The sequence below is a fragment of the Peribacillus sp. AS_2 genome, from assembly GCF_026891895.1.
In the GTDB taxonomy this organism is placed as follows: Bacteria; Bacillota; Bacilli; order Bacillales; family DSM-1321; genus Peribacillus; species Peribacillus frigoritolerans.
Genome location: NZ_JAPTGA010000002.1, coordinates 403,701 through 461,371, shown reverse-complemented (window position 1 = coordinate 461,371; position 57,671 = coordinate 403,701). Strand labels below are relative to the sequence as shown.

At 40.8% G+C, this 57,671-nt stretch carries 53 protein-coding genes, 1 other RNA gene and 1 riboswitch (2 of these 55 cut by a window edge); of the genes, 46 read left to right on the top strand and 8 right to left on the bottom strand.

The window, feature by feature from the left end; translation table 11 throughout:
- The 18 genes from OTG27_RS05005 to OTG27_RS04920 all read left to right on the top strand — a co-directional run.
- Positions 1-151 carry the 3' end of a methylglyoxal synthase gene (locus OTG27_RS05005; RefSeq protein WP_048681639.1) on the top strand. Its footprint begins 275 nt before the window's first position, so 151 of the gene's 426 nt are visible here — the last part of the coding sequence; its start codon lies beyond the left edge, outside the window; it ends in the stop codon at positions 149-151.
- A complete protein-coding gene (bshB1, locus tag OTG27_RS05000) occupies positions 135-845 on the top strand; it encodes a bacillithiol biosynthesis deacetylase BshB1 (RefSeq protein ID WP_268936393.1) in 711 nt (236 codons plus the stop codon). Before OTG27_RS05005 ends, bshB1 begins: the two co-directional genes overlap by 17 nt.
- 7 nt (positions 846-852) lie before the next feature.
- Entirely contained in the window at positions 853-1,992 is a 1,140-nt protein-coding gene (bshA, locus tag OTG27_RS04995; protein WP_268936392.1) for an N-acetyl-alpha-D-glucosaminyl L-malate synthase BshA, read from the top strand.
- A gap of 13 nt (positions 1,993-2,005) precedes the next feature.
- The gene (locus tag OTG27_RS04990; protein WP_268936391.1) at positions 2,006-3,190 is read left to right on the top strand and encodes a CCA tRNA nucleotidyltransferase; all 1,185 of its coding nucleotides are present in this window, start codon (positions 2,006-2,008) and stop codon (positions 3,188-3,190) included.
- Entirely contained in the window at positions 3,175-4,155 is a 981-nt protein-coding gene (locus OTG27_RS04985; RefSeq protein WP_034307941.1) for a biotin--[acetyl-CoA-carboxylase] ligase, read from the top strand. Before OTG27_RS04990 ends, OTG27_RS04985 begins: the two co-directional genes overlap by 16 nt.
- A 342-nt stretch (positions 4,156-4,497) precedes the next feature.
- A complete protein-coding gene (gene panB, locus OTG27_RS04980; RefSeq protein WP_268936390.1) occupies positions 4,498-5,334 on the top strand; it encodes a 3-methyl-2-oxobutanoate hydroxymethyltransferase in 837 nt (278 codons plus the stop codon).
- Complete coding sequence (gene panC, locus OTG27_RS04975; protein WP_268936389.1) at positions 5,331-6,179, top strand: pantoate--beta-alanine ligase; 849 nt, start codon at positions 5,331-5,333, stop codon at positions 6,177-6,179. Before panB ends, panC begins: the two co-directional genes overlap by 4 nt.
- A 24-nt stretch (positions 6,180-6,203) precedes the next feature.
- On the top strand, positions 6,204-6,587 hold the full coding sequence (panD, locus tag OTG27_RS04970; RefSeq protein ID WP_057276303.1) for an aspartate 1-decarboxylase: 384 nt from the start codon (positions 6,204-6,206) through the stop codon (positions 6,585-6,587).
- A gap of 160 nt (positions 6,588-6,747) precedes the next feature.
- Entirely contained in the window at positions 6,748-9,528 is a 2,781-nt protein-coding gene (gene dinG, locus OTG27_RS04965; protein WP_268936388.1) for an ATP-dependent DNA helicase DinG, read from the top strand.
- 150 nt (positions 9,529-9,678) lie between these two features.
- Complete coding sequence (locus OTG27_RS04960) at positions 9,679-9,849, top strand: YpmA family protein (protein WP_065310840.1); 171 nt, start codon at positions 9,679-9,681, stop codon at positions 9,847-9,849.
- 18 nt (positions 9,850-9,867) lie between these two features.
- Positions 9,868-10,344 carry a cell wall elongation regulator TseB-like domain-containing protein gene (locus OTG27_RS04955; protein WP_034307930.1) on the top strand — a complete coding sequence of 159 codons (477 nt, stop codon included), beginning with the start codon at positions 9,868-9,870 and terminating at the stop codon, positions 10,342-10,344.
- Between the two features lie 19 nt (positions 10,345-10,363).
- Positions 10,364-11,548 (top strand): pyridoxal phosphate-dependent aminotransferase, encoded by a 1,185-nt coding sequence (locus tag OTG27_RS04950; protein ID WP_063575758.1) that lies wholly within the window; start codon positions 10,364-10,366, stop codon positions 11,546-11,548.
- A gap of 228 nt (positions 11,549-11,776) precedes the next feature.
- The gene (locus tag OTG27_RS04945; protein ID WP_268936387.1) at positions 11,777-12,454 is read left to right on the top strand and encodes a GntR family transcriptional regulator; all 678 of its coding nucleotides are present in this window, start codon (positions 11,777-11,779) and stop codon (positions 12,452-12,454) included.
- A gap of 109 nt (positions 12,455-12,563) precedes the next feature.
- Entirely contained in the window at positions 12,564-13,481 is a 918-nt protein-coding gene (hpaI, locus tag OTG27_RS04940) for a 2,4-dihydroxyhept-2-ene-1,7-dioic acid aldolase (protein ID WP_268936386.1), read from the top strand.
- A 77-nt stretch (positions 13,482-13,558) separates the two neighbouring features.
- A complete protein-coding gene (hpaE, locus tag OTG27_RS04935) occupies positions 13,559-15,073 on the top strand; it encodes a 5-carboxymethyl-2-hydroxymuconate semialdehyde dehydrogenase (protein WP_268936385.1) in 1,515 nt (504 codons plus the stop codon).
- A gap of 32 nt (positions 15,074-15,105) precedes the next feature.
- Positions 15,106-16,089, top strand: coding sequence for a 3,4-dihydroxyphenylacetate 2,3-dioxygenase (gene hpaD / locus OTG27_RS04930; RefSeq protein WP_134782127.1), 984 nt, complete (start codon positions 15,106-15,108; stop codon positions 16,087-16,089).
- 543 nt (positions 16,090-16,632) lie between these two features.
- The gene (locus tag OTG27_RS04925; RefSeq protein WP_063575763.1) at positions 16,633-16,971 is read left to right on the top strand and encodes a DUF485 domain-containing protein; all 339 of its coding nucleotides are present in this window, start codon (positions 16,633-16,635) and stop codon (positions 16,969-16,971) included.
- Between the two features lie 3 nt (positions 16,972-16,974).
- Positions 16,975-18,540 (top strand): solute symporter family protein, encoded by a 1,566-nt coding sequence (locus tag OTG27_RS04920; protein WP_098865346.1) that lies wholly within the window; start codon positions 16,975-16,977, stop codon positions 18,538-18,540.
- A gap of 162 nt (positions 18,541-18,702) precedes the next feature.
- Here OTG27_RS04920 and OTG27_RS04915 read toward each other — a convergent pair whose 3' ends face one another.
- Complete coding sequence (locus OTG27_RS04915; RefSeq protein WP_268936384.1) at positions 18,703-19,590, bottom strand: LysR family transcriptional regulator; 888 nt, start codon at positions 19,588-19,590, stop codon at positions 18,703-18,705.
- A gap of 164 nt (positions 19,591-19,754) precedes the next feature.
- Here OTG27_RS04915 and hpaB point away from each other — a divergent pair, with 164 nt between their 5' ends.
- Positions 19,755-21,227, top strand: coding sequence for a 4-hydroxyphenylacetate 3-monooxygenase, oxygenase component (hpaB, locus tag OTG27_RS04910; protein WP_098865347.1), 1,473 nt, complete (start codon positions 19,755-19,757; stop codon positions 21,225-21,227).
- A gap of 78 nt (positions 21,228-21,305) precedes the next feature.
- On the opposite strand, the gene OTG27_RS04905 is transcribed toward hpaB, so the two are convergent.
- Genes OTG27_RS04905 through OTG27_RS04895 form a run of 3 tightly spaced genes read right to left on the bottom strand, consistent with a single transcriptional unit; the run spans position 21,306 to position 23,283 of the window.
- Positions 21,306-21,692 (bottom strand): 5-carboxymethyl-2-hydroxymuconate Delta-isomerase, encoded by a 387-nt coding sequence (locus tag OTG27_RS04905; protein WP_268936383.1) that lies wholly within the window; start codon positions 21,690-21,692, stop codon positions 21,306-21,308.
- Between the two features lie 17 nt (positions 21,693-21,709).
- The gene (locus OTG27_RS04900) at positions 21,710-22,498 is read right to left on the bottom strand and encodes a fumarylacetoacetate hydrolase family protein (RefSeq protein WP_268936382.1); all 789 of its coding nucleotides are present in this window, start codon (positions 22,496-22,498) and stop codon (positions 21,710-21,712) included.
- The gene (locus OTG27_RS04895; RefSeq protein ID WP_268936381.1) at positions 22,495-23,283 is read right to left on the bottom strand and encodes a fumarylacetoacetate hydrolase family protein; all 789 of its coding nucleotides are present in this window, start codon (positions 23,281-23,283) and stop codon (positions 22,495-22,497) included. Before OTG27_RS04895 ends, OTG27_RS04900 begins: the two co-directional genes overlap by 4 nt.
- Before the next feature lie 507 nt (positions 23,284-23,790).
- On the opposite strand from OTG27_RS04895, the gene asnS reads away from it, so the two are divergent.
- From asnS to OTG27_RS04875, 4 genes are all read left to right on the top strand, one after another.
- A complete protein-coding gene (gene asnS / locus OTG27_RS04890) occupies positions 23,791-25,083 on the top strand; it encodes an asparagine--tRNA ligase (RefSeq protein ID WP_034307905.1) in 1,293 nt (430 codons plus the stop codon).
- 114 nt (positions 25,084-25,197) lie between these two features.
- Positions 25,198-25,893, top strand: coding sequence for a DnaD domain-containing protein (locus OTG27_RS04885; RefSeq protein WP_053535560.1), 696 nt, complete (start codon positions 25,198-25,200; stop codon positions 25,891-25,893).
- Between the two features lie 22 nt (positions 25,894-25,915).
- Positions 25,916-26,572: an endonuclease III gene (nth, locus tag OTG27_RS04880; RefSeq protein ID WP_057277814.1), complete on the top strand. Its 657-nt coding sequence runs from the start codon at positions 25,916-25,918 to the stop codon at positions 26,570-26,572.
- Entirely contained in the window at positions 26,569-27,108 is a 540-nt protein-coding gene (locus OTG27_RS04875) for a YpoC family protein (protein ID WP_052137280.1), read from the top strand. The genes nth and OTG27_RS04875 overlap by 4 nt, the downstream gene beginning before the upstream one ends.
- Positions 27,109-27,151: 43 nt before the next feature.
- Here OTG27_RS04875 and OTG27_RS04870 read toward each other — a convergent pair whose 3' ends face one another.
- Positions 27,152-29,914: a PBP1A family penicillin-binding protein gene (locus tag OTG27_RS04870; protein WP_268936380.1), complete on the bottom strand. Its 2,763-nt coding sequence runs from the start codon at positions 29,912-29,914 to the stop codon at positions 27,152-27,154.
- 26 nt (positions 29,915-29,940) lie between these two features.
- Positions 29,941-30,552, bottom strand: coding sequence for a Holliday junction resolvase RecU (gene recU / locus OTG27_RS04865; protein ID WP_268936379.1), 612 nt, complete (start codon positions 30,550-30,552; stop codon positions 29,941-29,943).
- Positions 30,553-30,693: 141 nt separating this feature from the next.
- Between recU and OTG27_RS04860 the strand changes: the two genes are divergently transcribed.
- The 4 genes from OTG27_RS04860 to OTG27_RS04845 all read left to right on the top strand — a co-directional run bounded on the left by OTG27_RS04860 (position 30,694) and on the right by OTG27_RS04845 (position 33,365).
- Positions 30,694-31,635 (top strand): DUF2515 family protein, encoded by a 942-nt coding sequence (locus OTG27_RS04860; protein ID WP_268936378.1) that lies wholly within the window; start codon positions 30,694-30,696, stop codon positions 31,633-31,635.
- Between the two features lie 355 nt (positions 31,636-31,990).
- On the top strand, positions 31,991-32,266 hold the full coding sequence (locus OTG27_RS04855; protein ID WP_048688368.1) for a hypothetical protein: 276 nt from the start codon (positions 31,991-31,993) through the stop codon (positions 32,264-32,266).
- Positions 32,267-32,335: 69 nt separating this feature from the next.
- On the top strand, positions 32,336-32,704 hold the full coding sequence (locus tag OTG27_RS04850) for a YppE family protein (RefSeq protein WP_054400300.1): 369 nt from the start codon (positions 32,336-32,338) through the stop codon (positions 32,702-32,704).
- 76 nt (positions 32,705-32,780) lie between these two features.
- Positions 32,781-33,365: a YppG family protein gene (locus OTG27_RS04845; protein ID WP_223255925.1), complete on the top strand. Its 585-nt coding sequence runs from the start codon at positions 32,781-32,783 to the stop codon at positions 33,363-33,365.
- A gap of 69 nt (positions 33,366-33,434) precedes the next feature.
- Here OTG27_RS04845 and OTG27_RS04840 read toward each other — a convergent pair whose 3' ends face one another.
- The gene (locus OTG27_RS04840; protein ID WP_057277819.1) at positions 33,435-33,887 is read right to left on the bottom strand and encodes an Hsp20/alpha crystallin family protein; all 453 of its coding nucleotides are present in this window, start codon (positions 33,885-33,887) and stop codon (positions 33,435-33,437) included.
- Positions 33,888-34,028: 141 nt separating this feature from the next.
- Between OTG27_RS04840 and OTG27_RS04835 the strand changes: the two genes are divergently transcribed.
- From OTG27_RS04835 to OTG27_RS04785, 11 genes are all read left to right on the top strand, one after another.
- On the top strand, positions 34,029-34,790 hold the full coding sequence (locus OTG27_RS04835; RefSeq protein ID WP_268936377.1) for an alpha/beta fold hydrolase: 762 nt from the start codon (positions 34,029-34,031) through the stop codon (positions 34,788-34,790).
- A 123-nt stretch (positions 34,791-34,913) separates the two neighbouring features.
- Entirely contained in the window at positions 34,914-37,190 is a 2,277-nt protein-coding gene (locus OTG27_RS04830) for a DEAD/DEAH box helicase (RefSeq protein ID WP_268936376.1), read from the top strand.
- Between the two features lie 36 nt (positions 37,191-37,226).
- The gene (locus OTG27_RS04825) at positions 37,227-38,483 is read left to right on the top strand and encodes a ribonuclease H-like domain-containing protein (RefSeq protein ID WP_268936375.1); all 1,257 of its coding nucleotides are present in this window, start codon (positions 37,227-37,229) and stop codon (positions 38,481-38,483) included.
- A 452-nt stretch (positions 38,484-38,935) separates the two neighbouring features.
- Positions 38,936-39,430: a CotD family spore coat protein gene (locus OTG27_RS04820; protein WP_268936374.1), complete on the top strand. Its 495-nt coding sequence runs from the start codon at positions 38,936-38,938 to the stop codon at positions 39,428-39,430.
- Positions 39,431-39,496: 66 nt separating this feature from the next.
- Positions 39,497-40,048: an SLOG family protein gene (locus tag OTG27_RS04815; RefSeq protein ID WP_268936373.1), complete on the top strand. Its 552-nt coding sequence runs from the start codon at positions 39,497-39,499 to the stop codon at positions 40,046-40,048.
- A 198-nt stretch (positions 40,049-40,246) separates the two neighbouring features.
- Entirely contained in the window at positions 40,247-40,558 is a 312-nt protein-coding gene (gene gpsB, locus OTG27_RS04810) for a cell division regulator GpsB (protein ID WP_034307876.1), read from the top strand.
- An 80-nt stretch (positions 40,559-40,638) separates the two neighbouring features.
- An RNA gene (gene rnpB, locus OTG27_RS04805) (RNase P RNA component class B) lies at positions 40,639-41,028 on the top strand.
- A gap of 613 nt (positions 41,029-41,641) precedes the next feature.
- Positions 41,642-42,790, top strand: coding sequence for a THUMP domain-containing class I SAM-dependent RNA methyltransferase (locus tag OTG27_RS04800; RefSeq protein ID WP_063575774.1), 1,149 nt, complete (start codon positions 41,642-41,644; stop codon positions 42,788-42,790).
- 193 nt (positions 42,791-42,983) lie between these two features.
- Positions 42,984-43,184, top strand: coding sequence for a cold-shock protein (locus OTG27_RS04795; RefSeq protein WP_034307871.1), 201 nt, complete (start codon positions 42,984-42,986; stop codon positions 43,182-43,184).
- Between the two features lie 229 nt (positions 43,185-43,413).
- Complete coding sequence (locus tag OTG27_RS04790; protein ID WP_268936372.1) at positions 43,414-45,327, top strand: ATP-dependent DNA helicase; 1,914 nt, start codon at positions 43,414-43,416, stop codon at positions 45,325-45,327.
- Positions 45,328-45,459: 132 nt separating this feature from the next.
- Complete coding sequence (locus OTG27_RS04785; RefSeq protein ID WP_268936371.1) at positions 45,460-46,971, top strand: carboxypeptidase M32; 1,512 nt, start codon at positions 45,460-45,462, stop codon at positions 46,969-46,971.
- 251 nt (positions 46,972-47,222) lie between these two features.
- Here OTG27_RS04785 and OTG27_RS04780 read toward each other — a convergent pair whose 3' ends face one another.
- Positions 47,223-47,450: a hypothetical protein gene (locus OTG27_RS04780; RefSeq protein WP_098864328.1), complete on the bottom strand. Its 228-nt coding sequence runs from the start codon at positions 47,448-47,450 to the stop codon at positions 47,223-47,225.
- A 433-nt stretch (positions 47,451-47,883) separates the two neighbouring features.
- Positions 47,884-47,985, top strand: a riboswitch (purine riboswitch).
- 161 nt (positions 47,986-48,146) lie between these two features.
- Here OTG27_RS04780 and OTG27_RS04775 point away from each other — a divergent pair.
- The 8 genes from OTG27_RS04775 to OTG27_RS04740 form a co-directional block, all read left to right on the top strand.
- Positions 48,147-48,746: a xanthine phosphoribosyltransferase gene (locus OTG27_RS04775; RefSeq protein WP_057277826.1), complete on the top strand. Its 600-nt coding sequence runs from the start codon at positions 48,147-48,149 to the stop codon at positions 48,744-48,746.
- Complete coding sequence (locus OTG27_RS04770; RefSeq protein WP_098186724.1) at positions 48,739-50,052, top strand: nucleobase:cation symporter-2 family protein; 1,314 nt, start codon at positions 48,739-48,741, stop codon at positions 50,050-50,052. The genes OTG27_RS04775 and OTG27_RS04770 overlap by 8 nt, the downstream gene beginning before the upstream one ends.
- A 635-nt stretch (positions 50,053-50,687) precedes the next feature.
- Entirely contained in the window at positions 50,688-51,776 is a 1,089-nt protein-coding gene (locus OTG27_RS04765) for a type III polyketide synthase (RefSeq protein WP_145504731.1), read from the top strand.
- Entirely contained in the window at positions 51,776-52,306 is a 531-nt protein-coding gene (locus OTG27_RS04760) for an isoprenylcysteine carboxyl methyltransferase family protein (RefSeq protein WP_268936370.1), read from the top strand. The genes OTG27_RS04765 and OTG27_RS04760 overlap by 1 nt, the downstream gene beginning before the upstream one ends.
- A gap of 146 nt (positions 52,307-52,452) precedes the next feature.
- Positions 52,453-52,611 (top strand): hypothetical protein, encoded by a 159-nt coding sequence (locus OTG27_RS04755; protein WP_186442078.1) that lies wholly within the window; start codon positions 52,453-52,455, stop codon positions 52,609-52,611.
- Between the two features lie 188 nt (positions 52,612-52,799).
- Positions 52,800-56,513 carry a dynamin family protein gene (locus tag OTG27_RS04750; RefSeq protein WP_268936369.1) on the top strand — a complete coding sequence of 1,238 codons (3,714 nt, stop codon included), beginning with the start codon at positions 52,800-52,802 and terminating at the stop codon, positions 56,511-56,513.
- A gap of 15 nt (positions 56,514-56,528) precedes the next feature.
- Entirely contained in the window at positions 56,529-57,290 is a 762-nt protein-coding gene (locus OTG27_RS04745) for a nucleotidyltransferase domain-containing protein (protein ID WP_268936368.1), read from the top strand.
- 11 nt (positions 57,291-57,301) lie between these two features.
- Positions 57,302-57,671, top strand: the 5' end (the start) of a protein-coding gene (locus OTG27_RS04740; RefSeq protein WP_034307856.1) for a sulfurtransferase. The gene runs 458 nt beyond the window's last position; the window shows 370 of its 828 coding nt (coding positions 1-370); it begins with the start codon at positions 57,302-57,304; its stop codon lies off the right edge, out of view.

Below are 57,671 nucleotides of genomic sequence, written 5' to 3'. Positions count from 1 at the left end.
TGCGCTTATCCGCCTATCAGATGTATATGAAATTCCCTTGGCAACAAATATGGGCACTGCAGAAGTGCTCATACAAGGTTTGAAACATGGGTATATGGACTGGTTAAAACTACGGCAAAAACAAGGTGAGATAAATGATAAACAAAAGTAATATAGATATCCTGGCTTTCGGGGCACATGCTGATGATGTTGAAATCGGTATGGGTGGCACAATCGCTAAATATGTGCAACAAGGCAGGAAAATTGTCATTTGTGATTTGACAAAAGCTGAAATGTCGTCCAATGGAACCGTTCCACTGCGGCAAGAGGAAGCCGATAAGGCTGCTGAAATCCTTGGGGTGAAGAGGATTTCCCTTGATCTACCCGATAGGGGACTATACATGCAGGCGGAATACATAAACCAAATCATCACGGTCATTCGCCAATATAAACCTGCACTTGTATTTGCACCATTTTTGGAAGATCGCCATCCCGATCATGGTAACTGTGCCAAATTAGTCGAGGAAGCAGTTTTTTCGGCAGGAGTAAGAAAGTATATGGAAGAAGAAGGTCTGGGTTCCCATCGTATCCAAAATATGCACTATTATATGATCAATGGGTTTCACAAACCGGACTTCGTCGTGGATATCACGTCTACAATATCGAAAAAGCTGGATAGCCTTAGGGCATATGGGAGCCAATTCGAAAAAAGTCAGGTATCTGTAGAAACACCGTTAGTTAATGGCTATATCGAGACTGTAGAGGCACGGGAGCGGATGTTTGGCAAAGAAGTGGGTGTCGCCTTTGCGGAGGGATTCATGACAAAAAAACCGTTACTGATCGATGCCGACTTGTTAGGAGAATAATAATCTTATGAAATTAAAAATTGGAATTACCTGTTACCCGACAGTTGGGGGTTCTGGTGTCGTAGCAACTGAATTAGGTAAGATGCTTGCAGAAAAAGGACATGAAATACATTTCATTTCTTCAAGCATCCCTTTTCGCTTAAATAAGATGTACTGTAATATTTTTTATCACCAGGTTGAAGTGAACTCATATTCAGTCTTTCAATATCCGCCATATGACTTGGCGCTTGCGAGCAAGATGGCGGATGTCGTAAAACGGGAAAAATTAGATATCCTCCACGTTCACTATGCAATTCCACATGCTGTTTGTGCGATCCTTGCAAAGCAGATGTCAGGTAATGAAGTAAAGATCGTAACGACACTGCATGGTACGGATATCACCGTTTTGGGCCAGGATCCCTCATTGACCAATTTGATTAAATTCGGCATAGAGCAATCAGATGTCGTTACAGGAGTATCTAATTCCCTTGTTCAGCAAACGCACGAATTAATCGCGCCGGATAAGGAAATCAAAACCGTTTATAATTTCATTGATGAAAGAGAGTACCATAAATCCGATTCAGATTACCTTAAGGATGAATACGGAATCAGGGAAGATGAAAAAGTGATCATACATGTTTCGAATTTCCGTTCGGTCAAGCGAGTGAAAGATGTCATCCAGGCGTTTTATTTAACTCAAAAGAAACTGCCTGCAAAGCTACTGCTCGTAGGAGATGGGCCGGAAGTGACAACCGTATTGAAATTGGCTAAAGATCTTGGAATCGATGATGCGGTCTTGTTCCTTGGTAAGCAGGATAACCTTGCGGAATTATATTCAATCAGTGATTTGATATTCCTGTTATCGGAAAAAGAGAGTTTCGGACTTGTGCTGCTCGAGGCGATGGCATGCGGAGTTCCTTGTATCGGGACGAATATCGGGGGAATACCTGAAGTCATCGTTGATGGTGAGACTGGTTATATTTGTGAATTGGGAGATGTCAAAATGGTTGCTGAAAAAGCGGTTGGACTTTTAAGCGACCCGAGTTTACATAAACGCTTTTCTGAAGCTGCACTGGAAAGGGCCAATACTGATTTCCATAGTGATACGATTATGTCAGAGTATGAAGCCATCTACATTCAAGCACTTGAAGGTAAATCCATGGAATAGGGAGGAGACGCTGATGGATCGGTTATTCTTGAAATCAGTACCCATTCTGGAATTGATTGAAGAAGCAGGATATGAGGCTTATTTCGTTGGCGGCTCTGTAAGGGATTATATCCTTGGCAGGACAATAAACGATGTGGACATCGCTACTTCCGCAACACCCCAGGAAATCAAAAGGATTTTTCCTAATACGGCTGATATCGGAATCGACCACGGTACAGTGCTTGTCATTACGGATATGGGTACATACGAAATTACGACGTTTAGAACGGAAAGCGGGTATTCGGACTTTCGCAGGCCCGATGCCGTAAAGTTTGTCCGTTCTTTGACCGAAGATTTGCAAAGAAGAGACTTTACCATGAATGCAATAGCAATGGATAAGACCGGAAAGATCATCGATCCATTTAATGGTAAGCGCGATTTGGCACAAAAAAGGATTATCACAGTTGGTAACCCGCATGAAAGGTTTCATGAAGATGCATTGAGAATGATGCGTGCTTTAAGGTTCGTCAGTCAACTTGATTTTGAACTGGATCAAGAAACCTTTGATTCCCTTAAAGAGAACGCCCAGAACATCAGTGAAATCGCTGTCGAAAGAATCCTGGTTGAATTTGAGAAACTAGCGGCCGGCTCCAATAAGATAAAGGCTTTCTCACTCTTGCTGGAAAGCGGATTATATCAATACCTGCCTCTGTTCTCAAGTAAAAAAGATCATCTGATGGACTTACTGAACCTGCCGCTTCATCAACTGAATGCGGCAGAAACATGGTCTATCATCATGATTCACACAAAGGATCAAGAAATCGAAGAGGCTTTGAGGGCATGGAAGCTGCCATTGAAAACGATAAGAAACGTTCAACGTACGATAAAGCTGGTGAAGAGTAAGGAACCATCAGCCATCGATATATTTCAGGCAGGTCATGGCATAACGGTACAAGCTGCTAAAGTCAGAGCTGCACTGAATGCCGGGAATGTATCGGATGCTGAAGAGAATGCACACCAACGCTACAATGAACTTATTATAAAACAAATGTCGGATCTTGCCGTCACAGGGACGGATTTATTGATTTGGCATCAAGAGAAGCCAGGTCCATGGGTCAAGGAATACTTGGAAAAAATATTGAAAGCTGTCTTGAATGAAGAATTAAGAAATGATAAAGAAGAAATTAAGAGGTGGCTGGTGAAATGCAATCTGAGTTAAGAACAAAGCTGATGGAAGCCCTCTCAAAAGCGGATGGTGCGTTTATATCCGGTCAGGAAATTGCTGAATACATTGGCTGTTCGCGCACAGCGGTCTGGAAGCATATAGAAGATCTGCGCAGTGAAGGATATAATGTCGAAGCTGTTAGGAAAAAAGGCTACCGGATCATATCGGCGCCGGAAAAAGTGTCCGAGAGCGAAATACAACTTGGCTTGGAAACAAAAACGATCGGCAAGATGATCCATTATCAGGAAACTGTTGAATCCACTCAAAAAATTGCGCATCAACTAGCAAATGAAGGCGTTCAGGAGGGAACCCTCGTCGTTGCCGAGGAGCAGTTATCCGGCAAAGGAAGGCTAATGAGATCTTGGCATTCCCCAAAATTCAGCGGGATATGGATGAGTCTGATCCTAAGACCGAAAATTCCGATTCATGAGGCGCCACAACTTACATTATTGGCCGCGGTCGCTGTAGCTCAGGCTATAGAGGATACCACTGATTTGAAGCCGCAGATAAAGTGGCCGAATGATATTTTGGTGAATCGCAAGAAAGTGGTGGGCATCCTGACGGAGATGCAGGCGGAGTCAGATAGAATCCATTCCGTCATTATCGGAATTGGAATGAATATCAATCAGCAATTGGAGGATTTTCCTGAAGAACTGCAGGAAAAAGCGTCCTCTCTACTCATAGAAAGTGGAGGGACGATTTCAAGGTCCAAGGTCATTCAACGAGCATTATTTCGTCTTGAAAATCTGTACGAACTCTATTTAGATCAAGGGTTCATGCCTATAAAGGATTTATGGGAGAGTTATGCGATCAGTCTTGGACAGGTAATCAAAGCCAGTACCGTTAATGACATGATTGTCGGAAAAGCATTGGGCATAACGGATTCAGGCGTTTTACTTCTCGAAGACGGAAAAGGTACCGTACATTCCATATATTCTGCTGATATTGAAATTCAGTAGATTTTTGTCAAATTCGTGAAAATTAAATAGAAAATTTCAAATTTGCTTGATATAATGCAAGTGGGCAGTATCTCATGTGAACTGCACCCCCATAAATACCAAATTATTTGAAAATCTGCCTTGATCCAGAGAACTGGACTGGGACGGAGGGATGAAACTTCTGATGAAACAAAGGGATTGACTAAAAAGCTAAGTGCTGTTTATTGATCGAATTGTGGCTTTTCATGCCATTTTTCGTAGCGAAACAGATACTTTTTTAGTCAGTCCTTTTTTTGCGCATGAATGTATAGACACCAGTTTTCGCTGATGTTTTCATCTCCTCCATTAAAAGGAGGAAACGTAATGAAATTGTCCGGAGATTTTTTGAAGATGAAACAAAATCAAGAGAAGATTGTCATGCTCACAGCTTATGATTACCCGTCAGCAAAGTTAGCCGAACAATCAGGTGTAGACATGATTTTAGTCGGTGATTCTTTAGGAATGGTCGTATTGGGGTATGACTCAACGATTCCAGTTACGGTTAATGACATGATCCATCATACAAAGGCAGTAAAACGCGGGGCACCGAATACATTTGTCGTGACGGATATGCCCTTTATGAGCTATCACCTATCTATGGATGAAACACTGAAGAATGCAGCCCGGATCATGCAGGAAGGTCATGCGGACGCCGTTAAGCTCGAGGGAGCGGCTGATGTTGTTGAAAAAATATCAGCATTGACAAAGGCAGGGATCCCGGTTGTAGCCCATCTTGGCTTGACTCCTCAATCCGTCGGTGTTCTGGGCGGATATAAAGTGCAAGGAAAAGATGCAGAAAGTGCAGCACAACTCTTGGAAGATGCGAGAAAGTGTGAAGCGGCAGGGGCGATGCTAGTAGTTTTTGAATGTGTTCCATATCAAGTGGGGGAACTCGTCACACGGAACCTCGAAATTCCAACCATTGGAATTGGAGCAGGTGCAGAAACGGATGGTCAAGTCCTCGTTTACCATGATGTCATCAAGTATGGGGTAGACCGGCTAGCGAAATTCGTAAAAGTTTATGGAGATGCAAATGAACTGATTGGACAATCGATTAAAAGCTTTGTGAATGAAGTGAAATCTAAAGATTTTCCGTCGGAAGAACATACATTCACGATGAAGGAAGAGCAGCTTTCTGAACTTTACGGAGGAAAAAGATGAAAACTTTTACATCAGCAGCTGATTTGCAATTGGCACTTAGAGAGGAAAAAAACAATCACAAAAGCGTTGGCTATGTAGCGACAATGGGGTTTTTGCATGAGGGGCATGCAACCCTTTTGGAAAAGGCCCGCAAAGAGAATGATATTGTGGTATTGAGTATTTTTGTTAATCCGATGCAGTTTGGACCGAATGAGGATTTTGAAACATATCCGCGGGATTTGGAACGGGATGAAAATGTCGCAGCCAATGGCGGAGTGGATTATCTCTTCTATCCAACAGTCCATGAAATGTACGGTGAAGGACCATCTGTGAAAGTTGTTGTCCAAAGCAGGACGGATGTTTTATGCGGGAGACAAAGGCCTGGACACTTTGATGGTGTAGCGACAGTCTTAACGAAATTCTTCAATATCATCCTTCCCGATAGAGCTTACTTTGGTAAGAAGGATGCCCAGCAAGTCGCCGTGATAGATGGACTGATCAAAGACTTCAATTTCCCTATCCAGCTTGTTGCTGTAGATACCGTACGCGAGGAAGATGGGTTAGCGAAGAGTTCGCGGAATGTGAACCTATCAGATCAAGAACGCATGGAGGCTAAAGAGCTGTACCAAAGTTTATTGAAGGCCAAAGAGGCGGTTGAATCAGGTGAAAGAAATGCAGCTACCGTCACGGCTCTAATTAGTGAACATATTACTGCCCAAACAAGTGGCGTGATTGACTATATTGAAGTCTATCAATACCCGGAACTTAAACCGCTTGAATCACTGGCAGGAAACATCATCATTGCAATGGCTGTAAAGTTCAAGCATGCAAGACTAATTGATAATATCACCTTATATATAGAATAAATCATAAGATCAGGGGGAATTGAGATGTTTCGAACGATGATGAATGGAAAAATCCACCGTGCACGGGTAACTGAAGCTAATTTGAATTATGTAGGCAGCATTACGATTGATGAAGATATAATAGATGCGGTGGGGATTTTGCCTAATGAGAAAGTCGCCATCGTGAATAATAATAATGGTGCAAGGCTTGAAACGTATGTGATTGCGGGTGAACGGGGTAGCGGTGTCGTGTGTTTGAATGGAGCGGCAGCTAGACTGGTGCAGCCGGATGATATCGTGATAATCATTTCTTATGTGATGGTTTCTGAGGATAAACTGGGAGATCACAAACCAAAAGTTGCGATCATGGATGAATACAATAAAATCATTGATTTAATTTCAAACGAACCTGCCGCTACAATCATGTAAGCGGAGGGCCGGCACATGTGCATGAAACATGCATATAGGTGCCGGCCCTTTTCGTCTTTTGATGAACGGCTTGTTTCCTTTATTACGATTATTATGGTATAAAAAAGATAAGAGAATTCCATCAGGAAGTGGAGAAAGCGAAGTTTGAGGTGTACAATTCATGATGCAACGATATGTAGTGGTCGATTTGGAAACAACAGGGAATTCTCCGAAAAAAGGAGATAGGATTATTCAATTTGCTGGAGTGGTCATCGAAAATGACCAAATCGTGGATGAATACTCGACATTCATCCACCCTGGACAGGAAATTTCCTTGTTTATTGAAGAATTGACCGGAATAAGCAACGAGACGGTAAAAAATGCACCTGACTTTGAAGATGTTGCAGAAAATATTGCCCGGCTTATTGAAGGGGCTTGTTTTGTTGCCCATAATGTTTTATTTGATTTATCTTTTTTACAGGAAGAACTAGTGCGATGCGGGTTTGAGCCGTTTTATGGTTCCACCCTTGATACAGTGGAGTTAGCGAAAATATTAAAACCAACATCCGATGGATATAAGCTGCACCAGCTGGCTAAAGAAGAAAACCTAGATCATTCCAGGCCCCATCAAGCGGATAGTGATGCATATGCCACCGCTTTATTATTGTTGGAATTGAAAAAAAAGCTGATGAATCTTCCAGTCATGACACTTAAACAGCTGTATCGATTATCTTATTCCTTACAAAGTGAGGTTTCCGAATTAATAGATGCTTGCATTGCAAGCAAACTTGCTAAAGCAGAAGTCCATTCACCTGATCTAATCACTTATAGAGGCCTTGCCTTTAAAAAGGCTGAACATGAAGGTGATCATAAAGACACGGGGTCTAAATTCCCGCTCGACAATGAGGAAAAAGTAGCCATGCTCCAAAGTGCATTCCCTGCATTCGAAGCAAGAAGCGGACAACTTGATATGATGAACCTGATTCACAATTCTTTCGAAACCAGCCAGGATGCAATCATTGAAGCTGGAACCGGTATTGGTAAATCGATAGGTTATCTGCTTCCGGCCGTTTATTTTGCAAAAAAACATCAAAAACCTGTCGTCGTTTCGACGTATACGCTTCAGTTGCAGGACCAACTACTTCAAAACGAGGTTCCTAAGCTTAAGAAAATCCTTCCTTTTACCTTTCAAGCTGTTTTACTGAAGGGGAGAAGCAATTATTTGAGCTTGGCAAAGTTCGAAAGGGCTTTGCGTGAAAAGGAAGATAATTATGAAACGGCCTTAACGAAAATGCAGATATTGGTTTGGCTTACTGAGACCGTAACAGGTGATAAAGATGAATTGAACCTTACAAGCGGCGGTCAGCTATTTTGGAATAGGCTTCAAAGTGATGGTCTTACATACGCCGGTTTAAAACAGCCCTGGCTTGAATTGGATTTTTTTGAACGGGCAAAAAAAACAGCTGCAAAGGCGGATATCATCATTACTAACCATTCATTTTTAATGACGGATCTTCTTACGGAAGACGCCTTGATTCCCAAAAAAGGGTATTTGGTTCTCGATGAAGCACACCATTTGGAACAGGCTGCATCCAAACAGCTTGGGAGCAGGCTTAATTACATTTCTGTGAAAACGATTTTGAACAGACTAGGGACATCGGATCAAAAGCAATTATTATATAAATTGGACAGGATGCTTTTGAATAACGGACTGACGGACGGGAGATCTTCACATAAATTGGATCAAAAGCTTAGTGATTTTTCGTATGAATTCGAACAGCTTTTTTATTACCTTTCCAATCAGGCGGAAAAACTTTCACGTTCTGTAAGTCCAAAACGGCTTTCATTCAAAATAGATGACGGAAGATGGGGAAAAGCGATTCTTGTCGCTGAGCGGTTGGTGGATTTATTAGGATACATCATCACGGAGTTAGAGAAAAGATTGGCCCTTTTATTGAATAATGAGTCCCCATTAGGGAAAAATTCATTATTTCACTTAAATGATATCGAGGTGCTGCTTGGACATTTACAGGATACCAGGGACTCCTTGCATGAGTTTTTCATCAAGCCTCATGAAGAAAATATTTATTGGCTTGATTATACGAATGCAGCACCTCAGCATGGGGTGACTTTGACGGTTCAGCCGATTGCAGGCAGTAAACGGCTATGGGATTCCTATTTCGGGCGCCAAAAAAGTGTGATCATGACATCGGCAACCCTTGTGGTGAAGGATTCTTTTAAGTATTTTAAGGAACAACTCGGATTAGAGAATGAGCCTATGCAGACAGCAAGTTTTCCATCACCCTTTCCTTATAAGAAACTCGTAAAGGTACTGGTTCCAAATGATCTACCAGATATCAATTGTTTATCGGTGGAGGAATTCTCCGAAACCGCGGCAAACCATATTATTGCTGCCGCTCAGGCAGCGAAAGGGAGAATGATGGTATTATTCACCTCGCATGAAATGCTGCGCGCAACCTATCATTCGGTCAAAGATTGTGGTGTTCTGGATGAGTTCACCCTGTTTGCACAAGGGATTTCTGGCGGAAGCCGGATGAGGCTGCTCAGGAATTTCCAAAACTTCGAGAAAGCGGTCCTGTTTGGGACAACAAGCCTATGGGAGGGCGTCGATATCCCTGGCGAGGATTTATCTTGTTTAATCATTGTCAGGCTGCCTTTTTCGCCACCGGATGAACCAGTGACAGCGGCAAAATGCCAACTTCTCGAGAAGCAGGGGCGCAATCCATTCTCTGAGTATTCATTACCCGAAGCCCTATTAAGGTTCCGACAAGGTTTCGGCAGGCTTATACGCACTCCAGAAGATAAAGGGATTTTGGTTATACTTGATCGCCGCATCATCACGGCTAAATATGGAACTGAATTTCAAAAGGCGATTCCGAAAGTGGACTGGCACCAAGGCACTATTTCAGAAATGGCTGAAATGATAGAAGAGTGGATTTAAAGGATCTTGATAATTCATTAATCCAGGAATTTTTATAATTTTTAAAGAAAAATAACCACTGAACTGGTATAATGTGATAGGTGGTAAAGCCTTCAAATCCTATTCATACCAGTGGTTGTTGACAATTTATTAAAATGGAGGGGCATTTTCATGGAAAGTAAAATCGAAGTAATTTCAACAGTCAGGTTGCAACATTCTCCTGATCTGTATAAAATTGTGGATTCCTTGAACCGAACATTGAAAAAAGATGATTTGATGTTCGGTCTGGCATTGGATTCCCAAGATCAAGAAAAAGCGATATTTACAATTTATCGTACATAGAAAGAAGGAAAAGCAGCTTTGAAAAAATGGTTGATTATTGCTTCTATCCTAGTCCTTTGTTTTATCGGATTTGTCAGCGGGGCATATATTAAAGCGTTGCAGCCTAAAAAAGAGGCTGGTAATGAGGCTTTTAAAAAGGCAAAGGAAGAGGGCGGCCTTGTTACCATGGAAGAATTCTACCTCTATAATGGGCAGGATTCATACTCTGTCATCATTGGTAAGGGGGAAAAAGGGACTAAAAAAATAGTCTGGCTTCCTGAGGACAAGAAGAAAGAAATAGTAGTGGAAAACTATAAAGATGGTAAATCAAAAAAAGAAATCATGAACATTGTCAAAGAAAAGCTTAATCCCCAAAAAATCATTTCGGTTAAGCTAGGCATGGAAAAGAACGTCCCGCTTTGGGAAGTAACGTATCTTGATGAATCCGAGCGCTTTAATTATGACTATTATGATTTTAAAACTGGGGAATGGCTTAAGTATTATCGAAGCATTTAGAATGGAGGATTAATTTAAAATGAAATTAGCGAACCGTGTTCAGTCATTAACGCCATCAACAACATTGGCCATAACGGCAAAAGCAAAGGAACTTAAGGCCCAAGGTTTAGATATAATTGGTTTGGGTGCAGGTGAACCAGACTATAATACGCCCAAACATATCATCGATGCAGCACTTCTTTCCATGAATGAAGGTCAAACTAAATACACGCCATCCGCTGGTCTGCCGAAGTTAAAAGAAGCAATTGCGGCTAAATTGAAGCGTGATCAGGGCTTGGATTACAAACCGTCTGAAATCGCAGTTGGCTCAGGTGCAAAGCACTCGCTGTACACATTGTTTCAAGCTATCCTGGATGAAGAAGATGAAGTCATTGTTCCGATACCATATTGGGTGAGCTATCCAGAGCAAATCAAGCTTGCTGACGGTAAGCCGGTTTATATAGTCGGTACGGAAGAAAATCAATATAAAATCACGAAAGAACAATTAGAACAAGCAATTACCGATAAAACGAAAGCGGTTATCATCAACTCTCCAAGCAATCCAACGGGCATGCTTTATTCCAGGGAAGAATTGGCGGCTATCGGGGAAGTTTGCCTGGCTCATGATATCTTGATCGTTTCCGACGAAATTTACGAAAAATTGGTTTATGGAAATGCTAAACATACATCCATTGCAGAGATTTCACCTGAATTGAAAAAGCAAACGATCATCATCAATGGTGTTTCTAAATCGCACTCGATGACTGGCTGGAGAATAGGTTATGCAGCCGGTGATGAGTCCATCATTAAAGCAATGGCGAACCTTGCTAGCCATAGCACATCCAACCCAACGACAACCGCTCAATATGGTGCGATTGCGGCTTATGAAGGTACACAGGAGCCTGTTGAGGAAATGCGTCAAGCATTTGAAAGCCGTTTGAATAAAATCTATGATAAATTGGTTGAAATTCCAGGCGTAAGCTGCATTAAACCACAAGGGGCATTTTATTTATTCCCGAACGTTAAACGTGCAGTTGAATTAACAGGGTATAGCAATGTCGAAGATTTTACGACTGCGTTGCTTGAAGAAGCTCAAGTGGCTGTTATTCCAGGTTCAGGGTTCGGTGCACCTGATAACATCAGACTCTCTTATGCAACTTCACTGGAGCTGCTGGAAGCGGCCGTTGAAAGAATACATTCATTCGTTAATTCAAAAATGGCCTAATTTATTAAAAACCTGCAGACTGAGTCTGCAGGTTTTTTAGTTGGATTAATATTTCGATACGTGAAGAAGGCGGGACATTGCGTGGGCTGCCGGATTTTCTAGATACATTCAGTCTATTATTCATAGGCACAGGCCATTCATATATGCAAAACAAGCATGTGGAAAATCATATATGATTTTTAACGAAAATCGATTGCAATCATATATGATTTCATATATGATGAAAATATGGAAGAGAAAAGCAAAAACCCCAGCAAAAAACAACTAGCTTATGAGCACCTTCGTAAATTAATTTTGGATGGAACATATGGTTCTGGACAGCGGATCATTATCGATCAAACGGCAAAAGAACTTAGTTTAAGTCCGATTCCTGTCAGGGAAGCGATCAGGCAACTGGAATCTGACGGCCTTATTCAATATAAGCCTTATAGTGGAGCGGTGGTTACAAGCATAAATGAGAGCGAATACATTGAAACTCTTTCTGTTTTATCTCTGCTTGAAGGATATGCAGCTGCACTCAGTTCTTTAACCATGAATGATCATGATTTTGAAAATCTAATTAATTTAAACAATGAAATGGAAAAAGCCCTCCATAACTTTGAATTAGAGCTGTTTGGTAAATTAAACGAATGTTTCCATGCGGAAATTTATGAAAAGTGCGGAAATTCCTTTTTAATAGAGGAAATTAAACAGGCACAACAAAGAATGAATAGAGTCAGAAAGTCCATGTTCACCATGGTGCCGCAACGCGCAGTCCAATCGATTCGCGAACATGAAAGCATCATACAGCTCCTAAAGGAAAAAGCATCTTTTGAAGAAATTGAATCATTGGTGAGAAAGCATAAACTGAATGCGATAAGCACTTTCAAGCAGAGGGCGGAAACTAATCAAGATCAGGCACTTTGATGACCCAGGCTTTGTTTTATTATAGTCGATTGATTATTGATAAAAGCAAAGCCGATTTTTTCACTTAAATTATTCGGAATATTCAATTAATGAAAAGGTGGTAGAAAAAATGTACGAGGAAATCAAAAGTCGTTTAAGAGGATCCATCGCACCCGTTATCACTCCCTTTGATGACAAGATGGAAGTTGATGTAAAGGCCATTGAAAATCTAGTAAACTGGCATATTGAAAGCGGTTCCCATGGAATTTCGGTATGCGGGACTACAGGCGAGCCGAGTTCACTTACTATTGAGGAACGGGAATTAGTGATGGAAACGGCAATTAAAGCAGCAAAAGCCCGTGTTCCAGTTGCACCAGGTACCGGATCTGTCAATCAGAAAGAAACGTTGCATTTGACAAAAAGGGCACAGGAAATGGGCGCGGATGCTGCTTTAGTCATCGTACCTTATTACAATAAACCGAATCAACAGGCACTTTATAATCATTTTAAAACCGTAGCCAATGCTGTTGATATCCCGCTGATCGTTTATAACATTCCCGGAAGAACGGCGACGAATTTAGAAGTGAAGACATTGGCACGTCTTGCTGAAGATTGTGAAAATATTATTGGTGTAAAAGAATCTAATAAAGATTTCGAACATGTGAACCGTGTCTTATTGAATTGCGGAAGGGATTTTCTCTTATATTCTGGCATTGAATTATTATGCTATCCAATGTTGGCTATTGGAGGGGCAGGACATATAAGTGCTACTGCAAATATCACTCCTAAAGAAGTGGCGGACATTTATAACCTTTGGGTGGAGGGTGATGTAGATAAGGCGCTTGACCTCCATTACAAATTAATGCCATTGAATGATGTTTTGTTTAAAGAAACCAATCCAGGACCATTAAAAGCTGCGATGGGGATGATGGGGAAAATCAATCCGGCATTAAGGCCGCCTATGGGACCGCCTTCGGAAACATTGGAAAAAGAACTGCGTGAAACCCTTCAATCATACGGGTTGATTGACCAAAAAATCCAGTCATAAAGCTAGATTGGGAAGATTGCACAAATCCAAACGATTTTTGTCATCTTCCCGAATTAATTTTTAAAGGAGGATTTATCATGCAAACTTTTCCCGTGCAGGATGTGAAGCATTACGTCAATGGTCAATTTGTGGATGGTATCTCAGGAAAAACATTTGAAAATCTAAGCCCTTTTAATAATCAAGCAATCAATAATGTGGCAGAAGGCTTTAAAGAGGATATTGATCAAGCAGTCGCCGCCGCAAGAGCTGCATTCGATAATGGCCCATGGAGAACGATGAAAGTGGAAGAAAGATTGAAGTACATCAATAGGATTGCTGATCTAATTGAAGAAAATGCCGAAGAAATCTCCTTTTTGGAATCACTGGATACAGGGTTGCCGATTAGCCAGACAAAAAAACAAGCGGCAAGGGGAGCGGAGAATTTTCGTTTTTATTCTGAAATGGTGAAAAGCAGGCTGATAGGAGAGTCATATCAAGTGGATGACACTTTCATCAATTATACGATTCATAAACCGATAGGAGTGGCAGGATTAATCACTCCTTGGAATGCACCTTTCATGTTAGAAACCTGGAAGATCGCCCCGGCCCTGGCTACAGGTAATACATGTGTCCTTAAACCAGCGGAGTGGTCTCCATTGACTGCCAATAAATTAGCTCAAATCATTGATCAATCCGGTCTGCCAAAAGGCGTATTCAATATTGTTCACGGTTTTGGGGAGACAGCGGGGGCGTCCTTGGTTGCCCATCCTGAAGTCCAATTGATATCCTTTACCGGAGAAACGACAACCGGCGCTGAAATCATTAAAAATGGTGCAGATACAATGAAACGTTTTTCCATGGAACTCGGCGGTAAATCACCAGCAGTCATTTTTGAAGATGCCGATTTAGAAAAGGCCCTGGATTCAGTGGTATGGGGAATCTATTCGTTCAATGGGGAGCGCTGCACAGCCAATTCCAGATTATTTGTCCATGAATCGATAATAGACCAGTTCGTGGCAGAATTGAAGGAACGTGTTCATAATATCAAGATTGGAAATCCAATGGATCCAGACACGGAAATCGGACCGCTGATCCATCGTAACCATTTTAATAATGTCTCCCAATATCTGGATATAGCAAAGGATGAAGGGGCGGAAATTGTAAGCGGTGCCATACCAAGTGCTTTCAAGGAAGGGAATTATATTGCCCCGACGCTTCTTTTGAACTGTACAAATGATATGACGGTGGCACAAGAAGAGATTTTTGGCCCTGTCATGGCAGTCATTCCTTTCAAGACTGAAGAGGAAGTACTGAGAATGGCTAATGATGTAAAGTATGGGCTAGCTGCTTATGTATGGACCAATGATATGAAACGTGGACATAGGTTTGCTCAAGCTGTCGATAGTGGGATGGTCTGGGTGAATTCCCAAAACGTTAGGGATTTGCGGATTCCTTTTGGAGGGTCGAAATATAGTGGGGTAGGACGTGAAGGCGGCCATTATAGCTTTGAATTCTATACGGAAACACAAGTTATCCACGTGGCAATTGGAGAACATCACATTCCGAAATTTGGCGACGTAAAACAAAATGCCGTTTCTTCTGCTGAAAAATAATCCGGGTTTCATTAAAGAAGGGGAGAAATACTATGAATTTTTCTATTATTCGTGTTGCGAGAACGATACTTAATGTAACAGATTTAGATAAATCAAGAGCCTTTTATGTGGATGCTTTAGGTTTTATTGAAACGGAAAGAACGAATGACCACATATATTTACGTGGTTTAGAGGAAGCGCATCATCATTCGCTTATCTTGCAAAAGGCAGAAAAGCCAAGCGTTGAGGCAATAGGATACAAGGTTGAAAAAGAGGAAGACCTTGAAGGGTTGGAATCTTTCTTCCTGTCCAAGGGAATGAAAATGAAGTGGATGCAGGAAGGAACACAGCATGCACTAGGCAAGTCACTGCGAGTTCAGGATATTTCAGGATTGCCAGTGGAGTTTTTTTACAAAATGGATAAAGCCGAGAGATTGCTGCAACGATATGATATGCATAGGGGTTCGAGGGTCCAAAGAATCGATCATGTGAATTGTTGTGTGCCAAATGTGCAAAAAGCCTCTGACTTTTATATGAAAGAATTAGGTTTTGCCTGCTCGGAAGATACTGTGGATGAGTCGGGCAAATTATGGGCAACGTGGCTACATAGAAAGCAAACGGTCCATGACCAGGCATTCATGAACGGTATCGGTCCAAGACTTCATCATGTAGGCTTCTTTCTGCCGGACCCGCTTGCACTTATCCATGCCTGTGATGTACTGGCATCTCTTGGATATGCACAGTCAATCGAACGCGGCCCGGGAAGGCATGGCCTATCCAATGCATTCTTCCTATATTTAAGAGATCCGGATGGTCACAGGATTGAATTATACAATGGGGATTACTTAACATCTGACCCGGATACCGAACCGATTCATTGGGATTTGAATGATCCAAGACGCCAGACATTCTGGGGAGCCCAAGCTCCGGATTCATGGTTTGATGAGGCATCTTCTGTGCTTGATATAATATCAGGAGAAGAAGTTCCTCTTAAAGAACCGATCCTGGCAAAAAGTAAGCCTGAATTCATCATATAAAAAGAAGCGGGATTTAGGATGGAACATGGGATATTCAGGCAAAACATACGTGGACTCTCATAGTCTTTTCAATAGGGCGCCTGTGCAATTGGTGAAAAGTTGATGGAAGACTGCTTGATAAGGAATAGCCCATCAAATAATGGACGGATCCTTTCAAGGGAGTTGGCAATTACATTTCCATGATTCTCTTCCCTTGAAAGGAAAGGAGATTCATATCAAATGGAAAAGTAATGTATCAAGAAGTCGAAACAGATGAAGGATAGGCGAGCCAAGACTATTGTGAAAGTGCAAACCTTTTAAAAGATATGGTCTGGGACAGGGCAGCAGTGGGAGCTTACTGCTGCCCTATTTGTAAGTTTCATCGGTTTCACAAAAGGAGTATGGAAAGCTTAGGGAATGGGCTTTAGACCCTCTTTGTGCAGATGTGGTTGTAGGTATTCTGGGATGGAGGGGGATCTGTACCATTGAAGAATGCGGCTGACATTGGAGGAACACTACCAGGACCGTCCTTGTAAAAATAAATATCAGAAGAGGTGTGTAGAGATGGTTCGGCTGGAAAAAAACCTTGATGAATCGGAACAAACCAATCTAGTGGATTATGAAAAGATTGTTGCCTCGAAAGAGTTTCAGAATATGCTTTCCGACAAAAAGAAGTTCGTCATCCCTTTTACGATTTTCTTTATGGGATATTCCTTGCTTTTGCCCTTCTTAGTTTTTTACACAGATATCCTGGATCACCCTTTCATCGGGGACATAACCTGGGCGTGGGCGTACGGTGTCTCCATTACGGTTATGTCTGTATGGGTTTGCAGCATATATGTAAGGAAATCTGAAAGAATCGATGAACAAATAAAAGAAATCATCGAGAAAGAAGGGCTTTGAAACATGAATTGGACAGTTATCATTCTCTTTGCGCTAATGTCGTTAGGTACGCTTTTCATCACGTATTTCGCTTCCAAAAAAACTAAAACGGCAGGCTCCTTTTATACGGCTGGGGGCGGGTTGACCGCTAGGCAAAATGGACTTGCATTGGCCGGGGATTTTATGTCGGCTTCCACGTTTTTAGGGTTGATAGGGGCATTTTCCTTAACGGGATATGATGGATTTTTCCTGATGTATGGAGCACTTGTTTCATTTCTTGTCGTGTTATTCCTGGTGGCTGAGCCATTAAGGAACTTAGGGAAATACACATTGGCTGATATGGTGACTACAAGGTTTAAATATAAACAGGTCCGGGGAGTGACCGCTTTTAATACCCTGGTGATTTCAGTCATGTACATGCTGGGGCAACTTGTTGCTGCAGGCGCTTTATTTAAATTGCTTTTGGACATCCCGTATAATACCTCTGTCATCATCGTAGGTATTGTAATGCTGGTATTTGTTCTATTCGGGGGAATGACGGCGACGAGCTGGGTGCAGATCATTAAAGCCATCCTGCTGATAGGCGGAGTGTTTATATTATTCATGATCGTCATGTGGAAGTTGAATTTTAGTTTCATCGGAATTTTCACGGATATGAAAACAGCGACACCGATGGGAGCTGATTACCTGAAGGCAGGAATTAAGTATGCCAGTGGGTGGGATGCAGCATCCTTGTCACTGGGCCTGATTCTGGGAACAGCAGGTCTGCCTCACATTTTAATACGTTTTTTGACTGTCCCGAATGCACGAGTGGCAAGAAAGTCGGTTGTTTGGGTGATGTGGATTATGGGTGCATTTCATATCATGGTCATTTTTCTCGGATTCGGCGCTGCTAAGTTGGTCGGAACATCGAATATCATGGCCGCTAATCCAGCAGGTAACATGGCTGCACCTTTATTGGCCCAACTTGTTGGCGGGGACATCTTATTCGCATTTATTGCGGCCGTTTCCTTCGCAACGATACTCGCAGTAGTTGCAGGAATCGTTTTAACAGGTGCTACGGCATTTTCACATGATTTTTATAATGAAATATTAAAAGATGGAAAAGCGACGGAAAAACAGCAAATGACGATGGCTAGATGGGCTTCTATTGGTGTGACTGCACTTGCGATTGTTTTATCATTAGGTCTGCAGGAATTCAATGTAGCGTTTCTGGCATCCATCGCCTTTACATTGGCCGCCAGTTCGAATTTGCCAGTAATCCTTCTTACGATCTATTGGAAAAAATTCAATAAAACTGGAGCGATAGTCGGTATGATGACAGGTCTTTTTGGAACACTTTTGCTCGTGGCCCTCAGTCCAAATGTCTGGAACCCGGTCCCCGGAGCATCCATAATGACAGGTGAACCGATTTTCCCTTTGAATTCACCAGGAATCGTTTCCATTCCGCTTGGATTCATCGCCTGCTATTTAGGTGCCTTGATCGGTAATCGCAGGACCGGTCCGAAAACGGTTGCAAAAGACAATTATAATGAAATCCTGGTAAAGTCCAATACCGGTCATGATGTTAAGGGGGTTTTGCGACATTAAATGATGTAAAGGCATGCCTATTAATAAAGCGCGGTCCAACGCAATTGTGAATGGATTTGAAAAAGCGGCCATCAAATGATAGGTTGCTTTTTCTCTTTTCAAGGATAAAGAAATTCGAACAAATACAAGGATTACTAGTAAGAGGTACAGGTGCACTAATATTCAGGGATAACTGGGCATTCCTTCAGAAAATGTTTCTAAGAATTTGACGGCTCCTTTGGAAAGATAGCGTTCTTCGAGCCAAATAAGGGCGGCTTCCGATTGTACTACACAATCTATCAATTCGACTATTTTTATCCCCTGGGTTGAAAACGATTTGGACGTGGTACGTGGCATGATGGTAGCGCCTACTCCTTCCTTCACTAAGGATAAGATCATGGCAGCATCAGGACATTCACATACAATCGTAGGGTCAAATCCATGTCTTAGGCATTCATCCACTATCAGTTCGTAAGTACCTTGACCGCTAACCCTATGCAGCAATAAGAGGGGATATTCCTTAATTTGTTTGAATTCAATCGAGTCTGGGATTTCCCAATCTTTTGGGGTGACAAGCACAAAATCTTCCGGCGGAAGGTTAATCGATGAGAATTGCTTACCGTTAATAGGAAGCCTTACAATGGCCAACTCGATTTCCCTGTTTATTAGGCCTTCTGTCAAACGGAACGTATCACCTTCCATTAACTTGAAACGAATGTCAGGATATTTAACCCTAAAGGTTCTCATCCTTTGCGGAATGTAAGAAAAGCAAGTTTTTACTGACCCTATGGAAAGAGTGCCCTTTACCCCTTTATTGACTTCCTTCACTTCCAGTAGAGATTCTTCGAACTGGATTAATAGAGCTTCAGCTTTTTTATAAAGGACCTTGCCAGTTTCAGTGAGTTCAAGTTTCTTTCCATTCCGATCGAAAAGTTTTTCACCGATTTCCATTTCCATTAATTTAAGTTGCTGGCTAAGGGGCGGTTGAGCCATATGTAATTTTTTTGCGGCTTTGGTTACTTGTTCTTCCTGAACGATTGTCACAAAATACTTTAACTGCCGGATGTCCATTATACACACCTCATACATATGATTTACATATACATATTGAATTTTTTAAGTATTATATATATATCATAACACATGGTATATTTTGTTATAGGAATTAATTCAATTTTTGGAATTTATTAAATTGTAAGCGCTTCATTAAATTAATACTAAAGGGGGATGTAAGCATGCCGGCTAAAACAGGTAAAGAATATATCGAGAGGGTAGACAAAGCAAAGGCGAATGTATGGATCAATGGAGAGCAAGTAAAAAATAAGATCAGTCAACACCCAGCTTTTAAAGGGGTCATGAAATCACAGGCCGAATTATATGATTTGCAGCATGATTCCGCGAAAACTGACATCATGACTTATATTTCACCAACTTCAAACGAAAGAGTAGGGACCTCATTCATGCAGCCGCGGACTAAGGAAGACCTTGAAAAAAGGAGGAAAATGATTCAAGAATGGGCAAGGCATAATAATGGAATGATGGGACGTTCCCCTGACTATATCAACAGTGGGATGATGGCGTACGGTACAGCAGCTGATATGTTCGGCACTCAGGATTCGGCATTTGCTAAAAATATGAAAGATTATTATGAGCTCTGCAGGGAAAAGGATTTGTCGTTGACACATACCCTGATTCAACCCCAGGTTAATAGGGGAGTTAGTGCCGCAAAGCTTCCGGACCCTTACATCGCTGCACGGATTGCTGGCAAGAATTCAGAAGGGCTTATTATAAAGGGAGCTAGATTATTAGCTACACAAGGAGGAATAACGGATGAAATCATGGTATTCCCTTCAACATTGCTTAAACAATCGGAAGAAGAAAACCCTTATGCATTCGCATTCTCCATACCAAATAATACACCAGGGTTGAAATTCATTTGTCGTGAATCATTCGACTATGGCAAATCACATTTTGACCATCCTCTTGGTTCAAGATTTGAGGAAATGGATACGATTATCGTTTTTGATGATGTAGTCGTTCCTTGGAATCGGGTATTTGCATATGGGGATGTCGGCATTTGCAACCAGGCTTATAATGAAAGCAATGCGGTTGTTCATATGACCCATCAGGTGGTAGCGAAGAATATCGCCAAAACCGAGTTCATTCTGGGGATTCTGCAACTAATGGTGGAAACCATCAATATCGGGCAATACCAGCATGTTCAGGAAAAAATCTCGGAAGTCATCATAGCGCTTGAAACGGTAAAGGCTTTCATAACAGCTTCGGAGGCAAACGCGAAAGTGGATAAGTGGGGAATGATGACACCCGATTTCACACCGTTAAACATTGCCCGTAATTATTATCCGAAGATTTACCCTAGATTCAGTGAAATAATGCAGCTTCTTGGGGCTAGTGGCTTAATGGCGATACCAAATGAAGCCGATTTCAATTCGGAGCTTCGACCGGATTTGGATAAATATCTTCAAGCTGCGAATGGTGGAGCCTATGACAGGGTTAAATTGTATCGTCTCGCATGGGATGTATGCATGAGTTCATTTGGATCCAGGCAAACGCTGTACGAAAGATTCTTTTTTGGGGATCCGGTCCGTATGGCTAGCGCTTTATATAACGGCTATGATAAACAGGAATATGTGGACCGTGTCAAGGAGTTCTTGAACCGTACTGAAAACCTTGCAGAAATCAACTGAGCCCGGTAGCATTTGCGAAACATATTAATTTAAAGGCCTTCCCGATGATGTGGAAGGCCTTTAAATATGAAGTATTGTTCATTTATTATATCGATTATGGATATTATTCTTTTTATATGTGCCAAAATCACTGAATTCCGTAAGTTCCATGGAAAGGGCAAGATATCTTTTTGAAAAGAGGGATGCCAAATGGGACTCCATCGTTTTGAAAAGGTGGTCACATACTTTTGTTTTATCACTGTCCTGGCGTCCAGCGCCAATTTTTAGTATGGCATGAACAAAGGCATCATCCTCTGTACCATCGGCAACACGATAATGCTTCAATTCGATGGCCCGGGATCGAATCCCGCCAATGGGAAAGATGGAGGGATAGGATATCAGTACATCATTCACCTTTCTTAATAAGCCGTCAATCTGGATTTCATCTTTGATATTATCCGTATATTCAATAATTATATGAGGCATATGATCAGTCCCTTCCATTATTTGTGGATATTCAGATGAGGCCGATCCCCGATTTCAGTGAATGCATCGTCCCCGACTATTGTGCTAACGAGTTTTCCGATACCTTCAATTTCAGTGATGATTTCATCGCCTACAGCAGTATCCGCCAAGCCTTCAGGTGTGCCTGTCAATATGATATCGTTTGGACTCAATGTCATGAAGCTGCTGAAATATTCAATTAAATCAGCAATGCCGAAAATCATGTCTTTCGTGTTGCCTTGCTGAGTCAATTTTCCGTTGACGTAAGTTTTGATGGCAAGATTCGAAGGATCTGGAATATCTTCGGCATCGACGAGCCAGGGACCAATGGGGGTGCAGGTATCGCGATTTTTGACCTTTAAATTTGGCCGGTAGTAGTTCTCCAGATAATCCCGTATTGCATAATCATTTGCAATCGTATATCCACTTACATAATTAAAGGCTTCTTCCTTTTTTATGTTCTTCGCCTTTTTACCGATGACCACTGCCAGTTCACATTCATAATGCATATAAGCTGCATCAGCAGGCCGCCTTGTCTGTCCCCGGTGGCCAATGAATGTATTAGGACCTTTTAAGAATGCAAGGGGTTCTTCCGGGGCTTTAAAAGCTAGCTCCTTCGCATGGTCTGCATAATTCAAGCCAAGCGCGAAGACAGTTCGTGGTTCCACAGGGGGAAGCCAGACAACGTCCTGCTCATTGACAAGCCGGCCATCCGCCAATTGGAGCTGGCCATGATATTCACTTGCTGGATGTATGGCACCTGCATAGGCTACACGTGCTCTCTTCATAAAATCCCCTCCAGTGATAATTTTTCCTCGGAAATGATCGTATTTTCCAAATGACCGATTTCGTCTATTTCTATCCTGACTTGATCATTGGCTTTGGCCAGTGGTGCATTCTCAGGAACTCCAACTAGAAGGACGTCACCCGTACTCAAGGTCATGAAGTCCGTTACATCCTCAATAAGCCGGGGGATGGAGCGAATTAGATTTGAAGTTGAATTTTCTTGCCTTAGCTCTCCATTAATATATACACGAAGTCCTAAAGAATCGGGGTTGGAGATGGATTCCTTGGATACGACCCATGGACCGATCGGGCAAAATCCATCACGGGCTTTATGGCGGATAGCAGGACGGAAAACGCTTTCATGAGGAATGCTAATATCATTGGCGATCGTAAAACCTTCTATATAATCCGAGGCATGTTCTTTCTTGACTCTTGTCGCCGTTTTACTGATCACTATTCCAAGTGCGGCTCCGATTTCCAATTCAGGTATGCCGGTTGGAAGGGGAACTGGATTTGAATAAGAAGAAAACGTGTTTCTAGGTTTAATATAAAGGATCGGCCCTTTAGGAGGTTCATTATAAGGCGGATGGTCGATCTTTCCCTTCATTGCTTCCAATGATCCTTTATAGTTTAATAATGTTCCATATACCGTTCCGGAAATAGGGTTATCCAACTTGATTCGTGATACCTCATACTTAACACCGTTCATTAATATATAGCGGTTCGACAGTATTTCCACTTCTTCTGAGTAATCTGACTTTTGGAGTTTAACTCTTGCTTTTGCCATGGCACTCACCCCTTGATTTTTTAATTAATCATATATGATATCGTATATGATTTTTTGTTTAAGTTCAACATATTTAGATTATTCAGTATAATTAGACAAAAAAAGTAAGAAAAAAGCTGGGTTTCAACAGAAAAATGCCTGGAACATTTAGTTAGTATGAAGCTAGGAGTTCAAATTGAAAGATTATGAATGGGGGATATTCCGATTATGAATGGTAAAGAGTATTTGATTACCATTGGTTGATTGGATTCAATCCTTTGTTCAATATTAGAAATGTCGGCCTAAACCTATACCGAGATGATTTTACTGTAATAAGAGCAAGGGCATTAGTGAAAAGTAATTTACCATGCAACAATTTGGCGAATACGTGACAAAAACATAATAAGAATGATATAAAAGGCATGGAACCTCCGCTTCAATTGATTTATTTGCTTGTAAGCAGGGCTATGGGTATAATAAGTAGAGTAAATTCATTAGTAAGTTAAGTTATTTTTGGAGGTAAATTCCGTGAAAATTACAATAAAAGATGCTAGCAAATTCGTCGATCAAGAAGTAACCATTGGAGGCTGGCTTGCCAGCAAACGTTCCAGTGGGAAAATTGCTTTCCTTCAAATACGTGATGGCTCTGGTTTTATTCAAGGGGTGGTCGTGAAAGCTGAAGTGGGAGAAGAGATTTTCGCTCGTGCGAAATCGGTTTCGCAAGAATCATCCTTGTATGTAACTGGTGTCATTCAAAAGGATGAACGCTCGCCGTTCGGTTTTGAATTACAGGTGAAAGATATTGAAATTATTCATGAATCATTGGATTATCCCATTACACCTAAAGCGCATGGTCCTGAATTTTTAATGGATAACCGCCATTTGTGGCTGCGTTCAAAACGGCAGCATGCAGTCATGAAAATCCGGAACGAAATAATCCGTGCTACATATGAATTCTTTAATGAAGAAGGCTTCGTTAAAGTGGATCCCCCAATTTTAACGGGAAGCGCACCAGAGGGAACAAGTGAATTGTTCGCGACTAAATACTTTGATGAGGATGCATACCTTTCACAAAGTGGTCAACTCTATATGGAAGCGGCTGCCATGGCACTTGGGAAGGTATTTTCCTTTGGCCCAACCTTCAGGGCAGAAAAATCCAAAACAAGACGACACTTAATCGAGTTCTGGATGATTGAACCTGAAATGGCTTTCATCGAATTTAAAGAAAACCTGGAGGTACAGGAGAAATTCGTTTCTTCCATCATCCAATCCGTATTGAAAAACTGTGAGCTTGAGTTGAATACACTGGGCCGTGATACATCGAAGCTTGAACAAATCCAAGCTCCTTTCCCGCGCATTACATATGATGAAGCCATTAAGTTCCTTCATGAACAAGGATTTGATGATATTCAATGGGGGGATGATTTTGGAGCTCCGCATGAAACTGCGATAGCTGAAAGTTATGATAAGCCCGTTTTCATAACTCATTACCCAACCAAAATCAAGCCTTTCTATATGCAGCCAGATCCTGACAGGGAAGAAGTCGTTCTTTGTGCCGATTTGATCGCTCCGGAAGGATATGGAGAAATAATTGGCGGTTCAGAACGGATTCATGATCAGGGATTGCTTGAACAGAGAATCAATGAGCATGGCTTGAGCGAAGATGCTTACAAATGGTATATGGAATTAAGAAAATATGGCTCTGTGCCGCATTCAGGCTTCGGTTTGGGATTGGAACGCACCGTAGCATGGATAAGTGGAGTCGAGCATGTCCGTGAAACCATCCCGTTCCCACGTCTATTAAATCGATTATATCCTTGATTACGTTATGAAGCGGTTATCTTGCCAATTGGCAGATAACCGTTTTTTGTTAAAATTATAAACTTATTCGATGAGCCGTATTCATGTTATACTAAACCAGAGGTGTCCAAAAACATGAATAAAGAACATTTATATGCGTGGTTTAAGGAAGGAACGATAACGATTCCATCCTTTTTGTTGACTAACTATAGTGCAATGGGACTGAATGAACAAGAAATGGTCCTATTATTACAATTGCAAAGCTTCATCGATAAAGGTAATCATTTCCCTGCACCCTCCCAACTTTCTGACCGAATGACATTGCAGGAAACGGAATGCCTATTCATGATTCAGCGTTTGGTCCAAAGGGGATTTGTTGAAATGGTGGTTGAGGGGAGCCAAGAAATCGGACAGGAAAAATATTCGTTGTCTCCACTGTATGAAAAAATGATGGACTGTTTCTTGAAAACTTTGAAACAGGCAGAGTCTGCAGAAATCCAAAAAGCGGGGGAGAGCCTTTATACGATTTTTGAACAGGAGTTCGGCCGCCCTTTATCTCCCTTTGAATGTGAGACATTGGCAATGTGGATGGAGGATGACCATCAACCTGAAATCATTAAGTCAGCTCTGAGGGAGTCTGTCATTTCCGGAAAATTGAATTTCCGATACATTGATCGAATTTTATTCGAGTGGAAAAAGAATGGAATTAAAACCTTGGAACAGGCAAGGGAGCAAGGACAAAAATTTAGAGTTCATCAAAAGAGGGACCGAAAGACGGAAACTGCACAACCATTGAAAGATGTGCCTTTCTATAACTGGCTCGAGCAGTAATGTAAATTGAAGGAGAACCGATATGTTGAATAAAGCTCAAATTCGATATTGTCTGGATACGATGGGTGAAATGTTTCCGGATGCCCATTGTGAGCTGAATCACTCCAATCCATTTGAATTGGTGGTTGCTGTTGCCCTGTCAGCTCAGTGTACGGATGTATTAGTCAATAAAGTGACGAAGGATTTATTTCAGAAATATAAAACGCCTGAGGATTACATAAGCGTTCCGATTGAAGAGTTGGAAAATGACATTCGCTCAATCGGTTTGTTTCGTAACAAGGCTAAGAATATACAAAAGCTGTCGCGCATGCTGATCGAAGAATACGGTAAGGAAGTTCCGAGAGATCGTGATGAGCTTGTTAAATTGCCTGGCGTTGGCAGAAAGACGGCGAATGTAGTCGTTTCCGTTGCTTTTGATGTGCCGGCGATCGCTGTGGATACCCATGTAGAGCGTGTTTCCAAGCGCCTGGGATTATGCCGTTGGAAGGATAGTGTCCTCGACGTTGAAAAAACGCTGATGGCTAAGATACCAAAGGATGAGTGGTCCGTTACGCATCACCGCCTGATATTCTTTGGACGCTATCATTGCAAGGCCCAGTCACCAAGATGTGAAACCTGCCCGCTTCTCGATTTATGCCGTGAAGGAAAAAAAAGAATGAAAAGGAAAGAAGCCAATTGACGCAGTCCATATCATTAAAAGTCCCTGAAGAATTGGCCCATCATTTGTTTTTTCCTGAAAAGGAAACCATCTTGGAAAAAGAACGATATGCAGTTTGGAGTGAAACGATTCCATTCGAGGCTTTCCCGTATGAGTTACTTTATTATAATAATGTAGAAGCCTATGCCCCCTGGACGAAGGGGGCAATGCATGTAAAGGAACTGCTGGAGAGTTGGAAGGGAATTGATTCGGAATGCAGATTGCTATATTCTGAGCGAAAAGCGGGACAGACCTTGGGACTCATGAAGCAGGGGATCGGTTTATTTTTAACCGCAGTCTTCTGGATGCATGGGCAGCCAGTGGCATTGAATGATATCCGGTGCCAAATACAATCCTTTAACAATATTCCGGTGAACATGGATGAAAGGCTTTCTTTCATCCTTGCCAGACCCGCTTTTTTTCATTCTTATAGACAGCTCAGTGAGTTGTTCCGAGAATTTGAAAAACAATATGTAAAGTTCATGATCAAAAATAAGAACAGCCAAAAAAACGTCTAAGCCAAAAGCTTAGACGTTTTTTTAGGTCAAACTTCATATATATTTATTCGGTATCTTGGTTTGGATCTGGGTCCGGATTAGGATCGGGATCAGGGGTCTCGACTGGTTTTTCTTCTTCTACCGTTCCAGGGTCAGTGGTATCATCCCCGCCCTCGACATCCTCTCCATTATTGCCATTTCCGTCATCCGTGTTGTTGCCATTACCATTACCATTACCATTATTACCATTGTTGCCATTGCCATTATTGTCGTTATTGCCATTATTACCGTTATCGCCATTATTGTCGTTATTATCTTTATTGCCGTTTTCGCCATTGTTATTTTTGTCTTCGTCTTGTTTATCCTCTTCGCCTTCAGCAGGAGTTTCTTGTTCCGGATTTTCACCTTCGGCAGGATCTTCAATCTTCTCGTCCTCAGTATCCTCAGGGACTACCGCTTCAGCAGGTATTTTGACAGATGTACTCGCAGGATCACTTTGTTGGTTATCCACTAGAGCTACCACTGAGAAAGTATATTTACTTCCAGGGGTTGGATTAGGGATCGTTAAACTAGTATCCTTCGATTTTTTCAATACGCTCTGTGCGCCGCCGTCAACGGACATCTTAACCTCGAATTGGGTATTCCCATTACCTTTAGGATATGACCATGATAGATTGATTTCATTGCTTTCCTGGTTGTAAGAAGCGTTAATGCCAGGAACGTCGATTTTTTCATATTCTGTCGTCACTTGTGTAGGCTCGTGACCTTTAACATAATATTCATAAGTGATTTTACTGCTTGGTGTATATTCATTGGCTTTAACAGCTGGATTCGAACCTTTGATGACTCCAACCTTCACAACACTGTCAGGTTGATCAAAGTCTTTCGTTTCTTTTGATTGGGCCATATGTTCCATTAAATTCTTAAAGATGAATTTAGGGATCCTTTGAGATGATTCACCCAGATATTCCATTTGCTCACCAGATGCATTATCATAACCAGCCCAAACCGCGACTGTATAATTGGTAGTGTAACCTGCCATCCAGCTATCTTTTACACCCGAAGATGGGATGTTGTTCGCTGCACGCTGTTCAGGCGTGAAGTTGGTTGACCCGGTTTTACCGGCTACCGGGAGACTAGGTATATTTGCTAACCTTCCTGTTCCATAAGGTTCTTTCATGACGCTTTTCAACATGTCCGTCACGATGAAAGCTGTTGAATCTTTCATGACCGGCTTTGATTCCGTCTTGTTTTTGATGGTTGTTTTATCACGTAAAACAATCTTTTTCACACTATGCGGTTCATTATAGATACCGTTGTTTCCGAATGAACTGTATGCACCGGCAAGTTCAAGTGTAGAAACATCCTTACCGCCGCCCAATGCTGCCGATTCGGTAATCTCCTTGTCAAAAGGAATGCCAAGGTCAGTGGCAAAATCACGTGCCCGGTCCAATCCGACTGCTTGTAGCGTTTTTAAGGCAGGGATATTTAATGACCGTGCCAATGCTTCCCGAGTCGTTACAGTACCATAATGTCGTCCTGAAGCATTTTTAAGCGGTGTTCCATTACTGTAAGTGTATTCCTCATCCTTGATTTGGTGGTAGGTGGACCAATTTAAATATTCCACGGCAGGACCGTAATCCAGAATCGGCTTAATGGTCGAACCAGGTGATCGCTTGGCATCCGTTGCATAATTCCAGCCGCGTTTAACCGTCGTATTCCTGCCGCCGCCCACTGCTTTAATTTCACCAGTTTCTGTATCGAGTAATGTGACTCCGGCTTGGAGATCTTTACTTGGATAATTGATGATTTCATCACTGTTCAACATGTTATAAACATATTCTTGGGCATCTTTATCAATGGTCGTCTGGATTTCCAGACCATCGGTAAATACGTTATAGTCACCCATATCTCCGACTTCCTCAATTACCAAATCGATGAATGCATCGTATGCGGTCGTATCGATTTGGCTCTTATCGATTTCTTGAAGTCCTTCTGTTATATCGATGCTTTGTGCATTTTTCATTTCCGTTTCCGTGATATATCCATGTTTGTTCATTAAATGCAAGACAATATCACGGCGTTCTTTCGCACGTTCTGGGTATTTATACGGGTCATACCTGCTTGGGCTTTGCGGTAATCCTACAAGCATGGCCGCTTCGTTCAACTTCAATTCGTTAAGATCTTTTCCATAATAAGTTTGCGATGCAGTTAAGATCCCGTTGGCACGGTTTGCAAAGAAAATCTTATTCACATACATTTCGAAAATTTCTTCTTTTGTATATTTTCTTTCAAGCTGTATGGATAGCCACATTTCCTGGACTTTCCTTTTAATGGTCTTATCAGGCGTTAAATAAGAACGCTTGATGACCTGCTGGGTCAATGTACTTGCACCCTCTGAGCCGAATCCGTTTTTGACGTTGGCTATGACTGCACTGCCCAGGCGTAAGAAATCGACCCCGTGATGCTCATAAAAGCGAGAATCTTCCGTTGCCAGGAAAGCTTCTTCGACAAGATCGGGTATGTCTTCATAATTTACATAATCCCGGTTTTCCTTTCCGATTTCAGCAAGTAATTTACCATTTTCATCGAGAATCTTGGATGTGACCGGATCTTTTAAAAGCTTGTCGTCAAGTTCTGGAGCGTCGCTTATAAAATAAGCCATTGCAGCTCCTCCGGCAACCAGGCCTATTATTCCGAATGTAACAAGTATAAGGAAAATCCGCTTAAGCATATTGGTTGGTTTTTTAGGACTATTATTCTGTCCCTTTTTTTGAGTCTGCCCCTGCTTTCGGCGTTCTTCTCTAGTATTATATTTTTCAGCCATTACAGCTAACCTGCCTTTCTAAAAAACTAAAAATTTTCTGAGATGAGCGAATCTACTACTTTAATATAGTCAATTCTCGGTTGAAAGCCAAGAGTAATCTTTCGTGAACTGCTTTCAACCTCTTGAAGAGTTATAGATTTGCGTCCGCCTTCTTTCATTCTCTTCCAATAAAAACTCAGTTGTTCGGAACTCATTAAATATATATCATCCATTGCGGAAAACCGGATGATGACAAACGCAATTCCGTCATGCTTAACGATATGCTTCATATGTTCAATTTGATGGTCATGAAAATTCTTCAGCGGGAACGAACTGCTGTTTTTCGTTTCCTTTGCCTCAAAATCAATGTACTTTCCTTTATAAACACCATTATAATCGGTGGTCGATGCTTGTTTGAAATAAGCTTCTTTAATGACTGCAGCACTTCTTTTCGGATAGTGGACATCGACAATTTGTATGGGTGTCGGTTTTTTATGGATGACGGCAATGCCGTGTGCTAAATAATACTGATTGGTTTCGTTCAAATCGTCTTCCAATGTTTTTCCCCGGTTGCTGTAACTGATTTTTTTTAGTGGACTTTTCTTTTCTTCCATAGCCTGCGGTACAAATCTTCGTCCGTTGGGATAATGAAATGCCACTTTTACCCCTCCTTTTTTTCACTTATCTATATTAGCAAAAAAAGAATCCAAAATGTGAATAAAAAGAATTGTTTCTTAGAACGATAGGATTTATGTACAACTATATGTCACAATTCATCGCTATAGAAAGGCTAGATGCGAATGTTAAAGACGGAAAAGCAGTTGCTCCGATCCATAAAAGCCCAAACTGCAAAAGGGAATAGGGATAATATATCAAGAACGAAAGCATATGAACAATTTTTTAGAATCCATCCAGAAATACAATGGTCTTTTTTAGCCGGGATGGTTTCCAGGAATGCAGGCTGGAATATGTGTGATCTTGAAGGGATTTGGTTTTCCAATTTACTTGGCCTTAAATACAGGCATCAATTATTCCTAACGTATGAAGAAGCCAACTGGAGAATATTCCAAGATGCATATCCGCAATTACTTCTCTATCATTATTCGACGAAATATGGACGTCCATTGTTTCACTTATGTCATTATTTTTTTATTACCAAATTCATGAAAAACGAATGGCATTCCTTTTGGAAATATGGAAATCGTGAAAAATTAGTCACTGCGCTTATCATAAATGAACAAAACATCATTGAAGAACCGGTTATTAAAAAGCAATCCTTCGTTTTTCATTCTCTGTTATTTTTCCTGCAGGATTGGATGCATTTTAGCACCGTTTTATTTCCTACTTGCAATGGAGAACTGTATGGATGGTCCGTTGCGCATTTTAGAAATATCGATAAAAGGATTGAATTGGGGAAAAGGTTGGCTGGACTTTTATTTTCTGAAGATTTATTTCCACTATTTTATGAATTTTCCTGCAGGACTGAACCAACGGGTGCCAGATATGATTATGAACAATATCGAAAAAAGCCTAGATACCATGAAACCCCGATGCTGAGAGGAGTATATCCATTGATTCATCATCAAGCAGGGGAGACAGAGCAATGGGATATGAAAAAAAAGGTTAAAAAAAAATGGTTCAATGAACCCAAATGGGAAGAAGAACCGCACTTGACGGAATGGTATGATCATAAACAAAAGCAGCTGCATACGGCAGCAATAATCAAAAATTGGATTTTATAATAGGAAACAGGGAAGGCATCGATGAAGCCTTCCCTGTTTATCGTTCAGTAATTATTACTTACGTAGAGGGGCGGTTTTCTCCACTAAGTTTCGGGTTTCCCGTTCCTGCCTCTTTAGTGGGCGGCTTTTGTCGTTTTTCGTTTTTCTGCTGTCTGCTTTCATTCGACTGCATAAAATCACCTCCTGTCTGTATTCTTGTTTAAAACTCCATTCTTCATTCTGCCATTGTTGTCGAAGGGCATAATAAATTAAGTGAATTGCACTTTCTTTGCCGATTAGCTTCTAGTTTTGTCAGTCATGAAGGGCTTTCAGATAAAAAAACGAATAGTACAGGAAAAGAATGGGAGGGATCAGCATGGTCAATAAAAGTGTCGCAACAGAAGAGATATTAAGGATGATAGCTGAGATCAGTACCAGCCTGGATCGTTTGGAAATTTCATATGGGGAAACTGTAAATACAGTGCGGTGTAAACTATGGGCGGAACAATATACATTAGTTAATGAAGCCCAGGAGGCCATTGAGAAAGCCGAGGATTATTGGGTGAATGCTGAAGGTGTGAACCACTCCTTTTCCATTGTTCCGGAAAAAACAATTATAAAACACAAGGTTTTCACTGAATTGCACGTATAATCCGCAGGAATTTCATTTTATGGAGAACTGGATTATACTAAGGGAAACAAATGTACGGAGGAATATATTGTGCAAAAAGAAAAACTGCAGCTGTTAACAGAACAATTGATTAAATATACGGACCAGGCAGATGATATTTATGAGGGTGTACGCCTGGAAGGAAAGGAAAAGGATTTCTTTTCGGAAGTAAAGCCGTTTGCAGATCAGGTCAGGACCGTATGCATCGAATGGGAAACCGGAATGAAGGAGTGGATGAAAGAAACCGAATTTAGGCATCTTTTCCCCGAGCAAATCGAACAAACCGCCCATAACCTTTCTGATGTGGCCGTTCAGGCATTTTTTCCTAAAACAAGTTATAAGCGATTTAAAAGCCATGTCCAGTCGATCGAATTCATCCTTAATAATGTGAAAACGGAAATCGATCGGATATTATCATAAAAACACCTACACTTTATTCCTTCTTTTTTCATATATTATCAGAACCATGTAATGAAAAAGAGGAGGGCTTATTGTCATGATGAGATCCGGTTATAACCAAATCTCCCCAAATCAAGGACAGTTTCCTCAATCAATGCCGGAAAATTGGGGAGGATACCAACAGCCAATGCCGTATCCTCCGCCAAATAATCATAATCTTGAACAACCATTTATGTATCCATATCATCACCAGGATACAGGGGGCTATATGACGCCATATCATGATCCTTATCAGCAGGCAGCGTATCACCCATTTCAACCAGTCCCGCAGCAGGCGATGCCCGTGGGAGCTTATCCGGGCAACAGTGTTATGCAGCCAATGGCACAAATGCAGCCAATCCAGTCCAATCTTCAGCCGCAAGCTTTTAGTCCTTTCGCAAATCCGTTACAGCCAGCTAAAAGACCTCCGCAAAGTCAGCAGCAGGCTCATAATCCATATCCAAAGCAGCAGTTCATGCAAAAACCCCAGCCATCGGGTTTCAAATCGGTCATGAATCAATTCAAAACACAAGATGGCTCCATGGATATAACGAAGATGATGAACACAGCTGGACAAATGATGAATACAGTTTCCCAAGTATCTTCAATGGTCAAAGGAGTAGGGGGCTTCTTCAAAGCATAGATGGTGAATAAAGGAAAAAGCAGACTTACAAGTGACCAGCCACTTTTTTAAGTCTGCTTTTATTCATGCCTAATGGATTTCAATCCGATTCCCCCTGATTTTGGGTAGGTGAAGCGTGAGGATGCCATCGCGATGTCGAGCGGTCACATTTGCTTCATCAATCGGTTTTGGAAAGGAAATGGTTCTTGAAAAAGTACCGGCTGAAACTTCCTTTTGGAACAATCCTTGATTTTTATCCTTTCTATCTCCATGCTTTGCAGATATGGTTACGGAATGGGCCAGTACATCAATTGATATTTGGCTGCGTGGAATTCCGGGCAAGGTGGCAGTTAGGGTATATTCTGAATGCGTTTCATGAATATCAACCGGAAAGCTGCGTTCTTTCGCCGAGCCGAAGAAATCGTCAAGGGATTTCAGCATGCCTTTAGGTGGCCTTTCGGAAAACAGCCGATCCATTTTGTTAATGAAATGGGAAAAGGGTTCCATTCGATTCCGGTTATTATTTTTTTCAGAAGAGGTCATCACGGTGCTCCTTTCTAAAAAATTCCTTTGCCTATAAGCTATGTGAGGAATGAAGAAATGTGAATGGACTGTTGGGTTTCAGATTCAGCTCCATAGGGAATAACGGTACTGAATGATTAATAAAGGAAATGAGGGATTAATATGACAGATAGCAAGCTTTCCTACATAGATACCGGGAAAGGAAAGGAGACATTGTTGTTTATCCATGGATTTTGCGGAAGCCATGAATATTGGAGCGACATCATTGCTGGATTAAAGGAAGAATACCGGGTTATTGCCGTTGATTTACGGGGACATGGTGCAAGTGAGGAAATAGGGGAGTCTTTCTCGATTGAAGATATGGCAGCTGATATTGCGTCATTTTTGGAAGAACTTGAAATCGGACAGGTATATATGTTTGGTCATTCGCTTGGGGGATATATCACCTTGGCATTCGCAGAAAGGTTTCCTGGGAAATTGTCTGGTTTTTCATTGGTACATTCCACCGCTTTCCCGGATGATGAGACTGGAAAGGCGGGGCGCTTAAAATCAGTCGAGAAAATCGAAAGTGAGGGAATCCCTGCTTTCATTGACGGACTTATACCGAAGCTTTTCGCTCATTCCGAAGATCCCAATATTGAACATACAAAGGAAATCGGATATAAAACAAGTGAAATTGGTGCGATAGGGTCTTTACATGCCATGAGAAACAGAATGGACAGAAATCATGTTCTCGAAGATACGAAGTTGCCTGTCCTTTTGGTTGCAGGTGAAAAGGATAAGGTGATTCCCGTTGAAAAAACCTTTTCTGTAAAAGGGAGCCATATCAATGAAGTAATACTTAAGGGCAGCGGCCATATGGGAATGTTGGAAGCTCCAGCCAGACTAATTGAAGAAATCATTCGCTTTGTCGAGAAGAATTAAGTGAAAATAATGACCGGGCTGGAAACGAGATGTTGACGTTTCCAGCTTTTTTTTTTGAATAGGAAATAGTTTCCCTTTTGCATAGAACGTTCATTCGGTAGAATAGAAGGATGAGGTGGTTAAATGAAACTGCGAAAAAATTTACTGGAAGTCATAAAGGATCTAAAAACAAATGAAGATTTTAAAGAAAATATAGTACATTGGCAAGTCATTGAAGCAAAAGAGGCAAAACATGTTCCCTTTCCCGAAGCAATGAATGATAAGATCAAGCATGCTCTTGAAATACGGGGGATTAATGGGTTGTATACCCATCAGGCAACTGCATTTGATACTGCTGTCAGCGGCAATAGCCTTGTAGCGGTAACACCTACAGCTTCTGGTAAAACATTATGTTATAACTTGCCGGTCCTTCAAAAAATACTGGAAGATGAAAAAACCAGGGCGCTTTATATTTTTCCGACAAAAGCACTGAGCTATGATCAAAAAAGCGAATTGAATGAAATGATTCATGAAATGGATGCTGAAATAAATAGTTATACATACGATGGGGACACACCTTCAAATATCAGGCAAAAAATCCGCCAGGCCGGACATATCGTGATCACCAATCCTGATATGCTCCATTCAGGAATCCTGCCCCATCATACGAAATGGGTCTCTTTATTTGAAAACTTGAAGTATGTGGTCATCGATGAACTTCATATTTACCGCGGCGTTTTCGGAAGTCATACAGCCAACGTCATTAGAAGGTTAAAAAGGATTTGCAACTTTTATGGAAGCGACCCTGTATTCATCTGTACTTCCGCTACGATCAATAACCCAAAAGAGTTGGCAGAAGAGCTTACGGAAAAACAAATGGTCCTTATCGATAATAACGGAGCCCCGAGTGGGAAAAAGCATTTTGTGTTTTACAATCCCCCAATAGTCAATAAACCGCTGAACATACGCCGGAGTGCGGTTTTGGAAGTAAGGAAGCTGGCAAATGAATTTTTGAAAAATAAAATTCAAACCATCGTTTTTGCGCGTAGCAGGGTTCGTGTGGAAATTCTATTGACATATTTACAGGAGCTTGTATCAAAGCAATTGGGGCCAAAATCAATCAGGGGCTATCGCGGCGGATATCTGCCAACACAGCGTAGGGAAATTGAACAAGGCCTTAGGGATGGTTCCATTTATGGAGTGGTATCCACAAATGCACTTGAGTTGGGTGTCGATATCGGCCAGCTTCAGGTTTGCATAATGACTGGTTACCCTGGATCCATATCGAGTGCCTGGCAACAGGCGGGACGGGCAGGAAGGAGACATGGTGAAGCATTGATCATCATGGTTGGCAGTTCCAGTGCCCTTGATCAATATATCGTACAGCATCCCGATTATTTCTTTACCAGAAATCCAGAAACGGCAAGAATCAATCCGGATAATCTTTTGATCCTGGTTGATCATGTAAAATGTGCAGCATATGAGCTGCCATTTAAAAAAGGCGATACATTTGGGAAAACAGAGATTATGGACGTTCTTGAATTCCTTACAGAAGAAAGGGTCTTACACTTGAATGGGGACAAATGGCATTGGATGAATGATGCTTTTCCCGCAAGCAATATCAGCCTGCGTTCAGCGGCACAGGAAAATGTCGTGATCATCGACCAAACGAATGCACCGGTTAATCGGGTCATCGGGGAAATGGATACGTTCAGTGCAATGACCCTTCTCCACGATGAAGCCATTTATTTGCACCAGGGAATTCAATTTCAGGTGGAAGAACTTGATTGGGATGAAAAGAAAGCTTATGTACGAGAAGTCAATGTGGACTATTATACGGATGCTAACCTTGCTGTCCAGTTGTCTGTATTGGAAGTCGATAAACAGCGATCTTTCGCTTCCACAGCAGCTGCTTTTGGTGATGTCGCAATACGGGCAATGCCTACGATCTTCAAGAAAATCAAATTCGAAACTCATGAAAATATTGGTTCAGGACCAATCAGTCTTCCGGAGATGGAGCTGCATACGAGTTCGGCCATGCTTTCCATGGATTCTGATATATTCAATTGGGACGAAAATCGAATAGAACAAGGAATGATAGGAGCCTCCCATGCACTGAATTACATGATTCCGCTATATGTTATGTGCGATCCGCATGATATCCATGTGTATCCGCAGGTTAAGGCAGCGCATAATGAAAAACCGACCATTTTCATCTATGATAGTTATCCGGGTGGCATAGGATTAAGTGATAAAGTATATGAAAACTCTGAAGTCATCCTGATGGAAACAATATCAATGATCGAGAATTGCACTTGTGAAAGCGGCTGTCCTTCCTGTATTGGAACGGAATCCGCAACGAAAACAGCCAAGAGTGATGCCAAACAATTATTAGATCAATTTTGTAAGCAAAAACATTAATAGATTACAGGGATCCGTGAAAAGAGGTGTAATTTCATGTCTTTAAAAAATAAACTAAACCGTATGAAAACCCATATGAACCTAGAGGAACATACTTCTCCTATAGAAGTAATTGACCAGAAAGAGAATGAAGAAATTCCTTACTTGGAAATGTGGCTGGAGAACGATACCGTTTCCTTTCATTTCGATGGTGACTATTGTTTCATTAGGGAAGTCCGCTACCCTATAAATCACAAACACGGCTTATATGCATTTTCCGAGCTGAAAAAGGTCGTAAAGGAGTGGAATCAAGCTTCATTGGAGCATCCACTCTCCGCCAAGGGCGTTAAAAGTGAAGATCTGTTTTTCTTCGATACGGAAACGACAGGGCTTGGAGGCGGAGCGGGCAATACCATTTTTTTACTTGGCTATGCGTATTTAGAAGGTGAAGAAGTTGTCGTGAAGCAACATATCCTTCCGCAGCCAGGAAGTGAAATCCCGCTTTATCAAAGCTTTCTGGAAAACATCAATTACGAAACACTTGTCACATATAATGGTAAATCCTTTGATTGGCCTCAGCTAAAAACAAGACATACCTTGATAAAAGAACATGTACCAAAACTACCGGAGTTCGGACATTTTGATTTGTATCATGCTTCAAGGCGCCTTTGGAGAAACAAATTGGAGCGAGTGAAATTATCTGCGGTCGAAACAGATATTCTAGGTGTACATAGAGAGGATGATATTCCTGGATATTTGGCGCCGATGATTTATTTTGATTTTGTTGAGAGGAAGAATCCGGAAATTCTGTTTGGGATCATGAAGCATAATGAATGGGATATCTTATCACTGATCACATTGTATATTCATTTGTCCCGAAAGATCCTCCAAATCGATGGATATACGGAAGAGTCCATGGAGATTGCACGATGGCTCGATTATTTGGGAAAAAAAGAGGAGTCAGTTGAGACATATCAAAAAATATTGGAAGCGGGAAGTGAGGAAGATCGGATAATGGCTGGTCATGCCTTGGCTTTCCAGAAAAAGAAGCTAAAACAATTCAATGAAGCTTTGGAGATTTGGAAGGAAGTTGCCTTAAAAGGGAATGTGCAAATAAGGATACAGGCGCAGATTGAATGTGCAAAATTATACGAACATCAATTTAAGGAAGTCGGTCATGCTCTAAAATGTTCAATAATCGCCCATCAAGAGATGGTAAGAGAAGGGATCACTCAGGAAAAAAAACAAATGGAATTGGAAAAGAGGATTCGGCGGCTGGAAAAGAAAGAAGGTTCAAAGGATATTTCTGTATAAAATAAAGGAATGAGAATGGTCTTTTAGTGCAAAAGGATGAAAATAAAAAATATGTATTCAATTATTGTAGCCTTCAACTATTGTGTGTAAAATGGAAAGAGTTGAGGGTGAAATTCCAAGCGTTCATTTCATACCTTTACATCAAATAAAATTAAGGTGAAAGCGGAGCGGAGAAATGTATAAAACGACTTTATTTCTATTTTTTGTTGTCCTTTGTTTAACGATTGTTTTATTTACTTCATTAAAAGACAGTCTCTATTCCTTTTTGTAGAAAATCACCCTCCATATTTGAAGAGATAGCATTCATATAATAGTGTACTTATCGACAGCCATACTTCGTTTTATACTTATTCTGTATAATTAGGTCATTTCATCAGTACACGTATCCCCTTTTTTTCATAGTCTGTAATGGTAAGACTAAACTTATCATGATGAAAGGGGACGTATTATAAATGTATTTTCGTAATTGTGGAGGAAATAAACCCAATGTAATGGGCGCATCCAACAATGTAATGGGAGCATACGGGAACGCACCTGGAGTAATGGGCGCATCAACCGGTAAATACCCCAATAACGTAATGGGGGCGTCAACCGGTAAAAACTCTAACGTAATGGGGGCGTCAACCGGTAAAAACTCTAACGTAATGGGAGCCTATAGTCCATCGGCTGTGTCTCCAGCGCAATATGGTCCAACACAAACATCTCCATCTCAAGTTGCCCCAGCGCAAGTTTCTCCAACACAGCAATATGTCAATACGAATGTATCGAACACAGTGATTCCTGTCGTTCATCCAACACATACTACAAATGTCAATAAACATGTGAACACGTTTAAGCATTATTTCCCGCATACTCAATCCGTGGTGAACGAGTGCTATAATCAACACTTGATTTGTGGAATGCCGCCGCAAAACCCATGCTGTCCGCCTAAGCATTTCGGATACTAAAAAATAAGGGCTTATCAAGCCCTTGTTTTCTTATATAATCATGTTAAAAGGGAGATTGACTATGCAATGAAGGTTTTGTATATGACCGGCTACAAAGCTTTTGAATTCGGGATATTTAAAAATGACCATGAAGCCGTAAAATATATAAAGAAAGCGATGAAACAGCGTCTCCTGCCATTGGTGGAAGATGGGCTGGAATGGGTGATCATCTCAGGTCAGTTGGGTACGGAATTATGGGCTGCCGAAGTGGTTTTCGAATTACAGGAAGAATTTCATCAGCTTAAATTAGGTGTGCTTACTCCTTTCCTGAAACAGGAAGAGTCATGGAATGAAACGAATCAAGAGTTTTACCGATCCATATTGGCCCGTGCCGATTTTGTTGAATCGATTTTCAACAAACCATATGAAGGGCCCGAACAGCTTAAAATCAAAAATAGGTATATGGTCCATAAAAGCGATGCCATGATCATCATTTTCGAAGCCGAAAAAGAAGGATCAGCCCGATATCCTTATTTCGAAGCGATGAAAAAAGCTGAAACACAGCCATACCCCATCTTTCAGATAAGCTTTGATGATTTGCAATCGGCTGCGGAAGAAGCGAGCTGGTCCGAAGAATGAGAGAAAATAATTATGGATTAAAAGTTGTTTCTAAAGCATAATCATATTATTATGAAATTTAGATACAGTTTTAATGGGAATACATACCGTTCACTGAAACAGTAAGATACAAAAAGGTGTTTCGTTGACAAACCCAAGCAGATTTGAAAAAATAATAAAAAGTCGATTGTATTGGCGAAAGTATTGAGGTGAAGTCTTATGCTATCCGATAAGATAAAATTAACGGCTAAAGATATTCTTGAAAAAGATTTTAAAACAGCCATGCGCGGGTATAAACCTGAAGATGTGGATCAATTCCTGGATCTGATCATTAAAGATTATGAAGTGTTCCATCAGGAAATTGAAGATCTTAAACAAGAAAATCTTAAATTGAAAAAACAAGCCGACGAGAGTACAAAGCGTCCAAATCAACCTGCTCCAAGTGCTACCCCGGGAACCACTAACTTTGACATCCTTAAACGGTTATCCAACTTGGAAAAGCACGTTTTTGGTAACAAGCTTTTTGATTGAGGTTTTGCATTGTAAAAGTAAAAATTATTGTGGTATTGTGTTTTTGTGAATAATGGAGTATAATCAATTATGTTATGTTAACGTTTGGGTAATTGCTGCTGCATTTATGCAGTAGAGGAAAGTCCATGCTCGCACGGACTGCGATGTCCGTAGTGTTCGTGCCTGGCGAAAAAATAAGCTTGGGCAGCAATCTTGGATTGCTGACGGCTGGGAAAATGCCTAAGTCCTTTTGGATATGGCATGAATACCTATAAAAGTGCCACAGTGACGTAGCCTTTACAGAAATGTAAAGGGTGGAACGAGGTAAACCCCACGAGCGAGAAACCCAAATTAATGGTAGGGGCGCTTTCTTCCTTGGAAATGAACGAGGAGAAGGACAGAAGCACATGCTTCTGTAGATAGATGATTACCGCCGAAGTACGAGACGCGAGTCGCTTGCAGTACTGAGGAACAAAACATGGCTTACAAAACGTTATCATATTACACCAAAAGCACAACTCTCCTTTTAAAAGGAGAGTTTTTGTTTATGTAGATTGCCCTAATATAAAAAGATTGGGCATTTCCTTTTATTTTTCGTTTTTTGAAACTCCGCTGTGTTAAACTTAGAACTTGGCAAGTTTTTCATACAATTCGAAAAGTGTCCAGCGTAAAGAAAATGGCTTGAATGAAGTCTTCGGAAACGTTGTTAAAAATAGTGTTGGAATGTTAAGCATTCCTTGATTCTGGGTATCCTATTTATAAAGGTTCCTTAATTCTTCTGTTAGCTGAAGGCGGATAATGGATGGGAACCATACATAATTGGTTTGGCTGATTTCAATCATATAATTGCAGCGATTGTCTTAAGGTGCAGTGATAATAGTGTAAAGCTTTAATTTCACGGTAATCCATAGACGTTCCCGCTATATGGATCATGATAGAAGCTAGGCCAACAATGAAGAATTCTAACGACAAGATAAATGGTAGTGGACCTTTTAAATAAGGCTTACATGTAAAAAATCAATGCCTGCTTCTAAAATACATAAATGAAGAAATTCGCGAAAAGGTGCCATTGATTTGGATTAATGGAAAGAAGGTGCAGAAATAATGAAACAATTCGATATTATCGCAACATCAGCAATGGGATTGGAATCAATTGTTGCCAAGGAGGTTCGGGATCTTGGTTACGATTGTCAAGTCGAAAATGGTAAAATCACGTATAAAGGGGATCAATCCGCCATTGCCCGCTCTAATTTATGGCTGCGCACTGCCGATAGGGTGAAAATTAAAGTCGCGGAATTTAAAGCATATTCATTTGATGAGTTGTTTGAAAAAACAAAGGCGTTGAATTGGGAAGATTACTTATCGGCCGATGTCGAGTTCCCCGTGAGTGGAAAATCCGTTAAGTCAAAGCTATACAGTGTCCCTGATTGCCAGGCAATTGTCAAAAAGGCAATTGTTGATAGATTGAAAAGTAAATACAAGCAAGTGTCTTGGTTTGCCGAGACTGGTCCTTTGTTTAAAATTGAAGTATCTATTTTAAAAGATGTTGTGACACTTACCATGGACACTTCAGGTGCAGGTCTGCATAAACGGGGATATCGAACCGGGCAGGGGGAGGCACCTCTTAAAGAAACATTGGCGGCTGCGTTAATCATGCTGACCAATTGGAAAGCGGATAAACCTTTCATTGATCCATTTTGTGGATCTGGAACGATTCCCATCGAGGCGGCCTTAATTGGTCAGAACATAGCGCCTGGGTTTAATAGGGAATTCGTATCTGAAACTTGGTCATGGATGGACAGCAAGGTTTGGGATGAAGCACGGATCGAGGCTGAAGATTTAGCCGATTATGATCAGTACTTGGACATAACCGGTTGTGATATTGACCATCGAATGGTCGATATAGCAAAAGCTAATAGTTTTGAAGCCGGTCTTGGTGATCTGGTTGAATTCAAACAAATGCAGGTGAGGGATATCTCAACCAGGAAAGAGTATGGTGTCATTGTCGGGAACCCGCCTTATGGAGAACGTCTTGGCGAGAAAAAAGCGGTTGAGCAGATGTATAGGGAAATGGGCCAAGCCTTCAAGAAGCTTGATACTTGGTCAGTATACATGATTACCTCCAACCCTGACTTCGAACAGCATTATGGTAAGCCTGCAACGAAAAAAAGGAAATTGTTCAATGGTTTCATCCGTGCTGACCTTTATCAATATTGGGGGAAAAGGCCGCCAAGACAGCCTCAAGGTGAATAAGTAGGTAGAATATAACGGAGGATTTTGCTAGTCAGGACGATTTATTCATAATAGGTTCCAGTCTTGCTTATCATTTCCTTTTCTGTTATTCTAATAATGAATTATTTTTGTTCAGATTTAAGGAATACCTTAATATTCTTTTGAACAAGGATAGTAATATAATGTGTGGAGAACACACTAGGAGGCAACAAAAATGGAACAAGGTAAAGTAAAATGGTTTAACGCAGAAAAAGGTTTTGGATTCATCGAACGTGAAGGTGGAGACGATGTATTCGTACATTTCTCAGCTATCCAAGGCGAAGGTTTCAAAACTCTTGAAGAAGGCCAAGACGTTACATTTGATGTAGAACAAGGTCAACGTGGACCACAAGCATCAAACGTAAACAAAGCTTAATTCAACCCTATATTATTTACAGACAGGCTCTCTTTTGGAGCCTGTCTTTTATTTTACGAATGGGTCAACCAGGCAGCATACATAGAAAAAACATACATAACACGTTTCATTTTCTAATGGTTGGTAAATATCTTGACTATTAATGTGAAATAAAGGATAATATACTTTTGCCTAAGATTATAATGATTCGGATTCTATATACTGATGATAGATAGAAGGGGAGACCAGGATGCTTAAAACACTGCCTTTTTCGGTAACAAAGGAAGATTCTTTTTACGATAAGCTTTCAGAATGGATCGGTGATGTCTTTTACGATATTCTTCCCGAAAAAGGATTTGAGCTGCGTGACGAACAAATCTTCATGGCATTTCAATTAGAAAAAGCCTTTAAGGAAAAGAATGTAAGTTTTGCTGAAGCAGGGGTAGGGACCGGTAAGACATTGGTCTATTTACTATATGCGATTTGTTATGCGAGATATACGAATAAACCGGCCATTATTTCGTGTGCAGATGAAACGTTGATTGAACAGCTTGTCAAAGAGGAAGGCGACATCCAAAAAATCAAGAATGCTTTAGGTATTGAAGTGGATGTTCGGCTTGCTAAATATCACGATCAATATGTATGTCTAAAGAAGTTGGATTACGCAGTGAATCATGAAGATTCAGAGGGAATAGATCAGCTATATGATGAACTTCCCAAGTTTGTCCATGATAACTCATCCATGAACGCCTATACTGCATATGGGGACCGTAAACAGTACCCATATTTAAATGATGAAGACTGGTCTAAAGTTGGCTGGGATCAACTCCAAAACTGTTTCACTTGTGATAAACGCCATCGATGCGGGCAAACCCTATCACGGGACCACTATCGAAAATCAAGTGATTTGATCATTTGTTCACATGACTTCTTCATGGAGCATGTATGGACCAAGGAAAAGCGTAAGCGTGAAGGACAATTACCATTGCTGCCAGATCATAGCTGCGTTGTCTTTGATGAAGGTCACTTATTGGAATTTGCTGCTCAAAAGGCTTTAACTTATAAAGTTGGGGAACAAACCCTTGCCTCGGTTTTGGAATTGCTTACAGCCAATCAGGTTCGTGAAGAAACCTTATACATCATTGAGGATTTAATTGATATCAATGAAGAATTTTTTGAATTGTTGGATGAAAAAGCGATACATGTCAGCGGATCTAATCGTTATGAAATCCCAATGTCCAAAGAAATTACAAGCTTTGCCCATAAGCTTCACAAAAAGGTTGAGGAGTTAGAGGAGAACCTAGTTTTTGAAGCGGAAATGTACACGATCAATGATTATGATTTAAAAGTGACGGAAGAATATTTAGAGCAGCTGGGCTACTCCCTTTCTCTATTTGTAAAGGATGAACAGGCCGTTTCCTGGTTTGAAGAAAATGAAATGACCAAAACATTGGTCATCATGCCAAGGCTCGTACAGGATATTTTGTCTGAACAGGTATTCTCTAAAAAAATCCCTTACATTTTTTCATCGGCAACATTATCGGATAATAAATCCTTTCAGTACATTGCAGATAGTTTAGGGATAGAAAAGTATGACAGCTTTTCCGTTGAATCACCGTTTGATTACGATGAAGTCATGAAAATGAACATGCCTACCTTCGAAAATGGAGATCAATTGGCTAAACTTCAATTTACGATGAAGACAATTGAGGAAAATCAAGGTCGAACACTCGTGTTGTTCCAATCAAAAGAAGAATTGCATTGGTTCAAGGAAAACTGCCCAGCGTCTTCTTATCCATTTTATTTTGAAGGGGAAGCGGAAATCAGCGAGCTGGTTAAGAAGTTCCAAGAGGATGAGCAATCTGTTCTTTTCTCCTATCATTTATGGGAAGGACTTGATGTTCCAGGGCCTTCATTACAAAATGTTGTGATACACTCCCTGCCATTCCCGCCGCGCGATCCAGTTTTCGAGGCTAAACGCAACTCGGTTTCCGATGCATTTGAAGAAGTGGACCTTCCATACATGCTCCTTCGCTTGCGCCAGGGAATAGGGCGTTTGATCAGGACGAGCAATGATTCGGGGACAGTCCAGATTTTGATTGATAAGGATCTTTCGGAGCAGGTGAAAGAGAAGATTGTATCCATTCTTCCTGTCACGCTCTAACAAAGTCAATCCAAAAAAAAGAGCCAAGGTGCCCCTTGGTTCTTTTTTTATTTTAATTTTTTAATCGGAGTGGTTCTGATAGGAATGATTTTTGTATAATATGGTAAAGTGTAGTTGGAAGGAGCAGTGACTATGACTAAAAAGGGTATCGATCTGATAGAAAAAGAGTTTAAAGAATATGTAAAGAAAATCTCGGCGTATAATGAAGCACTCGCGTTAATTTTTTGGGATTTGCGTACAGGTGCACCGAAAAAGGGAGTTGAGCAGCGTTCCGAAGTTATCGGGGTGCTTTCCTCCGAAGTGTTTAATATGAGCACAAGTAAAGAAATGGAATCCTTCATTGCAGAACTTTCGAAGGAGCCTCTTAGTGAAACGACTAATAAAATGGTGCAAGAGTGTAAGAAAGATTTTGAAAGGAATAAGAAAATTCCTGCAAACGAATATAAGGAATTCGTCATTTTACAATCGCGTTCTGAAAGTGCATGGGAAGAGGCAAGGGAAAAAGCTGATTTTTCTTTATTTCAACCTTATCTGGAGCAAATTGTAGCGTATACCCGCAGGTTTGTAGAATACTGGGGATATGAAGGGACGAAATATAATACCCTTTTGGATATATATGAACCAGGCATGACTGTAGATGTACTTGACAGCGTATTCAGTGAGCTTCGGTCGAGGATCGTTCCTTTGGTAAAACAGATTGCAACAAGCGAACATAGACCTGAAACAGGGTTCCTTTATAAAGAATTTCCAAAAGAAAAACAGCATCAACTCAACTTGGAAATTCTAAAACAGCTAGGATACGATTTCAAGGCTGGCAGGCTGGATGAAACGGTTCACCCTTTCGAAATTAGAATAAATAGGGGAGATGTCCGGGTGACAACCCGATACGATGAACATGATTTTAGGGGGGCAATCTTTGGTACCATTCATGAATGTGGACATGCCATTTATGAACAGAATATCGCCAATGAGTTAACCGGAACACTTCTTGATTCCGGGACATCCATGGGGATCCATGAATCACAATCTTTATTTTTCGAAAACTTCATTGGACGGAACCATAGCTTCTGGAAAAATAAATTCTCCTTATTAAAAGAATATGCCCCCGAACAATTCAATGACGTGACACTTGATGAATTTTACCGGGGCATTAACGAATCGAAACCATCGTTCATCCGTATTGAAGCAGATGAACTGACGTATCCTCTACATATAATGATTCGGTATGAACTGGAAAAGGCTCTTTTTAATGGAGAACTTGAAGTGAAGGATTTACCGGAAATCTGGAATGAAAAATATAAGGATTATTTGGGAATTGCTCCTGAAAATGATGCCATGGGCGTGTTGCAAGATGTACACTGGGCAGATGGGAGCTTTGGTTATTTCCCTTCTTATGCATTGGGCTATATGTATGCAGCCCAAATCAAGCAAGCGATGCTTAAAGATTTGCCTGATTTTGATCGACTGTTGGAAGCGGGGGATATTGCGCCAATCAGGGAATGGCTTAATGAAAAGATACATAAATATGGAAAAACAAAAAAACCTTTGGAGATTTTGAAAGAAACGACAGGGGAAGGTCTGAATGTTCAGTATTTAATAAAGTATCTTGAAGATAAATATAAAGAAGTTTATAAAATCAAATGAATCAAAGGAAGAAGGACTTGCATTAAGTGTAAAGGCCTTCTAAGTTTGTAGACAAAAGGGGTTCGGAATTAAAAATTCCGAACCCCTTTTGGTAATTCCCTTTAAATTTCCGCCTGGAATTAAGCGATTGGGGCTCTACAAGCCCACTAGGTTAGGCCATTTTTGACCTTACTATGTCCAATTGGCCATCTTTTTTAAAGTAATCCAGCGAAAAAAGTAAGCATCGCCTGCATCTACAATTTTAAGTCCCCTTAAAGTAGTCCACTGCATACCATTCCTTTGCATCTCCCGAATACACGCTCAATCGTTTCTTTACGTTTCGCATATATAGTTTTTACATCAAAATGATGACGCTGATGATCTGCCTCTTCCACATATGTTTGCCAGATAGGCCGTGTCACCACTTTTTGAAATTCTTTTTGTACACTGTGATAAAGATGAGGATGTTGCACAGATGTGTTTTGGCGATTTGTACTCACGATAACCCTCTTTATAAGTAATCATTTCCAGTTCATTTCGCTGAATAGAATCATGCTTTATAGGCAAAAGGGTTCTAAAAGTTAAAACAAAGTTGAACGGAATATGCGAGACGCCTGCTTAGAAAAGCGAGTCCAGGGGAGACCCCGCAGGCGCATAAGCGACGTGGGCGGACCGCCCGCGGAAAGCGAGTAACTGTTGAGGAAATCAAAGGTCAAATTGTACAAACCATAAAAGGGCATGAGCAAAATACCAGTAAAGGTTATTTGAAGGACAGCGATGTTTTTTCTTTATAGGTAAACCCATGCTATTTAGGTTTAGTGATTTCACAATTTTCTATTAATACGAATGATGACTTATTTTTTTTATTGAAAGTTCGGTTTTTAACAAAAATAACTTTTCAAATAGAGTCAGCGTTGTTATAATTCATATATTAATAAAATATTAAGTTTCACTCGTATAATAGCAGGGATATGGCCTGCAAGTTTCTACCGGATTACCGTAAATAATTCGACTATGGGTGAGTAATAGATCTTGTTGCATAATGAAGGCTTTTCCTGATTCATTTTTCATTCATGCCCAAGAAGTATTGCTTCACTCAAAAAAAGTGCAGCAATGTTTCTTGGGCTTTTTTATATGCCTGGAAACAATTGCATAGTTTATGGGTCAATAAACATCCAAGATTGGGAGGAACCTTCATGCAACTTTTAAAGGATAAAATTTTGTCCGAGGGTCAAGCTTTATCAGAAGATATTTTAAAAGTAGATTCATTTTTAAATCATCAAATGGATCCTATGTTAATGAAAGAAATTGGTAAAGAATTCGTAAAACGTTTCGAACAAAAGGAAATAACGAAAGTGCTGACAATTGAATCTTCTGGCATTGGACCTGGTTTGATGGCTGCGCTGGAATTGGAAGTTCCACTCATTTTTGCCCGTAAACGTAAATCACTTACTTTAACAAATGATTTAATAACGGCGTCCGTTCATTCCTTTACAAAAAAAGAAACCAATACCATTACGGTTTCCAATAAATATATTGAAGCTGGAGATAAGGTTTTGATCATCGATGACTTCCTTGCTGTCGGACAGGCAGCACGTGGGTTGGTGGAAATCTGTAAGCAGGTTGGAGCAGAAGTGGCCGGAATCGGCATCGTGATTGAAAAAGCATTCCAAAGCGGTGGTAAGGATCTTAGGGAACAAGGTTTTCAAGTGGAATCACTTGCACGGATTGCTGAGTTGAAATTCGGTGAGATTACGTTTGCTGAGGAAAAGGAAGGAGAAGCCGTCAATGTCTAATCAATCTCCATTAAAAGTTGCTTCATTAGGATTACAACATGTTCTAGCCATGTATGCCGGTGCAGTCGTCATTCCATTGATAGTCGGTGGGGCGCTGGAATTGACTGCAGCACAGTTAACTTATTTAGTTTCGATAGACATTTTGATGTGCGGGATAGCAACTTTATTGCAAGTATGGAAAAATAAATTCTTTGGAATTGGGCTTCCGGTCGTCCTGGGCTGTACATTTACAGCAGTTAGCCCGATGATTGCAATTGGTACGCAATATGGAATCAACTCCATTTATGGATCTATTTTGGCGTCGGGATTGATCGTCATTATCATTAGTAAGTTTTTCGGAAAACTGGCAAGGTTCTTCCCGCCCATTGTCACTGGATCGGTCGTTTTGATTATTGGCATTACGCTCATTCCTGTTGCCATCAACAACCTTGGTGGTGGCCAAGGAGCTGCTGATTTCGGAGATTTGAATAATGTAGCTCTTGGGTTCGGAACTTTGTTATTCATTATATTCATGTATAAATTCTCATCAGGATTCGTACGCTCCATCTCTATTTTATTGGGCCTGTTAGTAGGAACATTTGCAGCTTTCTTCCTTGGGAAAGTGGACTTTAGCTCGGTTGTCAGTGCCACTTGGCTGCATATGCCTCATTTTTTCTACTTTGGAACCCCGACATTCAACGTCACGGCAATCATTACAATGACATTGGTGGCGATCGTCAGCTTGGTGGAATCGACTGGTGTTTATTATGCTCTTGGTGAAATCACGGACAAAGAAATTTCAGAAGACGATCTGGCTCGCGGATATCGTTCTGAAGGACTTGCCATCATGATTGGCGGTTTGTTCAATGCGTTTCCGTATACAGCTTTTTCACAAAATGTCGGCTTGATTCAATTGTCAGGCATTAAAACAAGAAATGTCATATTCACAACGGCTGGCATTCTTATTTTCATAGGTTTTGTTCCAAAAATCGGTGCATTCACGACAATTATCCCTTCATCCGTGCTTGGCGGGGCAATGGTGGCGATGTTCGGGATGGTAATTGCCGCTGGAATTAAGATGTTGAGCAAAGTTGATTTTGCTTCTCAAGAAAATTTATTGATCATCGCTTGTTCAGTAGGGATGGGACTCGGGGTTACCGTCGTTCCTGAGCTATTTGCGCAAATTCCGGAAAGCTTTCAAATCTTAACGGAAAACGGTATTGTTGCCGGAAGTTTGACAGCCATATTCTTGAATATCGTCTTTAACATCATCCCTACAAAAGGGAAAGTGAAGGAAGCGCGTATTGAAGGGCAAAATGTAGCCTGATTAAAAATAGATTCGGTAATCTTGATAGATTCACCTACCCAAAATCCTCAAGTGAAGAGGATTTTGGGTATTTTTTTCATTTAGGATAATGAATTTAGAGTTTTGTCAGATAAAAGGAAACTCTCTTCACTTTTTGAATATATTGATAGTATATGTTCAGGAAAGTAGTGATAGGGATGGAGAAAAAATATTGTATTCATTGCCGGACCATACTAAGTCAGGAGTATAGGTGCAGTGTGTGTGGAAAAGAGGAGTTTCAAAACATCATTATACAAGTGCAAAATCAATCTTCAGTAAAGAAAGAAGACTGAAAGCACCCCCTTACCAAATTATAGGTAAGGGGGTTTTATTATATCGTGTATACATATCGATTATTAAGGTGATATGAAGAGTACCTTGCCATTTTATCGCCATTGCCCAAAATGACGTGGGGGGTGTAATACTAACCAATGCTTTGTCTCCTGCTAAAGAGGCGGTAACATTACCGGCAAGCATGCTGCCGAATTCTGCTGCAAAGGATTCAAACATGATTTCACCGTTTTACTCATCCCATACATATCACCATTTAGCTATAAAGCATAATTGATGCCGCGGTGGGTATATTAACCATATCATGAATATTTAGGGGTGGAATCATGCCGTATTTATTATCTGCATCTCATGTAAAGCTGCCACATTTGCTTTCACAAGAAAAAATCATGGAATTTTCGAGAGAAATATTTGGAGCATCATTTAAGAATATAGAACGGTTACTAAAGGCCTTTAAGAATGGACAAGTGGAAAATCGATATTTTTCAAATGATCTCGATTGGTTTAAAGAGGATCATTCTTTTGCCGATCGGAATGATTTATATATAAAGCAGGCAATCAAATTTGGGAAAGAAGCTATAGAAAAATGCTTAGCCAACACAGAATTTTTAAAAGAAGGACTGCAGGCAAACGAGCTAGATGCTTTCTTCTTTATCTCAAGCACGGGGATTGCCACCCCGACCATTGATGCCAGAATAATGAATGAACTTACATTTAACCCGCATGCTAAAAGGATTCCGATTTGGGGGCTTGGCTGTGCAGGGGGAGCGAGTGGCCTATCACGTGCTTTTGAATATTGCCAAGCATACCCGACTGCGAAGGTCATTGTTTTAAGCGTGGAGTTATGCAGTCTGACATTTCAAAGGAATGACATCTCCAAAAGCAATTTAATTGGGACTTCACTATTTTCCGACGGAGTAAGCTGTGTTTTGGTTTGCGGTGATGAAGTGCCGAGTGAACAGTTCTCAAAAAAAGTAAGACATTTGCAATTTTTGGATTCGCAATCGACACTAATGCCGGATTCATTGGATGTAATGGGGTGGGATGTTAAAGATCAAGGGTTATACGTGATTTTTTCGAAAGATATCCCTACAATCATCAAGGATTGGCTTAAACCGAATGTTCAAGAGTTCTTAATGGAGAATGGATTCGATTTAAACGATGTAAAAGATTTCATCGCTCATCCTGGAGGCAAGAAAGTAATTGATGCTTATCACGAAGCCCTCGGGTTCGATGAAAGCATGACGGGAGAGTCAATGAGCGTATTGCGTGAATTCGGCAATATGTCCTCAGCGACTATTTTGTACGTTCTGGAGAGGTTCATGCAGAGGGGCGGGAATAAAGGTGAGGTGGGCCTGGCTGCTGCATTGGGGCCTGGGTTTTCATCTGAACTTGTGTTAATGAGGTGGAAGTGATGATCTTCGCCATTTTCATTATCTTGATCGCTATACAGCGCCTTGTTGAATTATATATCGCCAAACAAAATGAAAAACAGTTGAAAGCCGGAGGAGCAATAGAATACGGTGAGTCCCATTACAAATGGATGGTTCTGATGCATCTTAGTTTTTTTATTGTTCTCATTATTGAAGTGGTCGCCCTTGAAAGGGATATATCTGGACTTTGGCCGATTTGGCTGACCCTTTTTCTAATTGCGCAGTCAGGAAGGGTTTGGGTAATCCGTTCATTGGGAAAACATTGGAATACAAAAATCATAGTGGTTCCTGATGCCGATGTAGTCATTAAAGGTCCTTATAAATTTTTCAAACATCCGAACTATATCATAGTGGCAACTGAGATTTTAGTTATTTCCTTATTATTCAATGCATATTATACTGCTATCATCTTTAGTTTATTGAATGTTTGGATGATGATGGTAAGAATCCCACTGGAAGAGAAGGCATTAAAGGAACACACGGAATATTCTACGGTTTTTAAGGGAGAATAATAAAAAAATGAAATTACTTATTGAAAATGATTATCGTTCGTGATAAGATTCTAAATGAAGATGAAAATTATTCTCATTCGGATTTCAATCATTTATTTTAATTAAAAACTAAAAGCTAATCAATATAAAAGAGGATGGTGTTGGTAATGGTTTGGGTATTCATTTTATTGACAATCGCTACATATGGTTTTGTGATGAAACATGTATTGAATAATATTCAAAAACCGGCAAAGGCAGTAAAACCTTATACCGGGTCACCAATGGAAAACCGAGCTGCTTTTAACCCCACCCCAACAACCAGGTAAACATCCTGGTTTTTTTTTTGCATTCCAACAATAGGATCAAATTGCGCGAATCCACCAATTGGTGGTTTTTTTTTGAACATGGCCTGTAATGAATCATATAGTAAAAATAAAGCTGACGGTATGAATAACAAACGAAATCGTTTACAATAAGAATATCAAAATGACGATAGATTAAGGGGTATGGATTCATGATTCAAGAAACATTAAAGCAACAGTCCAAATTGGGAATTTTGACTGCCATGTATGAGAAATTTCAATCGGCAGGTGATACAGGCAATGCAGATAAAATGAAACAGTTAATCATGAAAGTGAATAATGAGGAGTTCATCATTGCTTTTTGCGGGCATTTTTCAGCGGGGAAATCTAGTATGATCAACTTTCTCCTTGGTGATCAAGTATTGCCTTCAAGTCCGATTCCTACGAGTGCAAATACGGTAAAGGTACAAAAAGGGGAAGACTATGCCAAAGTCTTTTACCATCATCAGCCACCAGTCTTATTTCCTGCACCTTATGATTTTAAAGAGGTCAAGAGATTTGCCAAGGATGGAGATTCAGTATCGGCAATAACGATAAGTTCCAATGATTTTTCACTGCCGGATTCATGTGCGATCATGGATACGCCAGGAATCGATTCGACAGACGATGCACATAGAGTTTCTACGGAATCTGCCCTGCATCTAGCTGATGTCGTCTTTTATGTCATGGACTACAATCACGTCCAATCAGAAGTGAACTTCCTATTCACGAAAGAATTGTTGGAGGCTGAAAAACCGACATACTTAATTATCAATATGATCGATAAGCATGATGAAAAGGAGCTTGGGTTTCAAGACTTCAAGCTTTCCGTTTCTGAATCTTTTGCGAACTGGAATGTATATCCTGATGGTATTTTTTATACATCCGTAAGAGACTTGAACAATACCGAAAATGAAATAGAAGTGGTCAAGCAATTCATATATGAAATGGCGGGCAAAGGTTTAGATGATGGGAAGGATGCCATCATGCAATCGGCTAATGCCCTTGTCGAACGACATCTTAATTGGCTGAAGGAGCAGTATGAAGAGGAACATGCCGATGATATTGAAGTATTATCAGAACTGCCTCATGAAGAGCGGATACACCTGACGAATCAGGTGGACAGCCTATTGAAAGAAAAAAAATCATTGACTGGACGCATAGAGGAAATCAAGGGCCAGTATGCCGATGCATTGGAAACCATTTTAAAAGGCGCATACATCATGCCGGCGGCAACACGGGACCTAGGTAAATCATTCTTGGAATCGGCTCAGCCGGACTTTAAAATGGGTCTATTATTTGCCAAGAAAAAAACGGATGCCGAACGTGAGGCACGTATTAAGGCGTTCTTGAGCGATCTGCAAGAAAAGGTGAAAACCCAGCTTGAATGGCATCTTAAAGAACTGGCGGTTAAAACGCTTAATCAAGCGGAAATCCATGATTCAACACTTGAAAGTAAGGCTCAGGCACTTCAGATCGAGGTAACGGAATCTTACATAAAAAACTCTTTGAAGCCTCAAGTCGATATTACGGGTGAATACGTTTTAAACTATACGAATGATTTGGCATCAGCCATCAAAAAGAAAGCACGCGATGTATCAGAAGGATTTTTGAATGATATGGTTACCGTTATGGAAGGAATAGTGGAACAGCAGTCCATGTCCATCGATAAGGAACTTGAAGGTTTTTCTGAATTTGCGGAAGCCCTTAAAGTTACTGCTGCGATGAACGCGGAAATCGAGTACCAAACGGAACGTTTAGAGGCCATTGCCCATCAAACTGAATCATTGGTCGATGAGCGTGAAATCGATATGCTGTTAACTGAATGGAATGAAGAGGAAAATAATATTACAGTCAAAATCATGACAACCGATAAAGTAAGTAATTCAAGGTCCGTCAACGAACAATCTGTAAGTGATCATGTTAAAGAAATCACGGATGCTGTACCTTCCGTGACTGTTTCTTCATCTGATGCTACTGATTTACGCGGAAAAGAAAAGCTGGTGGAAACTGCAGCGAGTTTAAAACAGGCGGCCGAGCTGATCCAACCTCTGAGAGGGTTTCAATCGCTTTATAAAGAATTGAAAGAGAAGGCAAATCGCTTGGAACAACAGACGTTCACGGTTGCCCTCTTCGGTGCATTCAGTGCGGGTAAATCTTCTTTTGCCAATGCTTTGATGGGAGAAAGCGTCCTTCCTGTCTCACCAAATCCGACAACTGCCGCAATCAACAAAATCATGTCTTCGGACGCTGAGCACCCACATGGTACGGCAACCGTCAAATTAAAGACCGAAGCGATGCTGTTGGAAGATGTAAGCCTGGCATTGGCAGCTTTTGATAAATCGGCAAAGACTCTGGATGAAGCACTGCAACTAGCAGGGCAAATCATTGCGAAGGCAGGGGAAGTTGATAAGGGTAAAACGCACTTATCGTTTCTTAGGGCGTTTCATCAAGGGCTTCCCGAGTACCAAAATGATTTAGGAAATGTGGTTACGGTAGACCTTGAAGGATTTAAACGGTTTGCTGCGGAAGAGTCCAAGTCATGTCTTGTTGATCTGATCGAATTGCGTTATGACTGTGAAATGACAAAGCAGGGGATGGTACTTGTTGACACACCTGGGGCCGATTCGATTAATGCACGCCATACTGGAGCAGCTTTCGAATATATTAAGAATTCGGACGCCATCCTATTTGTGACTTATTATAATCATCCATTTTCCCGGGCGGACAGGGAGTTCCTGATACAGCTTGGACGTGTGAAAGATTCTTTCGCTATGGATAAGATGTTTTTCATCGTCAATGCCGTCGACCTGGCACAAACGACTGACGAATTGGACGAAGTGATGGATTATGTCACAGATCAATTGAATGGATTCGGTATCCGTTTTCCAAAACTGTTCCCGCTTACGAGTAAGGGGGCGTTGATGGAAAAACAAACGCCTGGTTCGTTTAAGCATTCATTCCTTCCTAATAGCGGAATCATGGAATTCCAAGGCCAATTCGATTCTTTCATAGAAAACGATTTAACTGGACTTGCGATTGAATCGGCTCAAGCGGCTGTAAAAAGAACCGAAGAATTGCTACGAGATGTAATTACAGCTTCCAGACAGGATGAGAAAGCGAAACGAAAAGCCCTGGAGACACTTTCTCATGAGTCACATGCCATTTCGGAACTCCTTTCAGTCATTAAAGGGGATGCCGAAAAGCAACGGTTGAAAAAAGAGATAGACGAATTGACTTTCTATAGTAAACAACGGGTCTTCTTCCGGTTTAATGATTTCTTCAAAGAATCGTTCAATCCAGCTGTTTTAAAAGATGATGGAGGCGATCTGAAAATTGTCCTCAAGCAATCGATGAAGAACTTATTGGATGCGTTAGGCTTTGACCTTGCCCAGGAAATGCGGGCAACGGCTTTAAGGACGGAAATGTTCGTAAATAAATTACTGAATGAGAAACAGGGCAGTTTGCTTCAGCAAATGCAAAAAATTAGAAGAACCCTTTCATTACAGCCATATGAACCCAATGAGAGGGAATCCCTTGAATTCACTGGAGCTTTTGCCCAATTGGATACAGGGGAATTCAAAAAGGAATTGGCATTATTCAAGAATCCAAAATCTTTCTTTGAAAAGAATGAAAAAGCGAAAATGAGCGAGGGTCTTCAGAAGCGTTTGGATGAACCTGCCCTTATATATGCAAAAGAACAGGGTGAGCGGATTTACGAAATGTATAATGAAGTCCTCGATCAAGAGCTACTCGCGATTCAAAAAGAGTTTAAGACGGAAGTATCGGATATCTTTGCAGGTTTACGTGCAGCATTGGAGGAAACGGTTGATTTACCGTATTATGAAAATGCTGTAGCGGAATTGGCTAAAATGCATTCGAAATAGAAACGAGGTTCATTCATGAAAGAAAACCTTATTTCACGCTTGAGATACCTGGAAAAAAATGAGGATATAACGATATTGATGGCTGCTGTTACTGGCAGCCATTCTTTTGGTTTATCATCGGTCCAATCGGATTTCGATGTTCGGTTTATATATGTTCATAATGATAAGCGATCATACTTGAGCTTGAGTCAGCCAGTTGAAGTCATTCAAGTGAAAGAAGGCCTATTAGACATGGAAGGCTGGGATCTCTTTAAATCATCCCGACTTACCTTTAAGAGTAACCCTGCTCTATTTGAATTGTTTCAGTCACCTATCAGGTTGATAGCCCATCCGGTTTATTATAGGAAGATGACTGGTTTGATAGCGGATTGCTATTCCAAAAAGGCACTGGGGCACCATTACTATCGGATGATGAGCGACAATCTTCAACAATTGACAAAAACAAGGGGTTCCGAAAGAAAAGAGCTAAAAATATGGGTACAAGTATACCGTTCGTATTTAACCCTTGAATATATTATCCAACGGGGTTCGCTGCCACCATTATCGGTATGGGAATTACTTGATTCGGTTTCAATGGACCAAGGAATGAAAAACAGGATGATCCGGATATTTAAAGCAAAACAAATGGAAGAATGTATAAGCAACAATGAAAGTGAAAATAATCTTTCGCTAATAGAAGGGAAATCGCTTTCCATAAAGAATGAGATAACTACGCTACATCAAGGGAAGAACATGGAAATGGAACTTAATGAATTGATTTGGGCCATTTTGGAATAGGGGGATATGAGATGAGTTTTATAATCGAAAAAGAAGAGCTGTTGCCGTTGTTGAATTCTAAAGATATCAGAATTTGTGACTGCCGCTTTCAACTAGGCTCTCCTGATGCAGGGTATAATGATTACAAAAAAGACCATATTTTAGGCGCTGTTTATTTCGATCTTGAAAAGGACTTATCTGGTCAGGTTCAAGATCATGGCGGAAGACATCCTCTTCCTGACCTGGAAACCATTAAAGATAAACTGGAATCAAATGGAATCACCAACGATACTGTACTTATCGCTTATGATGGCGGGGAAGGTTCTTTTGCTTCCAGGTTTGTCTGGTTGCTAAGCTACCTTGGGCATCAGAAAGTCTTTGTCCTGAACGGGGGATATCGTG

Bases quoted from the DNA above. Each gene is read 5' to 3' on its own strand.
- bshB1 (WP_268936393.1), top strand. From the start codon at position 135: ATGATAAACAAAAGTAATATAGATATCCTGGCTTTCGGGGCACATGCT.
- bshA (WP_268936392.1), top strand. From the start codon at position 853: ATGAAATTAAAAATTGGAATTACCTGTTACCCGACAGTTGGGGGTTCT.
- OTG27_RS04990 (WP_268936391.1), top strand. From the start codon at position 2,006: ATGGATCGGTTATTCTTGAAATCAGTACCCATTCTGGAATTGATTGAA.
- OTG27_RS04985 (WP_034307941.1), top strand. From the start codon at position 3,175: ATGCAATCTGAGTTAAGAACAAAGCTGATGGAAGCCCTCTCAAAAGCG.
- panB (WP_268936390.1), top strand. From the start codon at position 4,498: ATGAAATTGTCCGGAGATTTTTTGAAGATGAAACAAAATCAAGAGAAG.
- panC (WP_268936389.1), top strand. From the start codon at position 5,331: ATGAAAACTTTTACATCAGCAGCTGATTTGCAATTGGCACTTAGAGAG.
- panD (WP_057276303.1), top strand. From the start codon at position 6,204: ATGTTTCGAACGATGATGAATGGAAAAATCCACCGTGCACGGGTAACT.
- dinG (WP_268936388.1), top strand. From the start codon at position 6,748: ATGATGCAACGATATGTAGTGGTCGATTTGGAAACAACAGGGAATTCT.
- OTG27_RS04960 (WP_065310840.1), top strand. From the start codon at position 9,679: ATGGAAAGTAAAATCGAAGTAATTTCAACAGTCAGGTTGCAACATTCT.
- OTG27_RS04950 (WP_063575758.1), top strand. From the start codon at position 10,364: ATGAAATTAGCGAACCGTGTTCAGTCATTAACGCCATCAACAACATTG.
- OTG27_RS04945 (WP_268936387.1), top strand. From the start codon at position 11,777: ATGGAAGAGAAAAGCAAAAACCCCAGCAAAAAACAACTAGCTTATGAG.
- hpaI (WP_268936386.1), top strand. From the start codon at position 12,564: ATGTACGAGGAAATCAAAAGTCGTTTAAGAGGATCCATCGCACCCGTT.
- hpaE (WP_268936385.1), top strand. From the start codon at position 13,559: ATGCAAACTTTTCCCGTGCAGGATGTGAAGCATTACGTCAATGGTCAA.
- hpaD (WP_134782127.1), top strand. From the start codon at position 15,106: ATGAATTTTTCTATTATTCGTGTTGCGAGAACGATACTTAATGTAACA.
- OTG27_RS04925 (WP_063575763.1), top strand. From the start codon at position 16,633: ATGGTTCGGCTGGAAAAAAACCTTGATGAATCGGAACAAACCAATCTA.
- OTG27_RS04920 (WP_098865346.1), top strand. From the start codon at position 16,975: ATGAATTGGACAGTTATCATTCTCTTTGCGCTAATGTCGTTAGGTACG.
- OTG27_RS04915 (WP_268936384.1), bottom strand. From the start codon at position 19,590: ATGGACATCCGGCAGTTAAAGTATTTTGTGACAATCGTTCAGGAAGAA.
- hpaB (WP_098865347.1), top strand. From the start codon at position 19,755: ATGCCGGCTAAAACAGGTAAAGAATATATCGAGAGGGTAGACAAAGCA.
- OTG27_RS04905 (WP_268936383.1), bottom strand. From the start codon at position 21,692: ATGCCTCATATAATTATTGAATATACGGATAATATCAAAGATGAAATC.
- OTG27_RS04900 (WP_268936382.1), bottom strand. From the start codon at position 22,498: ATGAAGAGAGCACGTGTAGCCTATGCAGGTGCCATACATCCAGCAAGT.
- OTG27_RS04895 (WP_268936381.1), bottom strand. From the start codon at position 23,283: ATGGCAAAAGCAAGAGTTAAACTCCAAAAGTCAGATTACTCAGAAGAA.
- OTG27_RS04885 (WP_053535560.1), top strand. From the start codon at position 25,198: ATGAATAAAGAACATTTATATGCGTGGTTTAAGGAAGGAACGATAACG.
- nth (WP_057277814.1), top strand. From the start codon at position 25,916: ATGTTGAATAAAGCTCAAATTCGATATTGTCTGGATACGATGGGTGAA.
- OTG27_RS04870 (WP_268936380.1), bottom strand. From the start codon at position 29,914: ATGGCTGAAAAATATAATACTAGAGAAGAACGCCGAAAGCAGGGGCAG.
- OTG27_RS04860 (WP_268936378.1), top strand. From the start codon at position 30,694: ATGTTAAAGACGGAAAAGCAGTTGCTCCGATCCATAAAAGCCCAAACT.
- OTG27_RS04855 (WP_048688368.1), top strand. From the start codon at position 31,991: ATGGTCAATAAAAGTGTCGCAACAGAAGAGATATTAAGGATGATAGCT.
- OTG27_RS04845 (WP_223255925.1), top strand. From the start codon at position 32,781: ATGATGAGATCCGGTTATAACCAAATCTCCCCAAATCAAGGACAGTTT.
- OTG27_RS04840 (WP_057277819.1), bottom strand. From the start codon at position 33,887: ATGACCTCTTCTGAAAAAAATAATAACCGGAATCGAATGGAACCCTTT.
- OTG27_RS04835 (WP_268936377.1), top strand. From the start codon at position 34,029: ATGACAGATAGCAAGCTTTCCTACATAGATACCGGGAAAGGAAAGGAG.
- OTG27_RS04830 (WP_268936376.1), top strand. From the start codon at position 34,914: ATGAAACTGCGAAAAAATTTACTGGAAGTCATAAAGGATCTAAAAACA.
- OTG27_RS04825 (WP_268936375.1), top strand. From the start codon at position 37,227: ATGTCTTTAAAAAATAAACTAAACCGTATGAAAACCCATATGAACCTA.
- OTG27_RS04820 (WP_268936374.1), top strand. From the start codon at position 38,936: ATGTATTTTCGTAATTGTGGAGGAAATAAACCCAATGTAATGGGCGCA.
- OTG27_RS04815 (WP_268936373.1), top strand. From the start codon at position 39,497: ATGAAGGTTTTGTATATGACCGGCTACAAAGCTTTTGAATTCGGGATA.
- gpsB (WP_034307876.1), top strand. From the start codon at position 40,247: ATGCTATCCGATAAGATAAAATTAACGGCTAAAGATATTCTTGAAAAA.
- OTG27_RS04800 (WP_063575774.1), top strand. From the start codon at position 41,642: ATGAAACAATTCGATATTATCGCAACATCAGCAATGGGATTGGAATCA.
- OTG27_RS04795 (WP_034307871.1), top strand. From the start codon at position 42,984: ATGGAACAAGGTAAAGTAAAATGGTTTAACGCAGAAAAAGGTTTTGGA.
- OTG27_RS04790 (WP_268936372.1), top strand. From the start codon at position 43,414: ATGCTTAAAACACTGCCTTTTTCGGTAACAAAGGAAGATTCTTTTTAC.
- OTG27_RS04785 (WP_268936371.1), top strand. From the start codon at position 45,460: ATGACTAAAAAGGGTATCGATCTGATAGAAAAAGAGTTTAAAGAATAT.
- OTG27_RS04775 (WP_057277826.1), top strand. From the start codon at position 48,147: ATGCAACTTTTAAAGGATAAAATTTTGTCCGAGGGTCAAGCTTTATCA.
- OTG27_RS04770 (WP_098186724.1), top strand. From the start codon at position 48,739: ATGTCTAATCAATCTCCATTAAAAGTTGCTTCATTAGGATTACAACAT.
- OTG27_RS04765 (WP_145504731.1), top strand. From the start codon at position 50,688: ATGCCGTATTTATTATCTGCATCTCATGTAAAGCTGCCACATTTGCTT.
- OTG27_RS04760 (WP_268936370.1), top strand. From the start codon at position 51,776: ATGATCTTCGCCATTTTCATTATCTTGATCGCTATACAGCGCCTTGTT.
- OTG27_RS04755 (WP_186442078.1), top strand. From the start codon at position 52,453: ATGGTTTGGGTATTCATTTTATTGACAATCGCTACATATGGTTTTGTG.
- OTG27_RS04750 (WP_268936369.1), top strand. From the start codon at position 52,800: ATGATTCAAGAAACATTAAAGCAACAGTCCAAATTGGGAATTTTGACT.
- OTG27_RS04745 (WP_268936368.1), top strand. From the start codon at position 56,529: ATGAAAGAAAACCTTATTTCACGCTTGAGATACCTGGAAAAAAATGAG.